This is a genomic window from Veillonella sp. CHU732 (assembly GCF_003992085.1).
Taxonomy (GTDB): Bacteria; Bacillota; Negativicutes; order Veillonellales; family Veillonellaceae; genus F0422.
On sequence record NZ_RQVC01000001.1, the window covers coordinates 115343 to 173013 of the forward strand.

Annotated in this window: 51 protein-coding genes and 3 riboswitches (2 of these 54 running past the window's edge); of the genes, 9 read left to right on the forward strand and 42 right to left on the reverse strand. The window is 37.9% G+C overall.

Annotation, left to right across the window (positions count from 1 at the left end):
- Together EO121_RS00585 and EO121_RS00590 are read right to left on the reverse strand one after the other, a co-directional pair.
- On the reverse strand, positions 1-346 hold the start of the coding sequence (locus EO121_RS00585) for an ABC transporter ATP-binding protein (RefSeq protein WP_127165293.1). Its footprint begins 1388 nt before the window's first position; 346 of the gene's 1734 nt are visible here — the first part of the coding sequence; its start codon is at positions 344-346; its stop codon lies beyond the left edge, outside the window.
- Complete coding sequence (locus EO121_RS00590) at positions 336-2072, reverse strand: ABC transporter ATP-binding protein (RefSeq protein ID WP_127165295.1); 1737 nt, start codon at positions 2070-2072, stop codon at positions 336-338. Before EO121_RS00590 ends, EO121_RS00585 begins: the two co-directional genes overlap by 11 nt.
- Positions 2073-2196: 124 nt before the next feature.
- On the opposite strand from EO121_RS00590, the gene tpx reads away from it, so the two are divergent.
- The gene (tpx, locus tag EO121_RS00595) at positions 2197-2712 is read left to right on the forward strand and encodes a thiol peroxidase (protein WP_127160155.1); all 516 of its coding nucleotides are present in this window, start codon (positions 2197-2199) and stop codon (positions 2710-2712) included.
- A gap of 69 nt (positions 2713-2781) precedes the next feature.
- Complete coding sequence (locus EO121_RS00600; RefSeq protein WP_164725811.1) at positions 2782-3201, forward strand: phosphate-starvation-inducible PsiE family protein; 420 nt, start codon at positions 2782-2784, stop codon at positions 3199-3201.
- Positions 3202-3264: 63 nt separating this feature from the next.
- Here the strand turns inward: EO121_RS00600 and EO121_RS00605 are convergent, their stop codons facing one another.
- The 15 genes from EO121_RS00605 to EO121_RS00675 all read right to left on the reverse strand — a co-directional run bounded on the left by EO121_RS00605 (position 3265) and on the right by EO121_RS00675 (position 20320).
- Positions 3265-5160 (reverse strand): glutamine synthetase, encoded by a 1896-nt coding sequence (locus EO121_RS00605; RefSeq protein WP_127165297.1) that lies wholly within the window; start codon positions 5158-5160, stop codon positions 3265-3267.
- Between the two features lie 119 nt (positions 5161-5279).
- Positions 5280-5732: a GatB/YqeY domain-containing protein gene (locus tag EO121_RS00610; RefSeq protein WP_127165299.1), complete on the reverse strand. Its 453-nt coding sequence runs from the start codon at positions 5730-5732 to the stop codon at positions 5280-5282.
- A gap of 20 nt (positions 5733-5752) precedes the next feature.
- Entirely contained in the window at positions 5753-5932 is a 180-nt protein-coding gene (gene rpsU, locus EO121_RS00615; RefSeq protein ID WP_009353131.1) for a 30S ribosomal protein S21, read from the reverse strand.
- A 124-nt stretch (positions 5933-6056) separates the two neighbouring features.
- The gene (locus EO121_RS00620; RefSeq protein ID WP_127165301.1) at positions 6057-8213 is read right to left on the reverse strand and encodes a TonB-dependent siderophore receptor; all 2157 of its coding nucleotides are present in this window, start codon (positions 8211-8213) and stop codon (positions 6057-6059) included.
- Positions 8214-8231: 18 nt separating this feature from the next.
- A complete protein-coding gene (locus EO121_RS00625) occupies positions 8232-9182 on the reverse strand; it encodes an ABC transporter substrate-binding protein (protein ID WP_127165302.1) in 951 nt (316 codons plus the stop codon).
- Between the two features lie 291 nt (positions 9183-9473).
- Complete coding sequence (locus EO121_RS00630; RefSeq protein ID WP_127165364.1) at positions 9474-11261, reverse strand: WG repeat-containing protein; 1788 nt, start codon at positions 11259-11261, stop codon at positions 9474-9476.
- An 11-nt stretch (positions 11262-11272) separates the two neighbouring features.
- On the reverse strand, positions 11273-12550 hold the full coding sequence (locus EO121_RS00635) for an amidohydrolase (RefSeq protein WP_127165304.1): 1278 nt from the start codon (positions 12548-12550) through the stop codon (positions 11273-11275).
- A gap of 9 nt (positions 12551-12559) precedes the next feature.
- Positions 12560-13612 carry an S-methyl-5-thioribose-1-phosphate isomerase gene (gene mtnA / locus EO121_RS00640; protein ID WP_127165306.1) on the reverse strand — a complete coding sequence of 351 codons (1053 nt, stop codon included), beginning with the start codon at positions 13610-13612 and terminating at the stop codon, positions 12560-12562.
- Positions 13613-13640: 28 nt separating this feature from the next.
- Positions 13641-14513, reverse strand: a complete 873-nt coding sequence (hslO, locus tag EO121_RS00645; RefSeq protein WP_127165307.1) for an Hsp33 family molecular chaperone HslO — start codon at positions 14511-14513, stop codon at positions 13641-13643.
- Positions 14514-14527: 14 nt separating this feature from the next.
- Positions 14528-14992 (reverse strand): 6,7-dimethyl-8-ribityllumazine synthase, encoded by a 465-nt coding sequence (gene ribE / locus EO121_RS00650; protein WP_164725812.1) that lies wholly within the window; start codon positions 14990-14992, stop codon positions 14528-14530.
- Positions 14993-15062: 70 nt separating this feature from the next.
- Positions 15063-16259 carry a bifunctional 3,4-dihydroxy-2-butanone-4-phosphate synthase/GTP cyclohydrolase II gene (locus EO121_RS00655; RefSeq protein ID WP_127165310.1) on the reverse strand — a complete coding sequence of 399 codons (1197 nt, stop codon included), beginning with the start codon at positions 16257-16259 and terminating at the stop codon, positions 15063-15065.
- A 14-nt stretch (positions 16260-16273) separates the two neighbouring features.
- On the reverse strand, positions 16274-16927 hold the full coding sequence (gene ribE, locus EO121_RS00660; protein WP_127165312.1) for a riboflavin synthase: 654 nt from the start codon (positions 16925-16927) through the stop codon (positions 16274-16276).
- Positions 16908-18038, reverse strand: a complete 1131-nt coding sequence (gene ribD / locus EO121_RS00665; RefSeq protein ID WP_164725816.1) for a bifunctional diaminohydroxyphosphoribosylaminopyrimidine deaminase/5-amino-6-(5-phosphoribosylamino)uracil reductase RibD — start codon at positions 18036-18038, stop codon at positions 16908-16910. The genes ribE (EO121_RS00660) and ribD overlap by 20 nt, the downstream gene beginning before the upstream one ends.
- Before the next feature lie 95 nt (positions 18039-18133).
- Positions 18134-18264: riboswitch (FMN riboswitch) on the reverse strand.
- An 89-nt stretch (positions 18265-18353) separates the two neighbouring features.
- Positions 18354-19292: a suppressor of fused domain protein gene (locus EO121_RS00670; protein ID WP_127165316.1), complete on the reverse strand. Its 939-nt coding sequence runs from the start codon at positions 19290-19292 to the stop codon at positions 18354-18356.
- A gap of 110 nt (positions 19293-19402) precedes the next feature.
- Positions 19403-20320: a suppressor of fused domain protein gene (locus EO121_RS00675; protein WP_127165318.1), complete on the reverse strand. Its 918-nt coding sequence runs from the start codon at positions 20318-20320 to the stop codon at positions 19403-19405.
- A 636-nt stretch (positions 20321-20956) separates the two neighbouring features.
- On the opposite strand from EO121_RS00675, the gene EO121_RS00680 reads away from it, so the two are divergent.
- Together EO121_RS00680 and ade are read left to right on the forward strand one after the other, a co-directional pair.
- Positions 20957-22291 (forward strand): NCS2 family permease, encoded by a 1335-nt coding sequence (locus EO121_RS00680; RefSeq protein ID WP_127165320.1) that lies wholly within the window; start codon positions 20957-20959, stop codon positions 22289-22291.
- Between the two features lie 19 nt (positions 22292-22310).
- Positions 22311-23993: an adenine deaminase gene (ade, locus tag EO121_RS00685; RefSeq protein WP_127165322.1), complete on the forward strand. Its 1683-nt coding sequence runs from the start codon at positions 22311-22313 to the stop codon at positions 23991-23993.
- Between the two features lie 77 nt (positions 23994-24070).
- Here ade and EO121_RS00690 read toward each other — a convergent pair whose 3' ends face one another.
- Entirely contained in the window at positions 24071-26887 is a 2817-nt protein-coding gene (locus EO121_RS00690; protein WP_127165324.1) for an FAD-binding and (Fe-S)-binding domain-containing protein, read from the reverse strand.
- A 225-nt stretch (positions 26888-27112) separates the two neighbouring features.
- Between EO121_RS00690 and EO121_RS00695 the strand changes: the two genes are divergently transcribed.
- Positions 27113-27607: an S-adenosylmethionine decarboxylase family protein gene (locus EO121_RS00695; protein WP_164725813.1), complete on the forward strand. Its 495-nt coding sequence runs from the start codon at positions 27113-27115 to the stop codon at positions 27605-27607.
- 141 nt (positions 27608-27748) lie between these two features.
- On the opposite strand, the gene EO121_RS00700 is transcribed toward EO121_RS00695, so the two are convergent.
- The 3 genes from EO121_RS00700 to EO121_RS00710 are packed head-to-tail and all read right to left on the reverse strand — an operon-like array spanning position 27749 to position 32188.
- Positions 27749-28228 carry a dCMP deaminase family protein gene (locus EO121_RS00700; RefSeq protein ID WP_009354146.1) on the reverse strand — a complete coding sequence of 160 codons (480 nt, stop codon included), beginning with the start codon at positions 28226-28228 and terminating at the stop codon, positions 27749-27751.
- A gap of 12 nt (positions 28229-28240) precedes the next feature.
- Entirely contained in the window at positions 28241-30709 is a 2469-nt protein-coding gene (gene leuS / locus EO121_RS00705) for a leucine--tRNA ligase (RefSeq protein WP_127165328.1), read from the reverse strand.
- A gap of 51 nt (positions 30710-30760) precedes the next feature.
- Positions 30761-32188 (reverse strand): glycosyl hydrolase family 18 protein, encoded by a 1428-nt coding sequence (locus EO121_RS00710; RefSeq protein ID WP_127165330.1) that lies wholly within the window; start codon positions 32186-32188, stop codon positions 30761-30763.
- A 139-nt stretch (positions 32189-32327) separates the two neighbouring features.
- On the opposite strand from EO121_RS00710, the gene lgt reads away from it, so the two are divergent.
- Positions 32328-33140 (forward strand): prolipoprotein diacylglyceryl transferase, encoded by an 813-nt coding sequence (gene lgt, locus EO121_RS00715; protein WP_127165331.1) that lies wholly within the window; start codon positions 32328-32330, stop codon positions 33138-33140.
- Between the two features lie 185 nt (positions 33141-33325).
- Here the strand turns inward: lgt and trmFO are convergent, their stop codons facing one another.
- From trmFO to thiD, 14 genes are all read right to left on the reverse strand, one after another.
- The gene (gene trmFO / locus EO121_RS00720; protein ID WP_127165333.1) at positions 33326-34645 is read right to left on the reverse strand and encodes a methylenetetrahydrofolate--tRNA-(uracil(54)-C(5))-methyltransferase (FADH(2)-oxidizing) TrmFO; all 1320 of its coding nucleotides are present in this window, start codon (positions 34643-34645) and stop codon (positions 33326-33328) included.
- A complete protein-coding gene (gene topA / locus EO121_RS00725) occupies positions 34642-36891 on the reverse strand; it encodes a type I DNA topoisomerase (RefSeq protein WP_370447185.1) in 2250 nt (749 codons plus the stop codon). Before topA ends, trmFO begins: the two co-directional genes overlap by 4 nt.
- A 13-nt stretch (positions 36892-36904) precedes the next feature.
- Entirely contained in the window at positions 36905-38008 is a 1104-nt protein-coding gene (gene dprA, locus EO121_RS00730) for a DNA-processing protein DprA (RefSeq protein WP_127165335.1), read from the reverse strand.
- 1 nt (position 38009) lies between these two features.
- On the reverse strand, positions 38010-39581 hold the full coding sequence (locus EO121_RS00735; RefSeq protein WP_127165337.1) for a YifB family Mg chelatase-like AAA ATPase: 1572 nt from the start codon (positions 39579-39581) through the stop codon (positions 38010-38012).
- 15 nt (positions 39582-39596) lie between these two features.
- Complete coding sequence (locus EO121_RS00740) at positions 39597-39953, reverse strand: YraN family protein (protein ID WP_062402890.1); 357 nt, start codon at positions 39951-39953, stop codon at positions 39597-39599.
- Positions 39954-40217: 264 nt separating this feature from the next.
- The gene (locus tag EO121_RS00745; RefSeq protein WP_127165367.1) at positions 40218-41021 is read right to left on the reverse strand and encodes a ribonuclease HII; all 804 of its coding nucleotides are present in this window, start codon (positions 41019-41021) and stop codon (positions 40218-40220) included.
- Entirely contained in the window at positions 41008-41901 is an 894-nt protein-coding gene (gene ylqF, locus EO121_RS00750) for a ribosome biogenesis GTPase YlqF (protein ID WP_127009401.1), read from the reverse strand. Before ylqF ends, EO121_RS00745 begins: the two co-directional genes overlap by 14 nt.
- A gap of 250 nt (positions 41902-42151) precedes the next feature.
- On the reverse strand, positions 42152-42493 hold the full coding sequence (gene rplS, locus EO121_RS00755) for a 50S ribosomal protein L19 (protein ID WP_009354025.1): 342 nt from the start codon (positions 42491-42493) through the stop codon (positions 42152-42154).
- A 162-nt stretch (positions 42494-42655) separates the two neighbouring features.
- The gene (locus EO121_RS00760; protein WP_127165339.1) at positions 42656-43558 is read right to left on the reverse strand and encodes a DUF4261 domain-containing protein; all 903 of its coding nucleotides are present in this window, start codon (positions 43556-43558) and stop codon (positions 42656-42658) included.
- 70 nt (positions 43559-43628) lie between these two features.
- Positions 43629-44522 (reverse strand): zinc metalloprotease HtpX, encoded by an 894-nt coding sequence (locus EO121_RS00765; RefSeq protein ID WP_126937294.1) that lies wholly within the window; start codon positions 44520-44522, stop codon positions 43629-43631.
- A gap of 6 nt (positions 44523-44528) precedes the next feature.
- Complete coding sequence (gene glyS, locus EO121_RS00770) at positions 44529-46562, reverse strand: glycine--tRNA ligase subunit beta (RefSeq protein ID WP_127165340.1); 2034 nt, start codon at positions 46560-46562, stop codon at positions 44529-44531.
- A 1-nt stretch (position 46563) separates the two neighbouring features.
- Positions 46564-47439, reverse strand: coding sequence for a glycine--tRNA ligase subunit alpha (gene glyQ / locus EO121_RS00775; RefSeq protein WP_009354040.1), 876 nt, complete (start codon positions 47437-47439; stop codon positions 46564-46566).
- A 352-nt stretch (positions 47440-47791) separates the two neighbouring features.
- Positions 47792-48463 carry a thiamine phosphate synthase gene (thiE, locus tag EO121_RS00780; protein WP_127165342.1) on the reverse strand — a complete coding sequence of 224 codons (672 nt, stop codon included), beginning with the start codon at positions 48461-48463 and terminating at the stop codon, positions 47792-47794.
- A 106-nt stretch (positions 48464-48569) separates the two neighbouring features.
- Positions 48570-49376, reverse strand: coding sequence for a bifunctional hydroxymethylpyrimidine kinase/phosphomethylpyrimidine kinase (gene thiD / locus EO121_RS00785; protein ID WP_127165344.1), 807 nt, complete (start codon positions 49374-49376; stop codon positions 48570-48572).
- Between the two features lie 66 nt (positions 49377-49442).
- A riboswitch (TPP riboswitch) is annotated at positions 49443-49539 on the reverse strand.
- A gap of 180 nt (positions 49540-49719) precedes the next feature.
- A riboswitch (TPP riboswitch) is annotated at positions 49720-49827 on the forward strand.
- Positions 49828-49969: 142 nt separating this feature from the next.
- Between thiD and cytX the strand changes: the two genes are divergently transcribed.
- The 3 genes from cytX (at position 49970) to EO121_RS00800 (ending at position 51785) form a co-directional block, all read left to right on the forward strand.
- Positions 49970-51151: a putative hydroxymethylpyrimidine transporter CytX gene (cytX, locus tag EO121_RS00790; RefSeq protein ID WP_127165346.1), complete on the forward strand. Its 1182-nt coding sequence runs from the start codon at positions 49970-49972 to the stop codon at positions 51149-51151.
- Positions 51152-51232: 81 nt separating this feature from the next.
- Positions 51233-51505 carry a type II toxin-antitoxin system RelB/DinJ family antitoxin gene (locus EO121_RS00795; RefSeq protein ID WP_127160185.1) on the forward strand — a complete coding sequence of 91 codons (273 nt, stop codon included), beginning with the start codon at positions 51233-51235 and terminating at the stop codon, positions 51503-51505.
- Between the two features lies 1 nt (position 51506).
- A complete protein-coding gene (locus EO121_RS00800) occupies positions 51507-51785 on the forward strand; it encodes a type II toxin-antitoxin system YafQ family toxin (RefSeq protein WP_126937299.1) in 279 nt (92 codons plus the stop codon).
- A gap of 100 nt (positions 51786-51885) precedes the next feature.
- Here the strand turns inward: EO121_RS00800 and EO121_RS00805 are convergent, their stop codons facing one another.
- From EO121_RS00805 to EO121_RS00835, 7 genes are all read right to left on the reverse strand, one after another.
- Positions 51886-52578: a DNA repair protein RecO gene (locus tag EO121_RS00805; protein WP_127165348.1), complete on the reverse strand. Its 693-nt coding sequence runs from the start codon at positions 52576-52578 to the stop codon at positions 51886-51888.
- A 139-nt stretch (positions 52579-52717) separates the two neighbouring features.
- Positions 52718-54019, reverse strand: coding sequence for a hemolysin family protein (locus EO121_RS00810; RefSeq protein ID WP_127165350.1), 1302 nt, complete (start codon positions 54017-54019; stop codon positions 52718-52720).
- Positions 54020-54119: 100 nt separating this feature from the next.
- Positions 54120-55019 (reverse strand): GTPase Era, encoded by a 900-nt coding sequence (gene era / locus EO121_RS00815; RefSeq protein ID WP_126937301.1) that lies wholly within the window; start codon positions 55017-55019, stop codon positions 54120-54122.
- On the reverse strand, positions 55012-55488 hold the full coding sequence (ybeY, locus tag EO121_RS00820) for an rRNA maturation RNase YbeY (protein ID WP_126940254.1): 477 nt from the start codon (positions 55486-55488) through the stop codon (positions 55012-55014). Before ybeY ends, era begins: the two co-directional genes overlap by 8 nt.
- Positions 55485-56456, reverse strand: a complete 972-nt coding sequence (locus EO121_RS00825) for a PhoH family protein (protein WP_127165352.1) — start codon at positions 56454-56456, stop codon at positions 55485-55487. The genes ybeY and EO121_RS00825 overlap by 4 nt, the downstream gene beginning before the upstream one ends.
- A 10-nt stretch (positions 56457-56466) precedes the next feature.
- The gene (locus EO121_RS00830) at positions 56467-57429 is read right to left on the reverse strand and encodes a TIGR01212 family radical SAM protein (protein WP_127165354.1); all 963 of its coding nucleotides are present in this window, start codon (positions 57427-57429) and stop codon (positions 56467-56469) included.
- Between the two features lies 1 nt (position 57430).
- Positions 57431-57671 carry the 3' end of a DUF4080 domain-containing protein gene (locus tag EO121_RS00835; protein ID WP_370447187.1) on the reverse strand. The gene runs 1730 nt beyond the window's last position, so only the last 241 of its 1971 coding nucleotides appear in the window; its start codon lies beyond the right edge, outside the window — the gene reads right to left on this strand; its stop codon occupies positions 57431-57433.

Here is a 57671-nt window from a genome sequence, read left to right on the forward strand (position 1 = left end):
TAAACTCTCTAGGACTCATAGTTAATATATTTTCAAAAATTTTATTTCTAATATCATAGATGATACGTTGTCCAAAACTTTGCAAAGCATAGTTTTCAACACCTAATGCAATCATTCCAAACAAAATTAATCCAATATAAGTCACTGCATAATTCGTTATGAGCCCCATATCTTTAGTTGCCACACCAACATCGATAAATTCTTTCATAATAACTGGTCGTACTAGTTGTACACCGAGCACTAACAGCAACATACAAACGCCAAGACACATATAGGCCATATACGGTTTTATAAATGTGCACAATTGTAATAGCACATGATAATCTGTTTTTTGTTTAGTTCTCATGGCTATCTCCTCGCTTTTGCAACATCACCAACTGATGATACATACCTTTTTGTTGTAATAATTCTGAATGCGTACCAGATTCAACGATATGACCTTCGTGGAACACATAAATACAATCTGCATCTTCTAAGGCCTCTAGACGCTGTGAAATGCATATAATAGTTTGTTCTGTATTAGATCGCAGTGTGTCTAAGATATGACATAAACTATGAGCATCTAAAGCAGAGAAAGCATCATCTAAAAGCAAGTAGGGAGCATCTTTAAAGAATGCACGAGCCAAAGAAATTCGTTGTCGTTGTCCTCCAGATACATCGGTACCACCTTCTTCTAGGTTATCAAACTTACGATTCCCTTCAATACGTTCCTCTAAATCTCTAAACAAACCCGCCCGTTGAGCAGCTTCTTCAATAGTTATTGACAAATCTTTTCTATTTGTATAACCAAATTGAATATTATCTCGAATGGATACACTTAGTAAAGAAGGCGTGGATGATGCATAGGCAATACTATTCCGTAATGTACTAAGCGGAATATCTTGAATGTCAGTACCACCAAAATGGATACTGTCTTTAGGGGCATGCTGAATATCCAATAATAACTTAAATAAAGTAGACTTTCCAGACCCCGGTCCACCAACAATACCAATAAACGATCCTTTTGGAATATGCATAGATACATCTTTTAAAATTGGTTCCTTACTAGTAGCATAGGCAAAATGTAACCCTTGAATATGTATATCTTCTAATGGTAAACGCCCTACTTGTTCTTGAATTTCTTCCTGTGGGAGTTCAAAGAATTCTTCCATTCGTTCCAAGGAGGCAAAACCTTTTTGCAACACAGATGTTAAAGAACCAATCGCCATGATAGGTCCTATAACAAGCATGACATAGCCGTTAAGCGCCACAAATTCCCCTACCGTTAGTTCTCCATTGATAATAGCTTGACCACACACATACATATTGAGAGCATAGCAGACAAAGGGTGCCATATATGTTAATGGAGTCAATAAGGAATCAATTCGCACCACATCTAGATTATTTTCATAGTTGGTTGCATTTACTTTTGTAAAACGTTTCCAGCTTGTATATTCTTTATTGAATGCGCGAATGACTGCCATCCCTAAGAATAACTCTTGGGCATATTCTGTTACATCACTGTAGGAACTTTGTGCTTTCTTTTGACGACTTCGTAAATGTTTTGAAAGCTTCAACATGCCATACACAATAAATGGCATCGGCAATATAGTCACCACTGCTAACCATAAGGACATTTTTTGAACGAGGATACAAAATGCAATGACCCCAAAGAATAAGGCATCTACAAATAACATAACCCCTAATCCCAGAGACACACGTAAAGAGGTTACATCATTTGTCATCAAAGCCATAACTTTTCCTGGACCATGTTCATCATAATACGAAGTAGGAATTCGTAACGCATGACGAAACAACTCACGACGTAAATAGAACTCGAAATTGCGTATAGATCCTAAGAGCATGTGACGTGAAATAAATTTCAACACAGTAATCACAATAGCTAGCAGTACAAACAAACTAACGTAATACCAAATTCCATCTTTTCCCACATATAATGTATTGATGGCTTCCCCCATCCAAGTAGGCACTAATAAGAATAATCCATTAATTGTTAGAAGTAGAATGATGCCAATGATATATTTATAGGAATGTTCTTTAAAAAAGTATCGGAATAAGTGAAAACCTTTCATACGTACCCCCATTCTATGATAATTTCGATTTTTTTCGATAAAGTTTATTTACTAATTTTATTGTACCATGTTATAATGTCAATATACAAAAGATATTATTCCGTATTTTAAGGAGGAACATACAATGGAAAAACGTACAGGTGTAGTAACATTTGCAGGTAACCCAATCGCTTTATTGGGCAAAGAAGTTAAAGTAGGCGACAAAGCTCCTGCTTTCACATTATTAGATAATGGCTTAGGTGAAAAAACATTAGCAGATTACGCAGGTAAAGTAAAAGTTATCTCCGTAGTACCATCTTTGGATACTGGCGTATGTGATGCGCAAACTCGTTGGTTCAATCAAAACGTTTCTAAATTAGGTGACAATGTGGTTGTCTTAACTGTATCCGTAGACTTACCATTCGCTCAAAAACGTTGGTGTGGTGCTGCTGGTATCGATCAAGTTGAAACTTTATCTGACCACCGCGATCTTTCTTTCGGTGAAAATTATGGTTTCATTCTTGAAGGCTTACGCTTATTATCTCGTGGTATCGTTGTCATCGACAAAGACGACGTAGTTCGTTACGTAGAATACGTGCCAGAAGTAACATCTGCTGTTAACTTCGACGCAGCTGAAGCGGCAACTAAAGCCTTAGTTTAATTGTTACTAAGTAAATACATAAGGGTGCAGTGATTCGTCACTCCACCCTTTTTTATTGGAAAGGTCCTTATGAATTATTTTTTGCAACAAGTGTCTACATTTTTTCAGTGGGTTCTAAACTTCACTTTATTTTCTATTGGTATCGTATTAACCGTAGCGGTGTTGAATACAGCGTTTTATATTGTGACGCTCATACCAGGTTTATTTACAACTGATGTAGCATATACTACATTTTTAGAAGAAATTATTAATTTCTTCCTATTCTTTGAGTTTCTATCGTTAGTGATGAAATATTTTAAAAATAACTTCCACTTCCCTCTTCGGTACTTTATCTACATCGGTATCACAGCCATCATTCGACTGATCATCGTATCCCATGAGTCATCACTGGATCTATTCTTATGGTCTGCTGCTATTTTAGCATTAGTCATTAGTTTGGTCTTAGTCGTTCGATATGGAAAAGAACCTAATAGTAATGAAAGATTATAAAATATCATAGCAAAAGGACTGAACACAATGTTGTGGTCAGTCCTTTTTTATACCAAGTACCTATTATAGAATATTACGAGTATATTCTGCATACAATGCTTCTAATTCAACTACTTTTTCGTTCATTTCTACTTGTAATGCAGACGCCGTATTATAGTCACCTTTCACCAATGCATCAGTGATGCGTGTGAATAAAGATTTGCTGTCTACACTATCTTTTGCTAGGTATAAGCGCAAGCTATTCACTTTGTTCCAGTTCGCACTATCAAAAGCATCTGCTGCATCATGGATAGCTTGTAAGGAACGCACTAATTGAATATTAGCTGGAACAATACGGTTTGCTAATTCTAATTTCCAACGATTTATTACACCAGCCATGAAAGAATCCATCAAATCTTTTTCAAAAGCACCACCCAAAGTTAAGGAGGCTACTTTTTCTGGATTGTTTGTATAGCCTTGGATATTTTCCCATACAGTAGCAGGAGCTTTACCGAATTTACGATCACGCTCTTCTGCTGTGAAATCATCGAATACGTCAACTTCTGAACGATATTCACGGGATGCTTCCAGATAATCAGCTACTTCTCCTTCTTTTTTGGACAATTCCGCTAAGATCTCTTCTGGTGCTTTACCCGATGTGATAACATACTTCATGCCATCGAAAGCAGACAAGTAGATCAATGCCAATGCTGTGTATGTATTTGTATATGGGTTCGGAGAACGCAATTCAAAACGAGTTGCCATTGGTGTATCCACATCGCGAATCAAACCACAAAGAATAGTACGGTTACGGCTTGGCAATGCAGGATCTGTACCTAAGGATGTAACGATACATACAGGTGCTTCAAAACCTGGTTTTAAACGGTTTAAGGAGTCTGTTGTGGAGGAAATAAATGGGTTAATCGCTTCGTAGTGTTTTAATAGACCCATAATAGCGCCGTATGCCAATGGGCTAGCATGTTCTTTGCGTAAATCAGCTGGGGAGAACAAGTTGTACACTTTGCCATTTTTCATTTTTACCATCACACCGAAATGTGTATGCTCTCCAGAGCCTGCTACGCCGATGATTGGTTTCGCATTGAAAGTAACATCTAAGCCATTTTCACGGAATACTTCACGAACGATGATACGAGCTTGCAATTCATTATCCGCTGTTTGTAATGGATTATTTGTGTATTTCCAGTCAATTTCTAATTGTTCTAATACCCAGTCTACATTACCCTCATCATCTAGTTTCGCTTTTACACCGCCAACTTCTTTATGGCCCATTTCTGCATGTAAACCATATTTATCTAACAAAGATACTGCTTTTTCTAAGGCTGTACGAACGGAACCATGTGTACGTTGCCAGTATTGCTCTTGTAGTTTTTGAGAGACGGATAACGCTTTTGCATCTACATTTCTAGAAGGTGTTTTCACCCAAAATTCCAATTCTGTAGCAGATGTAAAGATAACGTCAGCGATTTCATTAGCATCGATAAATTCCATGCCTTTCACTTGGTTCGCTTGTAATAATTTCATCAATTCTTCTTTTACATATTCACAGCTACGTTTTAAGATAGAACGAGAGTCTACATAACGATCACAATGTTTCAAGAATGCTGGAATACGAAGTGTACCCGTCGGTTTGCCTGTAGCTTCATCAATATGTTCATAGTTGTAGTCAACAAACCAGTTTACACTAGGGTCACCCCACATATCGACACGTGCATTGTTCAACGTAGCAATATTTGTCAACACAACAGAGGAACCATCTGTTTGTACTGCACGACCTTCAAAGAAAGATTCATAATCGTCAAAGAATTGCTCCATTGGAATTTTTTCATCAGTATCATTACCCGCTAAATCAACACCGACTAAAGATACAAAACGAATTTCTGGATGTTGTTCTAATAAGGCAAGAACACCTTCTTTACCATATTGGCCTGCTGGAATGTAATATAATAACTCTTTGCTCATGATAAACCTCCTCATAATAAACAAAAAGACTCCAAGAAACTATGTTTCTTAGAGTCCTCATTGACTTAGTATTATATTATGTAATTATAGTAACATAATCAATTAAGTCTGTCAACACATTAGTTGACTTTTGCAAGTTCTTCTTTGACAATCGCATTGACTAACTTGCCATCTGCACAACCTTTAGTCTTTGGCATAACCAATGGCATAAGGTCACCCATCTTAATTGGTGCAGTTAGGGTGGAAATCGCTTCTACCACAATGTGACGAATTTCTTCTTCACTTAATTGGGCAGGCAAATATTTGGCTAATACATCCATCTCTGCTTTCACTTGAGTCACTAAGTCATCACGATGACCTTTCTCAAACTCAGCTAAAGAATCTTGGCGAATTTTCATCTCTTTCGCTAAGATAGCGAGAATATCTGAATCTTCTAATTCAATTTTCTTGTCGATTTCTGTATTTTTTATGGCGCTATTTACCATGCGAATGACTGAAAGAGCCACTTTACCTGCTTCGCGAGCTTTCATAGCTTCTTTCATATCTGTTTTAAGCTGATCTTTTAAGGACATGTTGTACCTCCAAGATTGACTTACGCTTTGAATTTGCGTTTTCTTGCTGCTTCAGATTTTTTCTTTCTTTTTACGCTTGGTTTTTCGTAATGTTCGCGTTTGCGTACTTCAGATAAAACACCTGCTTTTTGGCAGGAGCGTTTAAAACGACGAAGTGCACTTTCAAGCGATTCATTTTTACCGACTTTAATTTCTGACATCTATATCCCCCCCTCCAAAACGTATAATGGAAGTGCAGGTAATTTATATACGCACATACAGATATTATAAGCAGTTGACATATATTTGTCAAGCCTAGTCCCCTATAGTTTCTAGGAATTTATCTTATAATTTCATTTCCATGCCAATTCGATACATACGACCATCGATATATAAATCATGTACTTCACGGTTTAATAAGTTATCAATTCCTACATAGGCAGATATTCCATTATTCCATTTTTTATTGACACTGAAGTTTAATGTGTTAAAAGAGTATTCATTATAACTATTAGCGCCGCGATTTCGCGCTTCTTCAAAACCATATTTATATGTAAAGCTATTCCATAATACAGCACTATATCCATTGGATTTATGGTCATCATACATAAGTTGTAACGTGCTTACTGATCTTGGACGATTACCTAAGCGTTCGCCAGTTGCCATATCTTTCGCATCGATATAGTTGAAGGTTCCTTTTACGGTGATACGATTCGATACTTTATGACCTACACTTAATTCTAAACCCTGAATTTTTGCTTTACCTATATTGTAGTATTGATGACGTTGTGATACACCTGGCACATCAGATTGTATCCGATGACTATCAATTAGATTACTTACACGTGTATGGTAATAGGAGGCTTTACCAAATGTTTTACCACGTTCTGCTTCTAAAGCTATATCAAACGACGTAGACGTTTCAGGCTTTAAATTTGGATTTCCTATAATATTCAATACACCCATAGGTGTCGTATGGAACATATTTAAGTACAATTCTGAAATACTTGGAGCTTTATATCCTTTTCCAAAGTTAAATTTCACCCGTGTATGTATATCAAATTCATAGACTACTCCCAATTTTGGTGTAATATTATGCCCAAATTGACTGTTGTTTTCATACCGAATTGCCGATGTTAATGAAAGTTTTAGAATCGGTCGCCATAAATCTTCTACAAATGTGGCCCAAGAATCATAATGAAACTTTTTACTTTGCTTCATTTTGTGGACATCCAATCCGCCTAGGCGAGTGCCTTCATAGATAACACGTCGGTACTCTCCGCCAAACATTACATCATGATGATCTCCTACATACATTGTGTCCTTTCCTTCGAGAACAATGTTTTTGTATGTAGCAGTATCATTATCAGTAGCCGGATACAAAGATTGGTAATCAAACTTCAATGGTGTTGGTGGTTTTGGTGGTTTGCTTGGCATCACTACATTAATAACACCCTCAGGTAGAGTCCGATCATCTATCATTAAATAGGATTTATCTAATTGACTATAATAAGTTCCTATTTCATAATTATTTCTATTTGTTCTACCACTGTAGGTAATACCTGTTTGTATACTCTTATTGTTAAAATATTCTGTTTTATTTAAATTGACAGGTACCATTCTTGAATCTGCCGCAAAGACCATTCCACTTTTGTGAAATACAGTAGCATATTTATCAGCATTATCAGTGTGTAGCTTTTCTTTAAAATAACTGAAATCTACTTTAATTGTATTTAGGTTAGGATTTTTAAAATCATACATAACACTACTATTATAGGATTGTTTTTGACCATACATGATACGACGATATCCTTCTGTATAGCCTGTTAACTGTTTTGTTCTCGTATTGAAAGTCTTTTCTGACATATGTCGATTGATAGGCCGTTCTTTCGTCACATTCATATTGAAGCTTGCATTCCAACGACCTTGGTTTCCACTGCTCAATGCATAATATGCTTGTTCGTGCTTAGTACCACTAGATACACCCAAAGATTGTAACATATCGGTAGTATCGGTAGGCTGCTTCGTAATAATATTAATGATACCACCCATAGCATCTGATCCATATAAAGCAGAAGAAGGTCCACGAACAATTTCAATGCGATTCACTTGGTCTAAATTAATGCGGCGCAGCGTGTATACATTTGTCGTATTAGATGCGTCTTCACCGGCTAAACGACGGCCGTTTACGAGCACAAGAGAGTGGCGTGATTCCATACCACGAATCATCACCTGATTACCAGTCATACCTGCTTCTGATAAATTAATATTTTCCACCAATTGTAGAGCACTTTCTACCGTATCTGCTCCTAAACGTTTCATATCATCTTGCGTAATTAATTGTACAGCTGCAGAACTATTCCTAATAGTTTCTGCTTGTTTCGAAGCCGTAACTACCGCCATATAATTATCACTTGCCTCCATTGCATGTGTCACATATATAGGCGCTAATAAAGTGCTGAAAATAGCTCCGCATAAGGATGCTTTTAAAAGTGTATTCATGACATAACCTCCCAAAAATTATTCATATAATGCTTTGTACATTAATTCGAGAGTTTGAGTAATCCGTGTACCAGGATTCAAGGCGAACAAACCACCTGGAACATAGTGAATCTGATCTGTTTTCACCGCTTGCACATGTTGCCACGCTGGGTTTGATTGCATTTCTTTCACAAAGGACTCTTTGATCGATGGATCAGGATACATAACTACAAAAATAATACGTTCTGGATTCTGTTCTTGAACGAATTCTAAACTTAATGGTACATAAGGAGCCTCACCACCTATATTTTTACCAATATTATTAGCCCCTAAGCTATCCAATAATTTACCACTAAAAGAACGGTCTGTACTCACATTCAAGTTACCTGGTGTTCCTAGTAATAATAAGGTTTTGGGGTGTGGTTTATCTTTAATTTTTTCTTTATACATAGTAAATGTTTGGTCTATATTCTCTATTTCTTTCTTACTTATGTCTTCATGGTTTGTAAGTTCACCAAATAATTGCAAGGACCGATTGACATCCTCAAAGGAATCTAAATCATTAATATACAAAGGAATGTTCGCCGATGTTAAAGCCTCCCGAAGTTTTATGTGATTTGCTATATTCATACCAATCACCAAATCTGGATTTAGGCTAATAATTTTTTCTACATCAGGATTATATGTATTCCCTACAGACGGGATATCTTTCACCTTATCTTTTAACTCTCCTGATAAGGAAGCCGCATCCATACGGCCCACAATGGTTCCTTCTACGGCCAAATACATATCAATATTGGCTGTATTTAAGATCACAACCCGTTTGGGATGACTTGGCATGGTCACAGAAGTTCCCGTCCTGTCAATTTCCGTTCTTGTTGCCGCCTCTTGTGTTACTGCTGTTGGCGTATCAGCAGTCCAAGAACACCCTGATAGTGCCATCAAACCGCATAGAACAGAGGTACAAGCTACTGCATTCCACAATCGCATTAGTTTCCTCCTAATAAAAAATCCACTTTCCCTAAGGAAAATGGAACTTATCCGAACACTATATATTGAGCACTTGCTCACTTGTTACTTAAATTTACAAATTGTTAAATCAATTTATTCCATAGTAATATAAATAAAATTTTTTGTCAATTAAAAGAGAGGCCATAGAGACCTCTCTTTTATTTCAAATATCCATAGCTAATTAAAATTAACTTCGGACAAGCTAGACTAGTTTTATCTAATCAATTCATATCTATTGATAATACTATACGTTAGATCTTATAGTGTATACTAATTGCTTTTACCAACAAATACTTGTATAGACTCATACTTTGGCTCAATAATAGTGTTTCCTGTAAAATCTAGAACACCATATTTACCATGTTGTTTATAAACTACACTTTCTAAAGTAGCTGTATCCACCTTAGATGTGTCCGATGGTAATTGCAATAGACTTTCGCCTGTTAATGGATTGACAAGGTATATATTATTTCCTCGTTTACCAATTAATCCACTGTAAACACCATAGAATGGTTTAGGCGCCGTGATGGAATCATAACTTTCACCAATTTCACGGAATGTATCTAAGGAAATCATTCGATAAGCGGATCCAGATTTACCAACCAAAACCGTAGGAGCTACTACTTCTAATTTTGAATACGCAAATGGAAGCATAGTACTATTATCTTGACGTTTTACACCCCAACGCCCTTCTTCATCTTGTAAGAGAAAGGCTCCTAGTTCTGGCATATATGTAATATTTTTATAGACCATTGGGAATACTTCAACACCCTCTTTGGTATACAGTCCAAAACGGCCATCTTTATAGGTCATAATCCCGGCTTCAGTTAATGGGCTGACCATCTGATTTTTAGAAGAAATAACTTCTTTGCCTGTTTTGTCAATATACCCTCGTTTTAATTTAGAGGTTGTCCAAGCATAGTCAGTTTCACCATAGCTTGCCTGATGATAGAATGCACCTTTCACCAAAGCAGCCGCCAATGTATTAAAAATTCCACCAAAATTTAACCCATGAGCCTTTCTTGTTACACGAGCTATCCCATTTAGGTAGGGTTCAATTTCATCATACTCTTTCACAGAAAATAGTATTTTTCCGCTTTCATCAATAGCTACCTTTTGTTTATTGCCTAATAATACAAAGGCAATTCCTTCACTGAAAGGAGCTAATACGCGTTGAATCCGCTCACCCTCAACTTGTTGTGGCATTGCTATTTTACGGGCTTGAGTGCCTTCCGTTTGTGAGATAATTTTCAAAGCTGTAGCTGCCTCTACATGATTACCTTCATCATCAAAATATAAAATAGATCCATCTCTTTGATAACCGGAAATAAGACCTGTATTTTGATTCCAACTTAGAGAGGTAAATATCTCATCCGATTTATATTCTCCTGTTCGAGCATTAAATATTGCTACTAATTTATTGCTTGTACCTACGCTATGCAAGTCACCATATAATTCTTTATCAAATTTAAAGGGCTTACTATGCAACATTTGACCTTGCAGATTATAATAGCTAGTTGCCTCGCCTTTCATAGCATAGATTAATCCTGTAGGTGATACTTCTACATGCTTTGTCGGCATGACAATAGAAGAACCCGTATTCACAGTTTCTAATACTGTTTTACCTGCCTCTTCATATAGTACAACGTCTAGCTTTCCTGTACTATCTAAGCGACCTATATGTAACTCTTTTTTAGGTCCCATTACAGGTTGTCCTTCTGATGATAGGATACTATTACCATCTTTAGATTTACCAATGTAATAGTACGGTTCATGGCTAAGTTTTTCCATTTGTGATTGCACATCACCCAGTGCCTTAGCCTCATTTGCAACTTTATAACTCTTTGTAGGATGGTCAATATGTTTACTAAAAGCCCCCAATACAAAGGCCCTTCCCTCATAGTATCCACGCATATATTCCATGCCACGATAGTAGCCTACACCGTGATAACCAACGCCACCAGATACATGTGTCTCTGCTTGTACTATAAACGGTGTAACCATGATAGATGCACTTGCCAAAACAAGTCCCAGTGCTAACTTTTTACATACTTTCATAAGAGCTCCTATTACGCTTGAAATACAGCCTGTGCTTGGGCAATTTCATAACGTAATTTTTCTTCATCAATAGTCAATAATTCTTTATCTTTCATCACCACTTTCCCCCCCACAAGAACGGTAGTAGCATCTGATGAATTAGCCGCATACACTAAGGAGGCTACATCATTATACCGTGGTTGCCAATGTAAGCCTGTTGTATCATACAATACAATATCTGCCCGATATCCTACGTCTAATATGCCTAAATCATTATAATCTAATGCTTTAGCTCCCATGACTGTACCAAGCTCCCAAGCCGTTTGGGCAGGTATTGCCAATGGATCGTATAAACGAGCTTTATGTAGCATAGCTGCTAAACGCACTTCTTCTAACATATCTGCATTATTGTTACTAGCAGAACCATCTGTGCCTAAGCCTACCACAATTCCTTTAGCAAGCATTTCTGGCACTGGTGCAATACCACTGGCTAATTTTAAATTCGATTGTGGATTATGAGCTACGCGAACAGATTTTTCTTTCATAATATCCATATCTTCATCTATTACATGCACACAATGGGCTGCTAAACAACCTAAATCAAATAAACCCAAGTCATTCATATGTGCAATAGGAGTTTTACCAGTAGCTTTTATAACATTTTCCACTTCTCCTTTTGTTTCACTTAAATGCATATGAACTTGTGCCCCTATATCATGACCCAATTGAACTACTCGTTCTAAGTACCCATCAGGACATGTATACGGTGCATGAGGTCCTAGCATTACCTTAATTTGATCTTGGTTATAACCGTGATACGTTTCAAACAACTCTTTACTTTCTACTAAAGCTTGTTCTGCCGTAGGCGCTACACCAGCCATCCCCCGTGATAATACAGCACGAATACCTGTTTCTTTCACAGCCTTAGCCGTCTGATCCATAAAGAAATACATATCACTAAAACAAGTAGTACCAGAACGGAACATTTCTGCAATACCTAATTGAGTACCCCAATAGACTAAGTGATTATTCAATTTAGCTTCTGCTGGCCAGATCGCAGTTTGCAACCAATCCATTAATTCTAAATCATCTGCGTAGTTACGCAATAAGCCCATAGCAATATGAGTATGCGTGTTTACCATTCCTGGGGCTGCTAGCATACCTTTACCATCAATCACTTCTTTAGCTTGAGGTGCAGCATCATTAGAAACAAATTCTTTAATGTATCCATTTTCAATGACAATAGCAATATCTCTTGCAATTGAATTTTCTTGTAACACATCTACATGTGTGATAACAACGTCAACCATGTTCAACTCCTATTTCCTTTTCTTTTCTTGTAAATTGCGAATACTTTCGTTAAACGGAGGTCGTAACACACCTTCTTCTGTGATAATAGCGGTCACCAAATCATGAGGTGTTACATCGAAAGCAGGATTCAATACTTCAATGCCTTGCGGTGCCGAAGGAACGCCTTGGAATTGCAATACCTCTTGAGGATTACGCATTTCAATAGGAATATCCTTACCACTTGCCATAGAGAAATCGAATGTACTATATGGAGCGGCTACATAAAATGGAATATTATGATGTTTGGCTAATACAGCAACACCATATGTGCCAATCTTATTGGCCACATCACCTTCTAAAGTAATACGGTCAGCCCCCACAATCACTGCATCAATAAGACCCTGTTGCATAGCATAACCAGCCATATTATCAGTTTGTAATGTCACAGGAATACCATCTTCATGAAGCTCAAAAGCAGTTAGTCGAGATCCTTGCAATAATGGTCTTGTTTCATCTGCATACACACGATCTAACTTACCTTGTGTATAGACTTCACGGATCACCCCTAAGGCAGTACCTATTCCTGTTGTAGCTAAAGCTCCTGCATTGCAATGTGTCAATATGCGATAGGACTCTTTATCTTGGAATAAGGTAGCTCCATGTTTTGCCATACTTTCATTTAAGGCAACATCTTCAGTATCAATAGCAATAGCTTCTTTTACAAGAACCGTATCCAATTCGCCAATATCTCCTGTGAAAGAATCTACCACACGTAATACACGATCGATAGCCCACATTAAATTAACAGCTGTCGGTCTAGTTTGGCGTAAGGTTTCTGCAAAGGCTCTAAATTCAGATAGAATCTCTGCACTAGCACCACCACGATGATAGCTTTCACGGAAGGCAAGAATTAATCCATAGGCAACAGATACACCAATAGCAGGGGCCCCACGAACACGAAGCATTTTGATAGCTTCAGCCACTTGCCGCCAGTCAGTACAACGTATATATTCCACAGATGTAGGTAATTTCGTTTGATCTAAGATAATAACTTCTGATCCATTCCATTCAATACTTTTCATACTGTTCCCTCCATAGAAACAAGTAGCATTAATGTGTTTCTTCGATTAATAAGGTTTGCATGTCTTCCTTAGAAAAGTGATATTTCTCATTACAGTAGTGACAAGTTAATTCTGTCACTTCATCTTGGGCTAATTCTTGTTTATCATGCAATGGCAAACTTGCTAATCGATCAAAAAATCGTTCTCGACTACAAGGACATGCAAAATGAATACGCTCACTATAGACTTCTTGGACAGTAAATCCATCCAAAATGCGTTCCATTAAGTGTTCCGCATTAGGATTTGCTTTCAAATAATTAGTCACAGGTCCAATGGTTTTCAGATTTGCTTCAATTTTATCAAATGCATCATTTGTCACATCTGGTAAAGCTTGTACTAAAAAGCCACCTGCTACAATCGTATGGTAATCTGGATCTACTAATACACCAAGACTTAATACAGACCCCACTTGTTCAGACATAGCAAGATAATAGGCTAAATCTTCCGCCACTTCACCTGTTTGAATAGGGCTTTGGGAGGTATAGTTTTGACGAAGTTTAGTAAAGCGAGTCACTTGAACCTCTCCATTACGCCCTACAGCAGCCCCTACATCAAGCTTTCCTTCTCGCAATAGTGGTACATCTACATGCGGATGGTCCACATATCCTCGCACAGTGTTATTACTGAATGCATCCACATGAACAATGCCCAAAGGTCCATCACCACGTAATCGGATACTTACATTTTCATCATTTTTAAAATCACTAGCCATTAGCATAGCCCCAGTCATAGTACGACCTAACGCAGCTGTTGCTACCGGCCACAAATCATGGCGAACTCTCGCCTCTTCTACTGCATCAGTAGTTACGGCAATGGATAGCCGCAATCCTTCTGCTGTTGTATAACGTTTAATAAAATCCACGGGTATCCTTCTTTCTACATAGATTCCAATAGATTGATCATTTCGATAGCACCCATAGCGCAATCAAATCCTTTATTACCAGCTTTTGTACCAGCACGTTCGATAGCTTGTTCAATGTTTTCCGTTGTGACTACACCGAACATAACAGGTACGCCAGAGTCTAACGACACGTGGGCAATACCTTTTGCTACTTCATTACAAACATAATCGTAATGGGTAGTAGCACCACGAATAACTGCACCTAAACAAATAACAGCATCATATTTGCCACTTTTCGCCGCTTTTTGAGCAATTAAGGGAATTTCAAAAGCACCTGGTACCCAAATCGTAGTAATGTCACTATCTTGTACGTCATGACGCAATAATGCATCTTTCGCCCCGCTAATTAATTTAGATGTGATGAACTCATTAAAACGGGAACCGATAATAGCAAATTTCTTACCTGTACCTATTAATTTACCTTCTTGAATCATTGTCATTCTCCTTTATTTATATAAGACATATATGGACCTAAGCAATCTGTACACTAAGTGTTATTTTCATATATGATTACAGCATATGACGCATTTTTTCTTTTTTTGTATTCAAATATTTTGCATTAATGCTATTGGCTTTAATCACAATAGGAACTCGCTTAGATACAGTGATTCCCCAACGTTCTAAATCCTCTTTCTTTTCTGGATTGTTCGTTAACAACTTAACACTTTTTACATCTAATTCACGTAACATTTGTGCTGCTAAGGAGTATTCGCGCATATCTGGAGGAAAACCTAATTTTACATTTGCTTCCACTGTATCATACCCTTGATCTTGTAGTGTATAGGCTTTAATTTTATTCGTTAATCCAATGCCACGCCCTTCTTGACGCATGTAAATAACAATGCCTTCTCCTTGCTCTTCAATAGAACGCAATGCATTTTCTAATTGTTCCCCGCAATCACAGCGATGAGAACCGAACACATCACCGGTCAAACATTCGGAGTGAATGCGCATTAACACGTCAGATTTACCACGTACATCACCTTTTACAATCATAAGATGCTCTTTATGGTCCACTTCATTTTTAAATATAACGATGCGGAAATCACCGAACTTTGTAGGCAGTTTTGTTTCTGCTGCAATGCTTACTAATCTATCGTGTCGCTTTCTGTATTCCACTAAAGCTTCTACAGAAGCAATCTTTAAATTATGTTTTTTACTGAAAGCCAATAAATCATCCATACGTGACATATAGCCTTCATCATTGGTAATTTCACAAATCGCTGCAGCAGGATATAATCCAGCTAGTTTACAAAGGTCGATAGACGCCTCTGTATGGCCTTGACGTACTAATACTCCACCTTCTTTGTAACGCAATGGAAATACGTGTCCAGGGCGTCTAAAATCTTCTGGTTTTGAATTTGGATCAATGAGTTTTTGCATCGTTACAGCACGTTCTTCTGGAGAGATACCAGTGGTAGTATCCACATGGTCTACTGACACTGTGAACGCGGTTTCATGATTATCTGTATTCTTTTCTACCATTTGAGAAATACCAAGTCGTAGCAAATCACCTTCTAGCATCGGTGTACACAATAAACCTCGAGCCTCTTTGATGATAAAATTTATAGTTTCACGAGTAGCAAATTCAGCTGCAATCACTAAATCGCCTTCATTTTCCCGACTTTCATCATCCACAATAATCACAGGTTTTCCTGCTTTCAAATCTTCAATTACTTCCTCAATAGTATTTAATGTATAGGACATTTGTATCATCCTTTCTATAAAAAGCCGTTACTTAACAATGTATCCATCGTTACCTTTCCACCTTTAGTCGGCACCTCTTGAGGCCCTTTCATAAAGTGTTCAATGTAACGACCAAAAATATCTGTTTCTAAATTCACTGTAGTCCCTATGGAGGCATATTGTAAAATGGTGTTTCCAATGGTATGAGGAATGATAGAGATTTCAAACCAACTCGGTCCCACCTTAGATACGGTCAAACTAGCTCCATCCACAGTGATGGACCCTTTGTAAATAATATAATGTAATATATCGGAATCAGTAGTGATGCGGAACACGATAGAATTACCCACATGGTCCTTCCCGATGATAGTACCTTGTCCATCTACATGACCTGCCACAACGTGTCCACCAAAACGACCGTTGGCAGCCATAGCTCGTTCTAAATTGACCTTACTTCCTGTTGAAAGATTGAGTAATGTTGTCATTTTCACAGACTCTGGCATCACATCAGCTGTGAATCGATTAGAGCCAATAGTGGTTGCTGTTAAACACACACCATTGACTGCTACAGAATCGCCAATTCTTAAGTCGTCGAAAATGACAGTTCCTGCGATTTCAAGGGTAAGTGAACTTTGGGAACGTTTTACACTCTGTATAGTCCCTATTTCTTCAATGATCCCCGTAAACATAAACGCCTTCTCTTCCTCTTCGATAACTAATTATTTTCATATTATCACCAACAGCCATCACTTCATCAATGTCTAGTTGCACTGCTTCATCCAAACTAGAAAAGCCTAAACCACCCACAGCTGGTGTAGCTCCAATACCGCCAATAATACGATTTCCAATGTAGGTTACCAATTTATCAAAAGATTTAGTTTCTACAAAACTAGCCACCACTTGGCTTCCACCTTCAATGAGCAGGCTCATACATTGACGAGTCCCTAGTTCTTCCAGAATAAAAGAAATATCTAAGCCTCTTTCATTTGATGGCGTCACAATGACTTCTGCGCCTTTATCACTGAAAGCTCCCATTTGTTCTAGCCCACACTCTTCGCCAACAAATATTGTTATATTGCGATTAGGTACTGTCCAAATAGTCGCATCTAATGGCGTTCGACCTTGGGAATCTAGAATAAATAGATGTGGTTGCTTTTCTATCGTTTCTTGTGGAAGACGACAACTTAGCAATGGATCATCCGATATAATTGTACCGACACCCACCAACATACCATCTACTTCTTTACGAATACGATGTCCATCGATCCTCGCTTCTTCGTTGGTAATCCATTTTGATTCGCCACTGGCAGTAGCAATCTTTCCATCGATAGACATGGCAGATTTTAAAATCACAAAAGGCTTTCCTGTTTTAATGTATGTAATAAATGCTTCATTCATTTCCACACATTGTCGCTCTAATACACCAACCTCGACTTCTATACCCGCCTCTCGTAGCATATCTAAGCCTTTACCAGCAACTAAAGGGTTAGGGTCAATCATACCGATGACAACCCTTGAGATACCTGCGGCTATCACACGTTTAGCACAAGGCGGTGTTTTTCCATAATGTGAACATGGTTCAAGTGTTACATACAAGGTAGCGCCTCTGGCATCCATACCAGCTTGATGCAAAGCATACACCTCTGCATGAGGTTCACCTGCTTTTTGATGGTATCCTTCACCAATGATGCGACCCTCTTTTACAATAATAGCCCCTACCATCGGATTTGGAGATGTACATCCTCTTGCTTTTTCTGCTAATTCAATTGCTTTTGCCATATATTTTTCATCAGTTGTCATATGTGTCATGGCTCACCTCTACACAAAAAAGGGACTATATACATAGTCCCTTTAGCATTCCAAATATTTGATAGCCTATACAATAGCCATCAATATACTGTCTTTTCCCATCCAGACTTTACTGTCGGTTCCGGAATATTACCGGATCTGCTCCTAAGAGCTTGCGGACTATTATACCGCCGGTCAGGAATTGAGGTTCCCCTCGCACCTTGCCTCAAAGACTTATGTATTTGATTGTAGTTCTTATCTCTATAAGATGAGTTTATTGTATCATAGATTACTTGATATAGCAATGAAAGTTGCCATTTAGAGTAACTATATCACTGACTTTCTAGTATAACTTGTCACATCTGTGCCAAGTTTTTCATATAACTCTTTTACAGTGATTTCTTGCTTCCTAATCGCTAGTAACTCTTCCTTTGTAACTCCGATAAAAGCTAAGAAATCAATACGTCCATATGGAGTATCTAGAGATTCAAGTTCTTTATCTGGAACTATAATAAAACCGCTAATATTGGACTTTTGTTCCGTATCCATCACTTCAGTTTGACTTGTATAGACAAACTCGTAGGGTTTAAAGATTTCTCCATGCAATATAGTACTTCTGGCAATAGTCTGCAAAACTCCTACTACATTTTTTAATTCTTTCTCTTCATCCTTAAAAGCAGCTTTTTTTAATTTAAAAGTAAATTCCATGCCGAACCCACTTTTTGTTTGATCTTTACTTTCTTTATCATACAGCTCAGTTAATCCATAGGTAACATATTTATAATAATCTCCTCCATCATGAATCGTTACTCTATCGAGCGGGTCTATTCCTCCTAAGTCCCAGCGTTCAAGAACCACATAATTTGTATGTAACGAGTCGCTTGGATATACAGATTCCACTTCCTTGTCTATTGCTTCCATACCATATAGCTGTGTTTTTTTAGCAGTTGAAAACGCATTGTCCTCACTCACTTCTTTAGGTTTAATAGTTGCAAATTTATGGTTTGAGTCATCCAATGTAAAGGAGTATACGTAGTGCTTTTCACCAGCATCATTTTTTTCCTCTGATTCAGCGTCGATACTAGAAGTGCTACTAACTGCACTAACGCCAGGCCTTTCCTCGGATTCATCATCGATAATGGAAGCGCTACTAACTCCACTAACGCCATTTCTCTCCTCAGACGCTACACCATCCATGGCAAATGCCCCAAACCAAGTCATCCCCATAATAGCTGTTAATAGTAACACTTTTTTACTTACTTTCATTCTAACTCCTTTTTTCTACGTTCACAAAACAGTCGATATGTCTATTTTATTATATTAGCACAAGGCTATAATTATTGGACTGCATATAATTTAATATTCTCAGCAAACTATTATATGACAGATTTTCTCCTGTAACTTGTCACATCAGTGCCAAGTTTTTCGTACAATTCTTTTTCAGTAATCTTTCGGTTCCTAATCGCTTGTAACTCTTTTTTTGTAATTCCAATCAGTGCAATAAAGTCAACTCGACCATATGGTGTGTCAAGAGATTGTAAGTCCTTATCGGGAACTGTAATAAATGCAACAATGTTAGATGTACCTGCAATATCTATACCGATATTTTTCCTTGAAGAACTAGCTTTCACTAAATAAGTATCTTCATAAGGCTTTACTATACTATTTTCTTGTATAATATATTTTGCAAACTTCTGTAAAAGCAACGCTATATAAAGCAGTTCTTTTCGTTCCTCTGATTGATTTTTATATTCACCACGTTTTAATTTTAATGTTAATTCTGTACCAAATCCACTTTTTGTTTGGTCCTTACTCTCTTTATCATGCAATTCTGTTAATCCATATGTGATGAAGTGAAAATAATCTTCTTCTTTATGTATACTAATCTGTTCTAAAGGTTCTGTTCCGCCTGATTCCCAAGCTGTTTTCGGTGTGTAGTATCTTGCATTCTCCCACAAAGGATGTATACGTTTCACTTCGTTTTCTATGGCATCTATCCCATAGCGGTGCGTTTCTTTTGCAACAGTAGTTCCTTCATCCTCTTTTTGTTCCCTAGGGGCAATATTAGCAAATTTGCTATTAGGATAGTTTGACTTAAAATCAAAGAAAGAAAGTCTACTTACACCAGCATTGAGTGTTTCTTCTCCCTCTTCAGTACCATATGCACTATCAGAAGAACTTGTACCTGTAGCACTATGAACTGTTTCAGATGCTATATCATCCATAGCAAAAGTCCATAAGCAGATTTGCCCCATCACAGCTGCTGATACAAATATTTTTGTACTTATTTTCATAGTATCTCCTTTTTTAATATTTTAGAAAAACCTTCTATTTATCTAATATATAGCTATTACGATCTTCTCACACTATCGTCTAATCATTCTATTCGTTGCAGTAAAACTTCTTCGATTGCTTTCATACGTTCTGATGTGACTAACTCATATTGTGAGTATACTTTATAGATTACTTCTAAACCATTTTTGTGTATTAATACATGTTATTTCTCTATCCTAATATTCTTCTATATCTTCTGTCATTTTTAACTTAAGTATACGTTGTTTACTAGAAAAAATCTATCTATTTCATATATATCTACAACTAGAAATGACTTTTATCACATTTTAGAATTCCATGTATTACAATTTGGTATAATAAGTGTTTGTATATTTATGTCTTTTATCTATACGGACATTTACAACGTTATCATTATACCTTCATTAATTGATAAAAACTTGACATTTTAGGTATACTTTAACTATTTCGTATATTTCGCCCTGTTTGCCGAATATAAATTCAAAAACACTTAATTAATCATCTTATAAACTACAATAAAATGATTAATTGATATGCGTAATACCTGAGAATATATGCTATGATGAGGACATAGTAAAGGTCTACTATCAACATCATTGTGAAAGGAGTGTATTTTTATGAACACCAGTCCAACTATTGGTAGTAACAACAGTTTTTGGGATCGTAAATGTAATGTAACGGAGCGCGGTTCCACCATTAAGCGAGAAATCTTTGCAGGTATTACGAGTTTTCTCTGTGTCTCTTATGTATTAGCAGTTAATCCTATCATTTTAGGTGCTAGCGGTATGAATGAGGGAGCTGTATTTACAGCTACTGCTATCTGCGGTATTATTATTACTTTATTATTAGGTTTTTACACGAATATGCCCTATATTGGCATTTCAGGGATGGGGATTAATGCGTATTTTTCCTACACCGTCGTTATCCAAATGCACCACTCATTTATGTTTGCTTTGACTGCTGAACTAATTGCGGGGCTATTGATTTTACTCATTGCACTTACACCTATTAAGGATTACATTTTTGAGGCTATTCCACACAATTTAAAATTAGCAGTAACCGCCGGTATCGGTTTATTCATCGCCTTAATCGGTCTTAGTAGCGTTGGCATTGTTGTAGCGAATCAAGGCACGATTGTGGGATTAGGTAGCTTTACAGATCCAAATGTCATCATCGCCATGATTGGTGTCATTTTAATTACAGCAATGACCGCTCGTGGCATAAAAGGAACCATGTTCATCGCTATCATTGTCTGTGCCATTTTAGGTGTTTTTTTAGGTATCACTAAGATTCCAGATAGCATTCTATCATTGCCACCTAGTATGGCTCCTGTTTTTATGAAGTTTGACTTTTCTGAATTAGTAACAGCAGATATGTTCTTCGTGGTTTTCACCTTCTTATTTGTTAACTTATTTAACATCGTAGGTGTATTGATTGGTCTCAGTGAACAAGCAGAAGTTCCAGAAGCAGATCGTCAACGAGTGAATGGCAATTGTATGAAAGTAGCTGCTCTAGGTACTACTATTGCTGGTATATTTGGAGCCTCTCCACATATCGTAGCTGTAGAATCCGCCGCTGGTATTGCTGAGGGTGGGCGTACTGGTATTGCCGCCATTACATCTTCTATCTTGTTTGTAGTTGCTTTATTTTTTGCTCCATTATTGATGGTAATTCCAGCTGCAGCCACTGCACCAGTCTTAATTGTTGTAGGCTTATTGATACTTATGTGTATTAAAACAATTAATTTTGAAGATATCACAGAAGGGATTCCCGCATTTCTAACAATTATTATGATGCCATTTACCTACTCCATCGGTGTTGGTATTGAATGGGGTCTTGTAAGTTATGTGGTTGTCAAAATATTAGCAGGACGACAAAAAGATATTTCCCTTATTATGTATGTACTAGCACTTATTTTTATCGTAAAAGAAGTTATGCCATTTATTATTTAGTTGGTAAAGGAGCCTTTTTATGATTAACTATAATTCTTACAGTCAAATGTCCAGTGTGGCATTGGGCAAAGAAAAAGCAAGTTTAGTATTAAAGCATGGCACAGTGTTAGATGTATTTAGTGAAAAGTGGGTTCAAACAGATGTGGCTATTGAAAATGGTGTCATTGTTGGTCTTGGATCCTATGAAGGTAAAGAAGAATTAGACTTACAAGGAAAATATATCGTACCAGGCTTCGTAGACAGTCATCTTCATTTAGAATCCACACTAGTTAATCCATCAGAGTTAATTCATCAGGCCCTGCAATTTGGTACTACTACTTTCATTGTCGACCCTCATGAGGCTGGTAATGTAGCAGGGCTTGAAGGGATTCAATTTATCATTGATGAAACTAACGATGTGGAGGGACATGTGTATGTAATGGCACCATCTTGTGTTCCTGCCATCGATGGTGAAGAAACTGGTTGCATACTAGAAGCACCAAAATTGAGCGAGCTTAAACAAAACCCTCGCATCTTAGGATTAGGTGAAGTGATGGATATTCCTCGTGTCATCAACGGAAATATTCCTATGCTGAAAAAGTTAGAAGTCTATGAGGACCGTGTTATCGATGGTCATATCATTGGTGTAAGTGACAAGGAACTACAAGCCTTTGTATTGGCAGGTGTTCGTACGAATCATGAAGCCGGATCTTATGAAGAAGCAAAAGCTCAAGTCATGGCTGGTGTGCAAGTGTTAATTCGTGAAGGTAGCGCTGCTCATAATCTAGAAGCCATCGTAAAAGGCATCATTGAAGATGGTGTTTGTTGTGATAAATACTCTTTCTGTACTGACGATAAACATATTGAGGATATTATTGCTAAAGGACATATTAGTTACAATGTAAAACGCTCCATAGAACTTGGTCTAGACCCAATTCAAACTTATAAAATGGCCTCTTATAATTCCTGTGTAGCCTATCACCTTCGTGATCAAGGTGCCATTGCTCCTGGTTATAAAGCTGACCTTATTATACTAGATGACTATAAAGATGTATCCATTCATGATGTATTAGTAGGTGGCAAAAAGATTTCTCGTACCTATACACATGAGAAGAAAACACCTACTCACCTATTACATACTATTAACATTGGTGAATTTAAACCATCTCAACTAGATTTACCTGTCACTGGTCCAATGCCAATCATTAATTTAATTCCTGGCACGTTGTTAACCAAGATGACACACGAAGAAGTTCCTGTATCCAATGACCTTTTCATAGAAAATGGCACATTTAATAAGATCACATGCATTGAACGTCATCATGCAACAGGACACAATGGTGTAGGGATTATCAAAGGCTATGATATTAAAAATGGTGCTATTGGTACTTCAGTAGCGCACGATGCACATAATGTCATCGTAGTTGGAGACAATGACCACGATATGCTAGTTGTTATTGAGCGTTTGAAAGAAATTGGTGGTGGCTATGTCATTGCTAGTGAAGGTAAAGTGATCGCTGAGCTTCCACTAGAAATTATGGGGCTGATTACGAATGAAAGCCATGAAGTTGTGGATGCAAAAGTTGCGGAAATGAAAGAAATTGCCTATTCTATGGGGGTAAACCGTGGATTAGATCCTTTTATTAATTTAAGCTTCCTATGCTTAACAGTGATTCCAGAGATTAAAATCACTACAAGAGGAATTGCTATTTTTGGTGAGTAATAGAATATATCATTAGCAGAAAAGCAGCCCTTAAAAGGACTGCTTTTCTTTTCATATCATATGACTGCATTACACAGTTATTTAGAACATGCATCCAATAGGTATGCAATACCAATAAATGGAATACCTGCACGTTCTCCTAAACCAATTTCACAAGTAGAGCTAGAGCTTACTCCTAGTGTTGCACCATACTCTTTCACTTCATCTCCTAAATCCCTTGTAGCGGAATGGTTCAATTCTGGTGTGAAGAAACCTTTTTGCCCTGCGAAACCACAGCATGCAAAGGATTTAATATTGAATACTTCATCAGTACATGCTCGTGCAATAAGTTCAATATATTTTTCCTTACCAGCTTTTTTGATTTTACATTGTTTATGAACGATAACTCGTTCTTTACATTTCACAATATCTAATTTAGGTACAATATGTGTATACAAGAACTCAGACACATCAAGGATTGTTACAGATTTAATATGTTTAAACGCATGGGAGAAACATGCAGAATGATCAATCACTACTGGATATACACCACCGCAACTAGCTTCTAATAAAGCATTTTCTAAATCCCGCAACGCCCGTTTATCAATGTCTTCATAGTTTTCAAAGCTCAAACCACAACATAAGTTTTCAATATGAGGTGGATAGATCACATTATAACCTGCTTTTTTACATAAATTTTCCATCACTTGTTGCAAGCTACGAGTATCTTTTTGACCTTGATTTGGTTTGAATGCACGATTTGCACAAGTACTGAAATACACAACATTATCATTGCCTACAGTATTACGTTGGCTTTTCAATGTGTGGCGGTTAGCTTTTGGCAATGTAGTTGGAGCATATGGTGTCACACCTGTTAGTTTGTGAGCACCTTTTGTAATTTTAGAGATTAACTTATTAGTAATCACTTTACCTGCTGCACCACCTAATGTCACACCCATGCGGGCTGCAGCTAAGGTAGCTGGGAAATTGTCATAAATCGCTTCTGCAATACCATGACCTTTTGCTGTCACTTTACGAACAGATAAGGCGATTTGTGCTGTATCAATACCTAGTGGACATAGCATGGAACACATAGAACATGCTGCGCATGTATCTACACCATAATATTGATAGCCTTCCGCTAAAGCATCTGCTTCCGCATGTTTACCTTCTTGACGAAGACGTGTTTCTTCACGTACTAAAGAAATACGTTGACGTGGTGTTAATGTTAAATTTTTAGATGGACAGTTCTTTTCACAGAAACCACATTCAATACACATATTGAACAATGGATCAATAGCAGCCATCGCTTTTAAGTTCTTTTTATATACATCTGGATCATCTGTAATGATAACATCAGGATTGATTAGGTAATTAGGATCAAATAATTCTTTGATACGGCGGTTAACTTGGTAAGCTTTCACACCCCACTCTAATTCAACGAATGGCGCTACCATACGACCTGTACCATGCTCTGCTTTGATACTACCTTCCACAGCAGCGACTTGTTCTGCCATTTCTTTCACTAGTCCACTGAAATTATCACGTTCTCTTGGGTCGTTCAAATCTGGAGTAATGATAAAATGAACATTACCGCTTAAAGCATGTCCAAAGATAATACCGTTATCCATAAAATCATATTTACGGAATAACTCTGTAATGATACCGATGCCTTTAACAAAATCTTCAATTTTAAAACATACATCTTCTGTAATTACCGTAGAACCAGATTTGCGTTGTCCTGCTGCAATTGGCAACAATCCTTTACGGATATACCACCATGAATTATATTCTGCTGGATCTGTAGAATATAAGCTTGGAATAATCGTAGGAATATCTTTTAATTGGTCTTTGATATATTCCACTTGTTCCGCTAATTCTTGTTCGTTATTACTTTCAGATTGGAATAAAATACAGCTAGTACCCTCTGGGACTCCACGTACAAAGTCCGGTACTTGTTCTAATTTTTGTACACTCTTAAGGCTGAGATAGTCCATCATTTCCGCAGATACTACATATTGACGTCCCATATTCGCTAAGGTTACAACTGCTCGAGATGCATCGGATAGTTCTTTATAGAATACAAGACCACAAGCCTTGAATTTTTTATCCTCTACTGTGTTGTAGACTACTTCGGATACAAATCCTAATGTACCTTCAGAACCGATAAAGATATGATTTAAAATATCCACAACATCTTCAAAGTCAACTAAGGTATTAATGGAATAGCCAGTAGTGTTTTTAATTTTAAATTTACGTTGGATTAATTCTACTAATTCGGGATCATCAAAAATCCATTGACGAAGGTCTAATAAGCCTTTTACAAGGTCTGCACGAGAGGTCATGAAAGCTTGTACACTTGCAGGATCACTAGTATCTAAAATAGTCCCATCCACCAACACAACACGAACAGATTTTACTGTTTGATAAGAGTTTTCTACAGTGCCACAGCACATACCAGACGAGTTATTATTAAAAATACCCCCTACCAAAGCGCTAGCAATGGTAGCTGGATCAGGACCAATTTTACGTCCATAAGGAGCTAATTTTTCATTAGCATCAGATCCGATGACACCACAGTCACACCGTAATGCTTTACCTCCATCCAATACTTCCATACGTTTAAAGCCATCATTAGCCACCACTAACACATGTTCACTAGAAGCTTGACCAGATAAAGATGTTCCTGCAGCTCTAAAGGTAACTGGTGTACCATATTGATTTGCTAATTTTAAAATACGAATGACTTCTGCTTCATTATTGGCTTTCACCACTACTTGTGGTACATAGGAATAACAAGAAGCATCTACACCATAGGCATAGCGGTGTAAAAAATCTGTAAATACTCGTTCAGGGCATACGGCCTGCGCTTCTGTAGAAAAAGAAGCAAAATCGTAACGTAACGGTGCTTTCATAATAGGACCTCCTAGCATTACTATATGTAGTATCATTTACATGTTTGAACAACTCGTTCAAAAGGGCATAGCTTTCTATGTCTTATCTATAGCTTACCATAGTAGTAGAGTTTAGTAAATTCTATAATTAATTTTTATAATTACTACTATTACAAAAAAGTATAACAAATTTACAAAATTAAAATTATCTTATATAATAGACTATGAATGAAAGTAGGTGAAAACATGCATGTTTTAGGTGAGCACGTCTTAATTGATTTATATTCTTGCATCGATGAAAAAATAGAATCCCCTGCTGTATTACAAGATGCTATTGTAAACGCCTTAGCAATTACCAATCAATGTGTTGAGGAAATTGATTGCCAAATTTTAGAAGATGAAATCTTCTTAGTGGCTGTATCCCATCACTGCCATGTAATTCTTCATGCGTATCCACAATTAGGCTATGTAGCAGCAGATGTATATACATTTGAAAAATCTGTAGAACCTAAAGTAATTATGAAAGAATTACAACGATCTGTAGGTTCTGAAAAAGTAAAGGCTACTAGTATCCGTCGTGGTGACTTCGGTAATGAAAGAGACATGAAGCCACGTAAACAGTCTTCTCTGACTGCCATGGGTAGAGTCACACGCACTCGAACACGATTGACAAAAACTGGTAAAAATATTACTTCTAAGGGCGTAAAAGCTATCAAAAAAGTAATAGGAAATAACAAATAAACATCGAACATACTAACGGCTAGGTCCTAATTGGAACTAGCCGTTATTTTGTTCGATATTATACTGTCCCAACATAAAAGGCTGAACTTAGGAATATCTCCTCAAGTTCAGCCTTATTATATACAGATGTAACCTTTACAATTATAGTTGTAACGATAATTGTCTACCACTTGGTTCATAAGCCGTAATCGTTACTCCCGCAGTTTGAAACAATCGTTTTGATGCTTGCACTTCTCGTGTATCTTTGTAATCATCACGCCAATAAATCACTTCTTTAATGCCACTTTGTATAATGGCCTTTGCACATTCATTACAAGGGAATAAAGTGACATAGATTTTACTGCCCTCTAAGGAACCACCACGATAATTCAATATGGCATTCAGTTCACTATGAACGATATAAAAATATTTATTATCTTCTTCTCGATTACGATTCCAAGAGAAATCATCATCATCACAACCTAAGGGCATACCATTGTATCCGATAGATAAAATTTTATTATCATCACTTACAATGCAAGCTCCTACTTGCGTATTAGGATCTTTAGAGCGTTGTCCTGCTAACATGGCAACACCCATAAAGTATTCATCCCAGCTAATATAGTCCTTACGTTTTTCCATAGGAACCTCGTTTTATTTGACTACAATATTGATTAATTTTTTAGGTACCACAATCACTTTCACAACAGTTTTACCCTCTGTAAACTCTTGTACACGTGGTAATGCTTTTGCAGCTGCTTCTAGTTCTTCTTTAGATAAAGAAACGGATACTGTCAATTTATCACGTACTTTACCATTTACTTGCACTGCCACTTCTACCTCATCCACAACTAAAGCAGATTCTTCATAAGTCGGCCAAGATGCAGCATGTACAGAACCTTCAAATCCACATTCATGCCAAATTTCTTCAGTAATATGCGGTACAAATGGAGCTAGCAATAATGTTAACTTTTCAACTAGTTCTTTTGCTAAATCGCTTTGTACAGATTCATGGCTATCTTTAAATTGGTACATAGCATTTACCAACTCCATAACAGTACTGATGGCAGTGTTAAAATTGAATTTACCATCTAAGTCTTCTGTTACTTTTTTGATAGCACGATGCAATTCACGGCGTAATGCTGTTTCATCTTTGGATAAGCTATCATGATGTCCTGATGTACCTAATTGTTGGTATGTATCGATAATACGCCATACACGACCTAAGAAACGATAGGAACCTTCTACCCCTTGGTCGCTCCAGTCCAAATCACGATCTACTGGTGCTGCGAATAAGATGAATAAACGAGCTGTATCTGCACCGTATTTGGCAATGATTTCTTCTGGAGATACCACATTACCTTTAGATTTAGACATTTTAGACCCTTCTTTTAGTACCATACCTTGTGTTAACAAGGCTTTGAAAGGTTCATTTACTTCTACTAAACCAATATCATGTAACACTTTTACAAAGAAACGTGCATATAATAAGTGCAAAATCGCATGTTCAATACCACCAATGTATTGGTCTACATTCATCCAGTATTTTGCGATTTCTTTCTTGAACACTTCTTGATCATTGCGAGCATCTGCATAGCGTAAGAAATACCAAGAGGAATCAATAAATGTATCCATGGTATCGATTTCACGTCGAGCAGGACCACCGCAGCATGGACATGTTGTGTTTAGGAAGTTTTCAGATGTAGCTAATGGAGAAATAGCACCACCATCAAAGGATACATCTTCGGGAAGTTTTACCGGCAATTGATCTTCTGGCACTAATTGCTCTCCACATTTTTCACAGTACACAACTGGAATTGGACAACCCCAATAGCGTTGGCGAGAAATCAACCAGTCACGAAGACGGAAGTTTACAGTTTTACGACCTGTACCTTGTTCAGTGAAGTAATCACCTAATGCTTGGCGTGCTTCTTCGGAAGTTTTGCCACTGAAGTCGCCGGAGTTCACCAATATACCATCTTCAGTGAATGCTGTATCTAAGGAAGCAAAATCCAAATCTTGTGCTGTATTTTGGATGACCCAATTCACAGGTAAATCATATTTTTTTGCAAAGGCATAGTCTCTTTCATCATGGGCTGGAACCCCCATAACAGCACCAGTACCATAGTCTGCTAGTACATAGTTAGCAATCCAAATTGGCACTTCTTTGCCAGTGATTGGATGTGTCGCATAAGAACCTGTGAACATACCTACTTTTTCTGCTTCTGTAGAAGTACGCTCAATATCACTTTGGTTGCGCAATGTTTCAATGAAAGCTTCTAACTCTGCTTTATTGGATGCATCTTGAATCAATTCTTTTACATACGGATGCTCAGGTGCCAACACCACATAGGACACACCAAACAAAGTATCTACCCGTGTTGTATACACTTCAAAAGTTTTATCAATTTTAGGTACATGGAACGCAAATTGTGTACCTTCGCTACGACCGATCCAATTGCGTTGCATTGCTTTTACACGGTCAGGCCATTGGTCCAATGTATCTAAATCGTCTAGCAAACGATCTGCATAGTCTGTAATTTTAAAGAACCATTGTTTTAAGTCTTTTTTCACTACATCATTATCACAGCGCCAGCATTTACCATCAATAACTTGTTCATTAGCCAATACTGTATGGTCATGTTCACACCAGTTTACTTTGGCTTCTTTTTTATAAGCCAAGCCTTTTTTATAAAATTGTTGAAATATCCATTGTGTCCAACGATAGTAATCTTCTTTACAAGTCGCAACTTCACGGTCCCAATCATAGGATAAACCCAACTCTTTTTGCTGACGTGTCATGTTGGCAATATTATCTAATGTCCAATCTTTAGGAGACACACCATGTTTAATAGCTGCATTTTCCGCAGGCATACCAAATGCATCCCATCCCATTGGATGTAATACATTGAATCCTCGCATTTTTTTGAAACGTGCCACTACATCACCAATCGAATAGTTACGCACATGTCCCATATGTAAGTTACCAGATGGGTATGGGAACATTTCTAACACATAATATTTTTCTTTACTTGGGTCATACTCTGTTTTTAATACCCCAGACTCTTCCCAATATGTTTGCCATTTTTTCTCAATGTCTTGTGCCACGTATTTTTCGTACATGCTATGCCTCCTCAATTGTATGTATTAATACTCTTAAGTATACTCCAAGTCTTAGTCTTTAGGCAAAGACTTTTTTTCTTTCGTAACCTTTACAACACCTGTTTCATCAGACTGTTTATGTGGTTTCTTAAATTTTAACACCACTTCTTTACCGTCTTTAGAAATCTTTGTCACTTCTGAAGTATCTCTATGTTTAGATTTTTTCTTCTTATCTTTCTTTTTCTCTTGTTTTTTTACTTCTTTTTTATGATCTTTTTTGTCTGAAAGTGCTTTCCCCTTTTCAGTACTATTTGTATTAGCACCATCTAGAGCAAAGCTCAGTACCGGCCACACATCACTAGCTTCAAAACCTTTACGCCAAGCCGCTACGCCTGCAAGTTGTAATTCTTTTACAAGACCCACTTTATAGCTTAACGACTGTGGATCTTCAAACCAAATTTTTGTGAGTGTCCCCTCATATGGTTTCTTTTCATCATAAATACCATAGACACCATTTTTATTCGTCAACGTTAAATAATTACCTTTTAATCGCTCATCCCAGCGCATCACATCTCTGTATTCACGTTCTAAATCCAAGGCTTTGGACATGGCTAGTGTTTTACTTTTTGCTTTTCCTTCCCAAGAACCTTTCACTGGTACAGACCACTCACGCATATAGAATGGAATACCCAGTACGAGTTTTGATGCTGGTACTTCGGAAAGCATTTGCTCTGTATGCTTTCTCACCCATGGATAGGAGGCCACTGGTCCAGCTATATCACTAGATGCCCAAGTTTCATCATACGCCATAAGTACTACATAATCTACTGCATCAGCGTAGGCCTTGCGATCATACACTAAAGACCAGTTTTCACTATTAGAATAGCCCGTTACATCAATAGAACTATGTAGGTTATAATCTCTCAATCCCTTAGCAAGAAAATCCACAAACTTAGTTAGCTGTGCTTTATCTTTGTAATGAACATTTTCAAAATCAAAGTTATATCCATCATAACCATACTCTGTAGCATAATTAATAAGACCTTGTTTGTATCGTTCCCACATCGATTCATTAGCGAGTATTTTACTAGTCATGTCTGGATCGAATTGGTTTGTAATCAAAGGCCATACACGATATCCTTTTTCCTTATAACGATTCACGTAGTCATAAGATAACTTAGGACTTGCTTTTAGGCCAGTCGAAGTCAATTCAAACCAGCTTGGAGACATGATTGATGTACCATTCTGTACATACTTTGTATCATACGCCGTTTCTGATACTATAGGATCAAATACCATGGTGATAGGTAATGTAACTTCTTGCTTTTCTGGAATATACAACATAGGACCTACATATTGTGTAGCTTCTACTACTGTTGTTGAATTGGAAAGTGCTGGAAAGGGAATATGGATTGCTGCCTCTGCTACTGGATAAGAAGCAAACAAACTAAATGCCGATATTCCTAGCACCATATGTTTCATAAATTGTAAGTGTTTCATAAGCGCTCCTTTTAACCTTTATATTATATCACATTCAGCCTATATAGTGGGAACACTATACTATTTCTCTAAAATTTATGGTACACTACAAAGGTAGGATTTGTTAGAAACATTTTAAATAGAAATAATAGGAGGTTCTATGCATCAATATTTATTTTTTATTGGAGGCTTTCCAGTACGCGCCTACGGTTTACTCCTTGCATTAGGTATTATTAGTGCTGCTATTGTAGGCTACTTCATTATGAAAAAAGATGGCCGTGGATGGGAAAAACATATGGTGGATTTTACCATTACTGTTGCTATAGCTGGTATCATCGGTGCTCGACTATGGGATGTATTCTTCTTTGACTGGGGATACTATCATAATCACTTATTAGAAATTCCATACGTATGGCAAGGTGGCATGGCTATCCAAGGTGGCGTACTATTAGGTGCTATTGCTGGAATTTACTATTTAAAGAAACAGCAGGTAGATCCTTGGGCATTTGCTGATTTATTTGCACCAGCCCTTATGGTAGGTCAATCTGTGGGACGTATGGCGAATGTCATGAATGGTGATGCCTTTGGTCACCCTACTGGGGGAAACTTCGGTATTCTCTATCCAGAAACTACCTTGGCATACCGCACTTATGGTAATCAACCATTATGGCCTGCTGAAATATGGGAAGGTCAAGTAGATATTATTTTATTTGTTATCTTACTATTGGCTAACGTGTTCCCTCATAAAAAAGGACAAATCTTCTGCTTATATGCATTCTTGTATTCTGCCTTGCGATTCTTCTTAGAATTCCTACGTGGAGATTATGTAAACCTAACATTAGGCTTTAAGTCAGCACAGGTTACAAGCTTAATTGTCATGGCTGTATCCTTTGGTATCTGGCTATACCTTCATTATAAAGGATCAACGGATACACATATATTCTCTACAGAGAAAGGTAAAAAAAGAAAATAATAATTCATTAGTTTCAACATAAAGTAATGCCTATACAATCAAACTAATAACAAAATATAAAGAGGAAAGGATTGCACATAGCAAATCCTTTCCTCTTTTTCTTATCTATAAAATTTTAAATATTGCAAAATTCTCTTGCCTTTGCATATGTAAAGTACTATATCTATCAGGTACAAAACTATTCATTAAGACAGTAATTCTTCTGCTACAATTAATGCCTCTAGTTCTTCTAATGCACGTTGTGCAATTAATGCGTTTTTCTCCTTTTTCTTGCGCACCTTCGCACCCCATGGCTCCATGATCCCAAAATTAATATTCATAGGTTGGAAACTTGATCCTTCATAGGCACTAATATAATGACTTAACCCACCAAGAGCCGTTGTTTTCGGGAATGTAACAAATTCTTTACCATGCAACATACGTGCTACTTGGATAGCTACCATCATACCCGCAGCTGCTGATTCTAGATACCCTTCCACACCTGTCATTTGACCAGCAAAGAACAATCGCGGATCAGAATGTAATTGGAATGCTTGGTTCAACAGTTCTGGAGAGTTAATATATGTGTTACGATGCATCACACCATAGCGAATAAATTCAGCATTCTCTAACCCTGGAATCATTTGGAATACTCGCTTTTGTTCACCCCATTTTAAATGCGTTTGAAAGCCTACTAAGTTGTACATAGTAGCTTCTTTATTTTCCTTGCGCAACTGCACTACTGCATGCCACTCAATATTGTTCCGTGGATCTACAAGACCAACCGGTTTCAAAGGCCCATAGCGCAATGTATCTACCCCGCGAGATGCCATAATTTCTACAGGCATACATCCTTCAAAATAGATTTCTTTTTCAAAATCTTTTGGTTGTACTACATCGGCTGTAGTTAACGCTTCATAGAAAGCATCATATTCTTCTTTCGTCATAGGGCAGTTTAAATAATCTGCATCCCCTTTATCATACCGTGAGGCTGCAAATACTTTATCGTAATTCAAAGACTCTGCTGTTACAATAGGGGCTGCTGCATCATAGAAATAAAAATCTTTAGAACCAGTTAACTCTTTAATTTTAGTTCCTAATGCTTCTGATGTGAGTGGACCACTTGCAAAAATAACAATACCTTCTGTTGGAATCTCTGTCACTTCTTCATGAATCACCGTGATTAAAGGGTGTTCTTTAATACGTTCTGTGACCCTTTTGCTAAAAGCATGGCGATCTACGGCCAAGGCACCACCTGCCGGAACTTGAGTGGCATCAGCAGATTCCATGATTAAAGAATCTAAACGACGCATTTCTTCTTTCAAAAGCCCCACTGCATTTTCTATCGTATTCGCACGCAAAGAGTTAGAGCATACTAACTCTGCAAATTGATCTGTATGGTGAGCCGGTGAAGACACTTTGGGACGCATTTCATATAAGTGCACAGGAATACCACGCTTAGCCAGTTGATAGGCTGCCTCAGAGCCAGCAAGACCAGCTCCAATAATAGTTACAAAATCTTTCATTCTTTATCTTCTTTCTTTGTTCTAGGTTTACGTTTTGGCCTTGTTTCACAGTCAGGATTGGAACAAAACTCTTTTTTATTTCCATTTTTATATACTTTTTCAGCCATTAAGCTACCGCAAGCGGGACAAGTTTTATCTATAGGTTTATCCCACATTGTAAAATCGCAAGATGGATACCCTTCACAGCCATAAAAAACACGACCTCTCTTGGATTTACGTTCTAAAATCTCATGAGATTTACATTTAGGACATGTTACTCCCGTGCTAACCGTAATGGACTTAATATTTCGACAATCTGGAAAGTTAGAACATGCTAAATATTTACCATAAGGCCCTAGTTTATAGACCATATCATGTCCACATTTTTCACAAAGGATACCACTCTTCTCTGCCTCCAGTTCTATCTTCTCAGCCGATTCAGCTGTGTGTAATTCCTTCTCAAAACTATCATAAAATGAATGGATAACAGCTTCGTAGAAATTAGTCCCTTGTGCAATATGGTCTAAATCTTCCTCCATAGAGGCAGTAAATTTCATATTAATAAACTTTTCAAAATGAGTTGTTAAAAATTCCACCACAGCAAATCCTAAATCAGTAGGAATAAATTGTTTATCCTTACGTTCCACATAATTCCGTTTTAAGATCGTATCAATAGTAGCTGCATACGTACTTGGTCGACCAATTCCCTGTTCTTCTAATACCTTGATAAGACCTGCCTCAGAATAACGGCTTGGAGGTTGCGTAAAATGCTGTATACCATCCATAGAGATAGGCATAATAGCTTGCCCTTCTTCTAGGGCTGGCAAAATATGGTCATCTTCTTTTTTTGCGTCTTCATAGACTTCTGTAAAGCCTTTAAATACTACACGATTCCCAGAAGCCTTCAATGTATACTCATCTACGTGAAATTGCATAGTGATAGTTTCACTTTTCTGTGGAGCCATTTGACTCGCTAAAAATCGATTCCAAATCAAAGTATATAGTTTTAACTCATCACTAGATAGATAGGACGCTACCGCTTTGGGTGGTAATTCCAACATGGTAGGACGAATCGCTTCATGCGCATCTTGAGCATTCGCCTTCGCTCCAAATACATTGGGTTTACTCGGATAAAACTCCTTTCCAAAGTTCTTGAGAATATACACTTTAGCCGCTTCTTGCATTTCCTTTGATACCCGAGTGGAATCCGTACGCATATAGGTAATCAAACCTACATGACCATAGCCACCAATTTCTTTACCTTCATATAAATGCTGTGCTGCAGACATAATTCGTTTTGCATTCATATTCAGTTTGCGTACACCTTCTTGTTGCATCGTCGACGTCGTAAATGGAGCTGGTGCTTTGCGACTACGTTGTTTTGATTGTACAGAACTAACTACACTTTCACGGTCACGAATAACACGTAACACTGCATCACTTTCTATCTCACTAGAAATCGTTAGCTTTTCATCACCTTTGTGTGTCACTACCACATCAAATTGTTCATTCTTAGCTGTTTGATACACACCTTCGATAGTCCAGTATTCTTCTGGAATAAATGCTTGAATTTCTCGTTCTCGATCGCAGATAATGCGTACTGCTACGGATTGAACACGTCCGGCACTAAGTCCCTTGCAAATCTTTTTCCACAACAAAGGACTCAATTTATAGCCTACAATACGGTCCAATACACGACGAGCCTGTTGAGCATCCACCATATGCATATCAATTGGTCTAGGTGTTGCCATCGCCTCTTGAATAGCATGCTTAGTAATCTCATTAAACGTCACTCGACATGGCGTAGTACCATCTATATTCAAAATATGTGCCAAGTGCCACGAGATGGCCTCTCCTTCACGGTCAGGGTCAGTTGCCAAATACACCGCTTTCGCCTTATCTGCTTCTTTACGCAAATCTTCAATAACAGCCTTTCTACCTGGTACATTCAAATATCTAGGTAAAAAACCATTAGTAATAGATACACCCATTTGCATTTTAGGTAAATCCCTTAAATGGCCCATGCTAGCTTTTACCACATAATCATCACCTAAAAACTTTTCAATGGTCTTTGACTTTGCTGGAGATTCCACGATGATTAAAGTTTTTCCATCTTTTTTGAAAGTCCGTTTATGCTCTATTTCAATCGGTTCTGGACGCATGACCAAAGGTCTAGACTCTGGTGCTTTGGCGCTTGATTTGACAGCTTCTTTTGTATCTTTGTCTTTTTTCTTCTCCCCTGTAACGAAGGATCTAGTAATGGCCAAAAATCTTCCTCCTCTAAGTATGTAACACGTACCCCTGAGGGGTGTGTGTAATCATTTGTTTTAGCTCTAATTGTAACAGCAATGTATGAAGATTTGATAAAGGCAATTGTGTGCTATGTACAAGTTCTTCAATCGTTGTATTTCCACCAGGATTCATAGCCTTCAACACACTTTGTTCCTCTTCATTCACTATGTTTACTTTATCACTATCCATGTTACTATACTTTGTGACTTTTTGCCAACCATATTCACGCAATACTTGTTCAGGATCTGTTAGTACAGTAGCTCCTTGTTGAATAAGCCAATGATTTCCATCACAAGTATGCGTCAATACATTACCAGGTATGGTAAATACATCTCTCCCTTCATTAATCGCCATATCAGCAGTAATCAAAGAGCCACTACTAGCTTTTGCCTCCACAACAATAGTGCCTCTCGTCATACCGCTGATAATTCGATTTCGAGAAGGAAAGTGATGACTCTTTGCTTGCATATGCGGTCCATATTCCGATACTAGCAATCCATCTTTTTCTAGAATCTCTAAAAATAAATTCCGATTTGTTCTTGGATAGGTTACATTTAAACCGCAGCCCATAACAGCAATCGTTGGAGTTTGTCCTTGCAAGGCACCTTCATGGCTAGCACGATCGATCCCCATGGCGCCTCCACTAACAACAATAATGCCTAAATTGGACAAAACCCGTCCAAAATGTCTAGCTACTTGTACACCATAGGTAGAGCACTTTCTAGCGCCTACCATCGCTAAAGAACGATCCGTATGTTGCAACACTTCTATATTCCCACGTCCATACAACACTCGGGGACTATTATAAATTTCTAACAAAGATTTTGGATAGCATGGAGATTCCCAAGTAATCACTTCCATATGATAACGCTCTAAATCTTCTTCTAATTGTAATAGAAAGCTTTCATTGATAGGACGGCGAATTTCATCAAATAATTCATATTTACAACCCAATGATGGCTCCACATTGTGATGTAACACATGATGCCAAGCTTCTTTAGCACTTTCGTAATAGGTAAATAAATTACCTAAGCTCGCATTTCCTAATCCTACTACATGTTGGAGAGCACTCGCATAAATTTCGTCTTTCATTTTACAATCCCTCCTGTACCTGCCGATAACTCAAAGCTTCTGCCACATGCTCTGTTAAAATCTCCTCAGATTCTGCTAAATCAGCGATTGTTCTTGCCACTTTAATAATGCGGTCATAGCTACGTAAACTCAAATGTAATGTAGTAAAAGCTGAATCTAGCAATTCTTTAGCTTGCTCAGAAAGTTTCACATACATTTCTATATCACTATGACTTAAATGTGAGTTCACCCCAATATTCGTCCCTTTATATCTTTCAGTTTGCATAGATCTAGCACGGATAACACGGCTACGTACTTGCTCTGTACTATCTTCATCCTTAGGGGCATATATCTCTGTTAAAGTAGGTCTTTCTACGGGTACTACTAGATCCATTCTATCCAAAATAGGTCCTGATAACACTCGTTGGTATCTTTGAATTTGCGTAGCTGTACAAGTACATCGATGATCTTCTTCCGTTCCAAACCATCCACATGGACATGGATTCATAGCCATGACAACAATACAATCACTGGGATAGGTAGTTGCCATTCCAATCCGTGCAATATGTACTTGTCGTTCTTCTAAGGGCTGTCTCAGAACCTCTATGACAGGCCTACGAAATTCTGGTGCTTCATCCAAAAATAAAACGCCTTTATGTGCCAAGGTAATTTCTCCTGGTTTTGGCGGTTGTCCTCCTCCCGCCATAGCCACTAATGTACTCGTATGATGAGGACTGCGAAATGGTCGTTGTTCCATTAATCGGCCACTTTTTAATAAACCCATTACACTATAAATGCGGCTTACCTCTAGTTGCTCCTCCCGTGAAAGAGGAGGCAATAAAAATGGCAGCCGTTTAGCTAACATGGTTTTTCCCGAACCCGGAGGTCCTGTCATCAGTAAATGATGACCACCAGCAGCAGATATTTCTAAGGCCCGTTTTGCCATTACTTGCCCTTTTACATCTTGTAAATCTAGTATTTCCGCACTATATTTTGATGGCACTATAGCTATCTGCGCACATAGATTTTCTTTCTTTTCAGGATCTTCTAATACTTCCACAACTTCAGCTAATGTAGATAGTCCATATACAGGTATAGAGGACCCACTAATAGCCTCTTCATGATTTCCTATAGGCACAATAATATCTTCTACCATAGAAAGATAATTATTGTCATTCCCTAACTCCTGATTTGTCACTCCCATCACCATAGATAACATCCCCATCACTGGTTGTAAAGAACCATCTAACGATAATTCTCCTATAAATATATGGTGATTCCAATGTATAACCTCCTTTTTCTTGTGTTTTCCCGATTCTTGAGCGGCTAAAATTCCCATGGCAATGGCTAAATCTAAAGAGGACCCATCTTTACGAATATGGGCAGGTGCTAGATTGACCACAATTCTCTTCATAGGAAACTCAAAGCCCCCATTCTTGATAGCCGATCGCACTCTCTCCTTTGCCTCTTTCACAGAGGTCGCCGGTAAGCCAACAATATCAAAGCTTGGTAGACCTGGGCTAATATCTACTTCTACAGTTACCACATATCCATCAATACCACTCACACATACTCCATAGGTTTTTGCATACATGATACTCCTCCCATCTTATAAATGACATGCTTTCATATGCCGTAATTCAGAATCTCCCACTTGAGGCACATATACTTCTATCACATCAAATCGTATAGATTCATACTCTATATCACGAGTTGCCAAAAACATAGATATGACATGACGGATGTGTTGTTTCTTTTTCCAATGCACCGCCTCGCAGGGCATTCCATAGGTTTGGGTCCGTCTTGTTTTCACCTCTACTACAATGAGCATATTTTCTTTTTTAGCAATAATATCTACTTCACCAAATCGATAGCGTATATTTCGTTCCAATACATCATAGCCTTGGCTTTTCAAATAGTTGGTAGCTAGGTCTTCACCGTATCTTCCTAATTCAATATGGTTCATAGGCACCTCCTTAGTTCTACATTACTTTCATTATGAAAGAATGTAAACCGTACAACCCACACTGTTAGGAGGGTACTCTACTAAGAGTGTTATAATCCATATACAATTATCGATATGCAAAAAAGCATCCTCATAGAATACTCTATAAGAATGCTTTTATAAGTAATATGATATTATAACTATTTTCAAACAATGGAATCGCTATGGGCAGAGATATCTTTATAGGTATACTAAGCATGTATAATCTAAACGATATACTAATACTTAGATTTCTTCTACAGGCTTACCTGCCACAATCGATTTGATAGGTTCAAAACTATGTCTATGCAAGGGAGTAATACCTAAATCTTTGATAGACTGCTTATGCATATCTGTATAATACCCTTTATGGATAGCAAAACCAAACCCTGGATATTCTTCGTCCATAGATTCCATGAAGCGGTCACGTGTGACCTTAGCAATGATAGAGGCAGCCGCAATAGATGCACTTTTAGAATCCCCTTTAATCAGAGATTCTACTGGTACCTCTAAGTCTGGTAATTTCATAGCATCAGATAGCACAGCTTCTGCCTGTACAGGCAAATTGTGTATAGCTTCGTACATGGCTTGTCGTGTAGCCTCATATATGTTCAGTGTATCGATCTTCTCTGCCTCATAAGACACGCAGTGTACAGCTACTGCTACCTCCATAATTTGATCAAACAAGGTATCACGCTTTTCTGGAGTCAATTTTTTAGAATCATTTAACCCTACTAGCTTGCAATGAGGCGGTAAAATAACAGCGGCTACTGTCACAGGCCCTGCAATAGGACCTCTACCCACTTCATCTACACCCGCTACTAAAAATTTTCCTTCTTCATAGAAACTATCTTCATAGGCATACATAGCTTCTAACCGTTGTTGCTCCTCTAAGACTTTTTTCTGCTTTCGTAAATATACACCAGCTGCGTGTTTCACGGATTCACGAGAATCTTCTAATGCCCATTGTACATAATCAAAAGGGCATTCACCTTGCAGTAGATTTTTAATATCTTTAACTTTAAGTTCCTGAAACTCACTCTTCGTCAACATAGTACGGCTCCTCATCGACGCCATCAAAGGTAATATATCCCAATTTGTTATTGCGGTAATCGGTTAAAATCACACGACGTACCTTATCATAATCTACGACGCCACCGCTTACTAAACAACCACGACGACGACCAATAGCCTCTAACATGGTATCTACCGATGTCCGCTCTTCTTCCGTCAATTTATAGCGTTCATGCAATAATGTCGGTTCATGCTCTTCTAAATATGCCAATAACTGCTTGATAACAGAGTCTAAATCATACACATCGTCAGAAATAGCCCCTGTCATCGCTAACCGTGCAGCCGCTCGTTGGTCTTCAAACTTAGGCCATAATACACCTGGCGTATCCAACAGTTCCAAATTCTTACCTACCTTCACCCATTGTTGACCTCGTGTATGACCTGGCTTATTAGCAGTACGTGTTGCTGCTGATCCAGCTAGTTTATTAATTAGTGTAGATTTACCTACATTAGGAATCCCTAAAATCATAGTCCTCACTGTACGACCTTTGATACCTTTTTTTAACCATCTATCTATGATGGGTTGCGCTAAAGATTCTACAGTTTTCACTAACTGCTTATTCCCTTTACCATTTTTAGAATCAATGGCAATAGCATGAATACCTTCGTTTTTGAAAAATTCAATCCATTCTTTTGTAGCTTTCGGGTTCGCCAAATCGCATTTATTTAAAATCACTACATGTGGCTTATCTCCGATTAGTTCACGGATCACAGGATTGGCACTACTGCGAGGAATACGTGCATCTAGTAATTCGATAACCACATCAACTTTCTTTTTATGTTCCGTAATCATGCGTGTGGCTTTTGCCATATGGCCTGGAAACCACTGCACGACCGGAAAAATTTCTTGACTCATACTTCACCTATTCGTCTATTATCTATATCATATGCTCATTTTACTGTTATTTTTTTCTGCTAATCTAATATCTTTTATGACATACTACTATCAAACTATATACATTTTATGAAAGTATATAAAATCGACTATCAAGTAGCAAACTCCTATCTATGACTTCATAACTAATATGCCCTACTATTTAGCAGTTTCTAAAGGAAATAAAAAAAGGCTAGCCATAGACTTACGTCTCATGGCTAACCCTTTTAAATTAGCGTTTTTCGCGAATACGAGCAGCTTTACCAGTAAGGTTACGTAAGTAGTACAATTTAGCACGACGAACGATACCGCGACGAGTTACTTCGATTTTTGCTAGACGTGGGCTGTGAAGTGGGAATACACGTTCAACACCAACGCCAGAAGCGATACGACGAACTGTGAAAGTTTCACGAACGGAACCACCTTGACGGTTGATTACCAAACCTTCGAAAACCTGAATACGTTCACGGCTACCTTCCACAACTTTTACGTGTACTTTTACAGTATCACCAGCGCGGAACTCAGGAATGTCAGAGCGAAGCTGTTCTTTTTCTAATACATCAATAATATTCACGATTTTTTCCTCCTATTTTGCAGACGTTCATTACTTACACCTTATAAGCAGAGGACCATCTCAAATTAACAGTATTATTCTATCATAAATAAAAGTTTTTATGCAAGTAGGAATTTTTAATAATATAAAAAAGCACTCAGGTCTATTTAGAATTTAATAAATTCAGTTTTCATAGTAAATTTCTCTTAATCTCTTCCACCAAGACTTCTTTTTCTTCTTTTCATAAGAAATCTTTAGTGTGTCCTGATCAGCAAGAGCAACACCTTTACTCCGTGTGATTTGATGGATATCATCTGTAGAAAGTCCTATTGTTTCTCCATCCTTAAATTCCACATCATCTTGCAATACATATGATGAAATTGAAGATATAAACGATAGCAATTTTCCTGCTTCTTCATCGACATCTAAGATTTCAAGCTCTAATTTTCCAAAAGTGTTCATTCCATAAGTGTAGGTAGATAGCCCATTTTTACTCCTATATAAGCCGAACCATACCCAGGTAAAAATTGGAAGCTCCCCATCTCTAATCATCTCAGCAGATTGCATATAATAACTAGGCTCAAATACTACACCACATGTGTATACGCCAATGGCGTTTTCTTGCTTGCAGCAAGTAGCCATAATTTTCGTATAAAGTATGCCCCTTGATATTACATCTTCTTCATCCCCCAAAATAGCTACAAAAATGTGAGCCTTATGAGTCTTTGTAACCTCTACAGCCTCTTCCCACATCCAATTATTTTCTGCGTTTATTTCAGCTTCTTCATTTGGTACAGGTGCAGGGAATTTAGTGATTATAATACTACATTTATCAAAATAGGTAACGATTGTATCTTCATCTTCCGTATCTTCTTTTGATAGTTCAATTTCCCAATCCGCTTTTAAATCGCTGATTAATTTTTCTTTATCCCATACATCTTCTGAAAGTAAAACACTTCCACAAAATGAGCCTATAGCTTCCTCTTCTGATGCAGAACCTTCTTCGTTAGCATAGTCAGAATGTATATTGTTTTTCTCATCTTCTTTTAATGAATTAAATTCGTTATTCGTTATTTCTTTGTTCATAAGTGGGAATCCTCTCTTACACTATAAATACGATACATCCATCATATTTTCAGCACCAATACATGAGAGCTTACTTCCCCTCCACATAGTGTCGCAATCGTTCAATACGTTTTTCTGTGGCTGGATGTGTGCTATAGAGTTTACTCATGAGACCACTTTCGCTACTTTCAGCAGTATAATTACGCAAGGTAACTAATGCATTATGTAATTCAGCGCCTAAGCCGATTTCATAAGCATATTTATCTGCCCGATATTCGGCTCGTCTACCTGTGAATAAGTCAATAATGATCAAAGGCGCTTTAATAACCCACTGCATGAAAAGTATCTGCAATACCACGCAAAGGTAGAAGATTTGCACAATGAATGTAATTATCGGTAGTCGCAAATATTGAATCCATAATATGACACGCGCAAATAGTTCGTACACACGAATGCACATTTGTCCCAAATAGTTCATATAGAAACAAGAAAATCCATAGGCCCCATCTTTATGATGAATATGCCCCATTTCGTGAGCCACTATGCCCAATAATTCATCATAAGGCAACTGTATGATAGCCCCCGTATTGATACAAATTCGATTATGCCCCATTGCAAAAGCATTGATAGAATCATCATTTTTGATAAACCAGTCGAATTGCGACATATCAATACCCGTATGATTTTGTATATCCTTCTGAATCATCTGCAGAATCTCTATCTCTTGCCCTAGAGGACGACGTCCCCCATAGAGCCACATAGTAATGCGATGAAACCAAGGAATTTGCGCTAGTGCCGCCACAAGTAACACAGAGGTACCTGCTACGGCATAGCTAATATTTTCCAAATTGATACGCACATGAAAGAGGTCCATCGCTTTCATTAAAAAAGGATGATTAATAGGTCCAAAGATGACTTGATACATATACACAATGCTACCAATGATGAACAGATTGGCAAAAAATGTTAATACCGTAACAATCATAAGAACCTACTTCAATTTGCCTAAGTTACTTACTTCATAAGTCATACGCAATAATTGAAGACGATTTTGTTTCACAGCTTCGTCTTTATCCATAACCATAACATGTTCAAAGAATGTTTCAATGTATGGCACCAAGGATTCTGCCAAACTTACAGCTTTCACATAGTCCCCCGCCTCTAAGGCATTGCGATTCGTTGTATATACTGGCAATGCAGCTTTGTACAAGGCTTGTTCAGAATCTTCTTTTAACAAGGATTCGTCAACGCCTGTGAAAGTCACATCTTTTACCATATTAAAAATACGTGTGTAAGCCTGCATTAATGGTTCGTTTTCATCAATACGGTTTGCTTTTAAGGCTTGTCCTAAACCTTCTGCTAGGGCAACTGTGACAGTCTCTTGGCTCAATACGATATCTACCACTTGATATGGCATACCTTGTTCTAACAAGATATTTTTCAGGCGAAGGATGAAGAAGTTTTCTAATTGACCTAGTAATTCTTCTTGTTTTTCACTAGCCACACCTAATAATTCCATTGCTTTTACCCAAATTGGGCGCATGGATAAAGACCATTTGCTATCCATCAAGATGTTGATGATACCAATCGTTTGACGGCGCAATGCATATGGATCTTGGGAACCTGTTGGAATTAAACCACGGCTGAACGTAGCTACAATGGTATCTACTTTATCAACGATACTCAAAATACGACCTGCATCGGTACTTGGCAAGATATCCCCTGCAAAACGAGGCAAATATTGTTCAAAAATTGCTTCCCCTACAGCTGGTGTTTCGCCATCTAGTAAAGCATATTCTTTACCCATAATACCTTGCAATTCAGTAAATTCACTCACCATACCTGTTGTTAAGTCTGTTTTAGCAAGGTGTGTAGCACGTTCTAAGGTAGCTGTATCTGCAAAACCTACTTCTTTTGCTAACGTAGTACCTAATGTTAATAGACGTTCTGTTTTATCTTTTAAATTGCCCAAACCTTCTTGGAAGACAATTTTTGTCAATGCTTCATAACGACCAGCTAATGGAGTTTTACGGTCTTCATTAAAGAAGAATTTCGCATCGTCTAAACGAGCACGAAGTACACGCTCATTACCAGCTGCTACCACTTCTAGAGATTTGCTATCCCCATTGCGAACAGTTAAGAACATAGGAAGTAATGTTCCTTTGCCATCCACCATTGGGAAATAGCGTTGATGGTCTTTCATTGGTGTAATAATACAGTCTGATGGTAACGCTAAATAGCTTTCATCAAAAGTACCACAAAGTGCTGTAGGATATTCTACTAAGAATGTAACTTCGTCTAATAAATCTTCATCCCACACCACAGTAGCCCCTTTAGTTACTGCTAATTCTGTTAATTGTTTACGGATCGTCTCACGGCGAACGTCTTGGTCGATCATAATAAAGTTCTTAGTTAATGTATCCACATAGTCTTTTGGTTCTGTAATAGTCAATTCAGACTCACCAAGGAAACGATGTCCACGGCTCACATTAGAGCTAGTTACATTAGCAAATGTCACTGGTACTACGTCTTGTCCAAATAATGCCACCAACCAACGTACTGGACGAACGAACCGTTCTTCTAAATCGTCCCAATGCATGGATTTAGGGAAACTTAAACCTGTAATCAAGGATGGTAATACGTCAGATAAGACTTCTTTTGTATCTAAACCAGCTGTTGTTGTGTCCGCAAAGATGTAACCATCTACTACTTTTAATTCAGATACATCTAATCCTTTACCACGAGCAAAACCGATGGCTGCTTTTGTAGCATTGCCGTCAGCATCATAAGCAATAGACACAGATGGACCTTTATGTGTTTCATGAACATCTTCACCACGTTCTGCTACGTCATTGATGAGTAATGCAACACGGCGAGGTGTGGCATAGACTTTTACAGAGCCATGTGGAATGTGACGCTCTGCCAAGGCAGCTGTTGCTAATTCACCTAATTGTTTAATAATATTTGGCAAAAATCCTGCAGGAATTTCTTCTGCCCCAATTTCAAAGAGTAAATCCTTAGCCATCTTATTTATCTCCTTTCAACAATGGGAAACCAAGTTCTTCTCGTTTCGCCAAATAGTTTTGTGCACAAATACGAGCCATGTTACGAACACGACCGATGAAAGCTGTTCTTTCAGAAATAGAAATGGCACCACGTGCATCTAGCAAGTTGAATGTGTGAGAACATTTCAACACATAATCGTAAGCCGGCAACACAAAGCCCAATTGACATACACGTGTCGCCTCTGCTTCGTACATATCGAACAATTTGAATAACATATCTGTATCTGCTAATTCAAAGCTGTACGTAGATTGTTCTACTTCGTTTGCATGCCATACATCGCCGTATGTATATTGTTCGTTCCATTGTAAGTCATACACATTTTCTACGCCTTGAATGTACATAGCCAAACGTTCTAAACCATATGTGATTTCTACAGATACTGGTTTTACATCGATAGATCCCACTTGTTGGAAATAGGTAAATTGCGTTACTTCCATGCCATCTAACCATACTTCCCAACCAAGGCCCCAAGCGCCTAATGTTGGAGACTCCCAGTTATCTTCTACGAAACGGATATCATGATCTTCTGCATGAATGCCAAGAGCAGCCAAACTTTGCAAGTATAATTCTTGAATATTGTCTGGAGAAGGTTTGATGATAACTTGGAATTGATGATGTTGGAATAAACGGTTTGGATTGTCACCATAACGTCCGTCTGCTGGACGGCGGGATGGTTCTACATAACATACAGACCAAGGTTCAGGTCCTAAGGCATGTAAGAATGTGGCTGGGTTCATCGTACCCGCCCCTTTTTCAATGTCATATGGTTGTTGTAAAATACAACCTTGTTCACCCCAGAAGTTTTGGAGTGTAAAAATCATCTCTTGAAATGTCATTTCCATTCCTCCTTATGTTTTACAGGGAATAAAAAAGTCCCTGCAACGAAAATCGCTACAGGGACGAGATATACCCGCGGTTCCACCCTAATTGGCTAATGCCCTCTTTTAAAAAATAGCCTTTACTAATTGTCCATACCTAGTATGGTACAACGTTCCTGCTCATGCTCCACAGCGCCTTCTACTCAATTGTGAGCTTTCACCATCCTCACTCGCTAAAGGGAGTATACTCCTCTGCTTCATCACTTATGTATATATATTATTGTATGGATAAAAGGGATTAGTGTCAAGGGATAACCCAATGAGAATCCTTAAGTTTCTCATACACCAGTGTTCCACAGATAATACAGCTCTATTTTTCCAAGAACATCTTACACCATTCCATGTTCTCTATCCACATGGCAGTTTCATATTCGATGTCTTCCATTTCCGTGATGGCTGAGATGACCGCAATACCATCCACTGGTTCAGCTAGGACATCATCAAAGTTATCTCGATTAATGCCACCAATAGCCACCATAGGAATTGTCGGGTTATGAGCACGTAAAGCTAAAATTAATTCGGGCCCACGCACAGTTTTGGTATCTTTCTTTGTACTTGTTGCATACATAGGACCTACACCGATGTAATCCACATAGTCTAACCTTGTGTTCTCTAACTCTTCTACAGAGTTAATAGACGTCCCCACAAGGGCATGAGGCAATCGTTTGCGTACCTCTTCTAAGTCCATATCGTCTTGACCAACATGAACACCATCAGCGCCTATCTTTTCAGCTAATTCTACATCATCATTGATGATGAAAGGCACTCCATATTCCTTACAAATGTGTTGCAACTCTCGTGCCAACTGTTCTTTATCTGAACCTACTAGAGCACCTTCCCCTTTTTCACGGAATTGAAAGCATGTAATACCTCCTTTACAAGCTTCTGTCAATGTTTTATGAATATCCTTCGTATTCGGCGTCCCACAAATGAAGTACAACCCCATCATGGATCGCACTGTATCTATATCATAGCGTTTCAAAATAATCCTCGTTTCTTATATAACAATCAAAACAGATTACTTATAGTATACCACGACACTCAAACTATTCGATATGACTTGTATCATACTCATAGACTTGGGTAGATTATTCAGAATATTCATCTCCATAGGCCATATGATTCACTGGTCCATTGCCTGTACCCAACTCTGGATTGTGCAAGATTGCTAAACGAATATATTCTTTACCAATGGTAATGGCATCTTCCAAAGATTTACCTTTGGCAAGTTCTGCTGTTATAACAGCAGAGAATGTACAACCTGTGCCATGGGTGTGTACTGTGTCATATTTAGGACTTGTCCAAGAGCGACGCATGGACATCGTATCTTTTGTAAACAAGTAATCTGTAGCCTCTTCACCGATGTGACCACCTTTGATGATGACTGCTTGAGGACCTAATTCTTGTAAAATACGAATCCCTGCTGTATGCAAAGCTTCTACCGTATCGATTTTCATATCCGCCAATACCTCAGCTTCACTGCGGTTCGGAGTAATCAATGTTGCTTTCGGAATCAATTTACTTTGTAAGGCTTTCACCGCCTCATCGGAAATCAATCGATCCCCACTGGTGGCAATCATCACAGGGTCTAACACATAGGGTACCTTAGGATCTATATATGTTCCTATGAGTTCCATCATCTCTGCTGTGGCTAACATACCAGTTTTCACTGCTTCTGGTACTATGTCTGTATACACCGATTGTAACTGTGCTTCAATCATAGATACATCCATATGGGCAATGTGGGTTACACCACAAGTATTTTGTGCCACTACGGAAGTAATCACCGCCATACCGTAGACATGACGACTTTGAAAGCTTTTCAAGTCCGCCATCACCCCTGCACCGCCTGTTGGATCTGTTCCTGCAATTGTTAACGCTCTATGTAATTTCATAGGTATCTCCTTTACTAGTAACAAAAAAGAACCAATCCTTTGGACGGTTCTTGTACAATGTCTAGTATTCGATGCCATCCACTTTCCTCCGCCAGCATTATCTGGTTCAGGTCTAGGGTTTTGATACTCATCAATCTCAGCATAAGCACCCCTAGTGGTTCTTATATTAATTTAGTTATAACATGAAATAGTAACCAATGCAATACAATAAATTACAGCTAAACTACTTTCACTAGAAGAGATTCCCTCTCAATATAGACATTCATATATCCTATGTATTTCATATAATACATTACATTCACCTATATATTGCTATTGACGTAGTATCATTCAATTCGTATAATACATCTGTAAGGGGTGCTCACTAAAGTGGGCTGAGAAGTGGCTATGTGCTACTAACCCATAACCTGATTTGGATAATGCCAACGTAGGGATATATTAGTATATTTTGTAGTACCTATACAAACACATAAGGACACATTACCATATGGTTCCTGTTTGCAATACTAGGTCTCTTAAGAATATCTATCATCTACAGGCTAATCGTTTCAGATTAGTCTTTTTTGTTCCTACTGGCATAGTTAGGAGTATTCATGAGTGATTCAAAACTTTCATCATCGCGGTTGTCCCTCATTTGGTTCGGTGCCGCTCTTTCCATTGCTGAAATTATGACGGGCACCTATTTTGCGCCCCTAGGATTTTCCGATGGCCTATTAGCCATCATCATCGGTCACGTCATCGGCTGTTTGTTATTATTTGGTGCAGGACTCATCGGCGCTCGTGAACACATGAGTTCTATGCAAACTGTATCCACTGTCTTTGGCAATGGAGGCATGAAATTATTTTCCATTTTAAACGTTCTACAACTCATCGGCTGGACCGGTATTATGATCTATGACGGTGCTCTTGGTGCCGCAGAATTGTGGGATCTACCATTCACTGCGTGGACTATCATTATCGGTGCTCTCATCATTGTATGGCTATTCATCGGTATCCGTAATATGGGGTACATCAACAGCATCATGGGCTACGGCTTAGGTATTCTGTGCATCTATTTGCTAATTAGCTTGTTACAAGAAAGTTCCATTCACAGCCAAGGCATCATCACTAATGAAATGACTTTCACAGCGGCCTTGGAATTATCCATTGCTATGCCATTGTCTTGGCTACCATTGATTAGTGATTATACTCGATTATCCAAGAATCCTGTGGCAGGTACTGCATCTAGTGCCATCGTATACGGCGTAACTAGTTCTGTCATGTATGTATTAGGCCTCGCTGCGGCCCTCTATACAAATGAAAGCAACATTGCAAAGGTTCTACTTCATGCTGGCTTAGGATTTGGTGGATTAATTATCATCGTATTCTCTACTGTCACAACTACTTTTATGGATGCCCTATCTGCTGGTATTTCCTCTGAAAGCTTGCAGACTAAATATTCTGGTCGTACCATCGGTATTATTGTTACGATCATTGGCACTATCGGTGCATCCATCTATCCAATGGATAATATCATCCCTTTCTTATATATGATTGGATCCGTATTTGCCCCAATGATTGCTATTTTATTAACTCACTATTTCTTATTACGTCATTGTCCACACCTTGACCATGGACCTAGCTTGTATATCATTTGTTGGGCATCTGGTACTTATATGTACCATCAATTCCTTGACAGCAACCCATTCTTAGGGGCTAGCCTATCTACTATCGTAGGAACAGCATTAGCAACCATTGCAACGGCCTATATCATTAGCAAATTGAGCAAAAGTTAATATTCCCCTTATTATTTTATAATTACATTTAATTTACATTGTAAACTGAATGTAGTAAAATAAGAAAAAGGAGGTAAGACTATGGCTACAATTCCTACACAAATACGTATCGACGAACATGTAAAAAAAGAAGCTACTGAACTTTTTGGATTACTCGGTTTAGATATGTCTAGTGCCGTAAATATGTTTTTAAACCAATGTATACTACGAGGTGGAATTCCATTTTCAATAGAAGTACCAAACTATTCCACTAAAGTTCTAGATGCCATGAATGAAGCCCGACATATATCTAAAAATCCTAACGTAGTTGGTTATACTACCATGGAAGATCTAAAAGAAGCATTAGAGGCATAATATGTTTACAATTAAGTTTACTACTGCATACAAGAAAAGTTATAAACTTATGAAAAAAAGAGGTCTAAATCTTTCCCTCTTAGATTCAGTGGTGTACATGCTTGCAAATGGAGATACACTTCCAGAAAAATATCATGATCACGCCCTCAAAGGTAAGTTCAAAGGGTTTAGAGAATGTCATATTCAACCAGATTGGCTACTAATCTATATGTTAGAAGATGATATCTTAACTCTTACATTAGTAGATACTGGTACCCATACCGATTTATTAAATATTTAATACTTTATTATACATTACTTTTAGAAACTACATTTTATCATAGAACTATTTTAGTATCTTATAATAACAAAACGCGGTCACATGACCGCGTTTTTATTAATTATATCATCGTCTCTAAAAACTCAATGCTATGCAATGTATATCCTAGTTGATATGTCAAAAGTTTCCGTAATAGAATTTCTAATTGATCCCATTGATTCGCAGTAAGACGTAAAGGCTTTGTAGGAATCCAATCATAGTTCAAAAGCATTGTTATACCTTGTTGTAACTCTTGTTTCACTACATACTGACAGGCTTCATAGATTTCATCACAAAGAATTGCCATTACCTCAGGGCCTTCACAATGTTGCCCTTGTGGCACAAATCCCGCTAGACTTAACATATGCCAACCTAATACAATAGAGCCTAAGCGAATGGGTTTATCCTGTATAGATTGTAAAAATCGGCTCATATTTGTATATACACTGCGGTCTAATTTACCTTTTTCAAACAAAGCACTTACTAGTTCACCGCTAAAGGTAGCATAGGAAATATCTTCTAAACTTTCATAATCACGTGTAGAAATCCCATCTATCTGGATAATATCGTACATGTCTCCGTTAGGAGCTACTGTCAAATATAAACGGCTTAAAGGTTGCAAATACGCTCCTTCTTTATAGTTAGCTTTACGTTTATGAGGAACAGAACAAAGTATAATGCCTTCTAACTTCGTGAGAAATGCATAGATACTATAGTATTTTCGTTTTTTACGCCACAGTACGATGGCTTCACTAGTAAACGTATTTGCTTTCATCTACAATTCCTCATACTTAACAGTATATTACTACTAATTCAGCAATACATGTATCATCCTTGTATATACTCTTGATTTTCTTCAACATATACATACCCTACAAACCTAAAATTCCTATGAGTATTACATACAGTATCTATTAATTTGATTCGTCATCTATGTTTTCTTCAATAGGCACTGGCACGGCATATACACGTTCTATTCGATATCCTTGCATTTCTGTGACTGTGAAAGTATATCCATCTACAGTGATGACGTCACCAATGGCAGGTGTTCGCTCTAACATACCGAAAATAACACCACCAATAGTATCTTCGTCCACATCACCAAAGGAAATATCTAACACATCTTCCACTTCGTCTACCAGAACTTTCCCAGCAAAATTATAAGTTCCATTTGGATTTTCTACAATGGCTGGTAAATCTCGTTCGTGTTCGTCTTGAATATCACCCACCAGTTCTTCTAGGATATCTTCTAAGCCAACTAAGCCCACCATACCACCGTATTCATCCACCACAACAGCTTGATAAATACGACGTGTCCGCATGTGCTGTAATAGAACCGATAATTTCATCACTTCTGGAATGACAAGAATATTACGACGTATGGAGCGTAAATCCTTACTCGCCTCTTCACGGCGTTCCATAAGATCCTTAATATGGACAAGACCAATAATATGATCTTTATCTTCTAGGCACAAAGGATATCTCGTGTGGCTTGTAGACGATACAATATGCATGGTCTCTTCAAAACTATCTTGGGTATATACGCACACCACATCTTGTCGAGGAATCATAACTTCCTTCGCAATGCGATCCACAAAATCGAATACATTATCGATAAGCTCACCTTCCACATGGTCAATTTCACCTTGTTGATGACTACGGCTTACCAAGGCACGGATTTCTTCTTCTGTATGCACTAGATCGATTTCTGTACGATAGGGAGCTTTGAAAGCTTTCAGTACCGTATTACCAATTTGTTCCGCAAGATATACAAAAGGAATTGCAATGTTTCCAGCTAACCGAACGATGGTCACGGTAGTCCCCACATATCTTTCAGGAAAGGATAATGCTAATCCTTTTGGGATAATTTCTCCGAAAATAAGTATTACCACAGCAAATAAAGCTAGCACAATCCATTCCACTACAATGGCATACATAGAATCATAGACACCGAACCACTGTAGCAGAGTATCAGCACCATCTTCTAAATAGCGTCCTACATAGACTGCTAAAACGACTATAAAGAAGAGAATAAAGAAAGTGGATGTATTCATAAACCGTTCAGGTCGTTGGTATAATTCACGTAATTCTTCTTTTTTGCTCTCGCTCAATGAATCCATATCTTCTAGATGTTCTTCTCGTAAACGAGCAAAGGAGAATTTACTTATAACAAACAAACTAATGATTAAAATACAAAAGATGGCAAATAGAATCATGCCACCCGTGACGGGGGTATCGATATAAATCAGTCCTTTCTATATACACTATTTTAACAATGCCATACTCTATCTCAAGGTATGTGATTTTTCATACGTACTAATTACGGTATCCCAATTCAGATAACATACCAGATTTATTGCGCCAATCTTTTTTCACTTTTACCCATAAATCTAGGAATACTTTTGTAGCCAATAAACGCTCTACATCACCACGAGCTTGGCGGCCAATAGTTTTCAACATCGCACCTTGTTTACCGATGATAATACCTTTTTGAGAATCTCGCTCTACATAGATAGTAGCGCGTACATAGGTCGTGCCATCGTCCCGCGTTTTCATTTCATCCACGTCTACAGCAATAGCATGGGGAATTTCATCATGGGTCTGCAATAGGATTTTTTCACGCACAATATCAGAGATAATCAAACGCTCCGGCTGATCTGTAATCATATCATCAGGGAAGTATTTTGGACCTTCTGGCAAATGTTTTTCTAACAAATTGACCACTTCCTCAATATTGTCTTTTTCTTTCGCAGAAATCGGTACTACCGCCTCAAAAGGATAGCTATTTTCATAGGATACAATGGCCTCTAACAAGTCTTGTTTTTCCATCGTATCGATTTTGTTCACAATGAGGAACACTGGTACGTTCACCTTACGTAATTGTTCAATGACAAAGTTATCCCCAGGACCACGTTTTTCATTCGCTGCTACCACAAATAATACAGCTTCTACTTCACGCAATGAATCTACCGCTTGGTCTACCATGAATTCACCTAATTTATGTTTTGGCTTATGAATCCCCGGTGTATCCATGAACACGATTTGTTTCTTTTCATCTGTATAGACACAAACAATACGGTTTCGTGTCGTTTGCGCTTTATCAGATACAATGACAATTTTATCATCAATCAATGCATTAATTAATGTAGACTTTCCTACATTTGGTCGTCCTACAACGGCTACAAAGCCTGATTTAAATCCTTTTCCACTATTCATTATATGGCATATCCTCTCGTACATAACCTAAATTACCAAGTACAAACTCTTCTTCTGTGCGCATTTCTTTTTTATCTTCATCTATCATATGGTCATAACCTAAAATGTGTAAACAGCTATGAACAGTTAAATAGGCAAGTTCACGAATAAAATCATGATTATACTCTTTCGCTTGCTCTGCTGCTCGCTCAAGGGAAATGACAATATCCCCTAATAACTGTCCTTCTTCCTCGATAGAAGCTTCATCTCCTTCATTGAGGGCAAACGATAATACATCTGTAGGCATATCTTTACCACGGTATTCACGATTTAATTCCTGAATTTTTCCGTTGTTACAGAGGAGCACACTATATTCATCTTCCTCGTGCAATCCATACACACGAGCCACTTCATTACAGCACCGTTGAATGACTTCCTCGTAAGTGCTATTCTGTTCAATTCCCTCATCATAGGAAATACTTACAATCATTCTTGTTTCCCTTTCTCTGAAAGTTGATATTCTTCATAGGCTTTTACAATACGACCTACCAAATCATGACGCACCACATCTTGGTCCGAAAAATAAATACACCGAATCCCTTTGATGCGTTGTAACACTTGCTCTGCTTCAATCAAACCAGATGTTATTTTCGGTGGCAAGTCGATTTGCGTAGGGTCTCCATTGACCACCATTTTCGATTGATACCCTAAGCGAGTTAAAAACATTTTCATCTGTTCTGGCGTTGTATTCTGCCCTTCATCAAGGATGACAAAAGAACGTTCCAAGGTGCGACCACGCATGTAAGCCAATGGTGCTACCTCGATAGTCCCTTGTAAGAGCATCTTCTGCACTCGTTCTACACCGAACATATCATGTAAAGCATCATAGAGAGGACGTAAATAAGGGTCTACTTTTTCTTGTAAATCACCTGGCAAATACCCAAGCTTTTCCCCTGCCTCTACGGCAGGTCTCGTCAAAATAATACGATCCACTTCACGATTTTTTAAGTAAAATGCTGCCAGTACAACAGCTAAATAGGTTTTTCCTGTTCCCGCAGGACCGATACCAAAAGTGATGGTATTGCGACGGATACTGTCTACATATTGTTTTTGCCCCATTGTTTTTGGAATGATAGGATTCCCCTTGACAGTCACATTAATAGTATCTTCATATAACTGAAAAAGTGATTCTTTTTCGCCTTTCAAGATCATCGCAGTAGCTGTTCGCACATGATGATCGGTGATTTTAATATGATTTTTAAACAAGTATAGCAGTACATCTAACACTTCCATTGCTACTTGTACAGATTCCTCTGAACCTGTTATATCCACAATAGTATCTCGATGTAATATATCTACTGTTACTAGTTCTTCTAATACTTTCATATGAGATCCTTGAGGTCCCACGATAGGTCCTACCATGTCATAAGTAGGTATGGTAAATCTCTGATTAGCCATATGCTCCCTTTCACAGAAATTTTTGAACCGCAGCGCCATGTAAATAATCATAGCCGCTGCCTTGAGAAATATCTTCGTCTTCCATAATTTGATCAATCAAATCTTGTACGCGCCACCAGCCCATAGACCAATTCGTGAAGATTGTATTTTCCTCTGGCGCACGTCCTACTAGTCGTTGTAAGACAATCTTAGGATCTAGGTAACGTAAAAATTCTACCACTCGTCGAGCGTATTCTTCTGCACTGATTAAGGTAAATTCACCAGCCTCATAATCACGTGCCATTTTCGTATTCTTTACTAAGTATAATGCATGAAGCTTCACTTGGTCTACCTGTAATGCAGATAAAGTCTTAGCTCCTTCAATAACATCGTCCATCGTATCCCAAGGAAGGTTGAGTATCATATGAGTACACACTTCAAATCCATAGCGCTTGATACGTAATACTGCATCGATAAACTCCGCCATCGTATGTCCTCGGTTTACCTTTTGTAATGTATGATAGTTCACCGATTGTAAGCCTAATTCTACATAGATATCAATGCCATATTTGTTTTGTATATCTGTTAAAATATCTAAATAGGCATCATGTACACAGTCAGGTCGGGTGGCAATGGCAATGCCTACCACATGTTCTAAGCAAGCTTCTTCCACATACTGGCGAAACTTCTTTGGTGGCAAATAAGTGTTACTAAAATTCTGAAAATACGGTATATATTTATAGGCTTTATATTTTTTAGCAATATGCACCACTGTTTCATGAATTTGCTGTTTCACCGTCATAGAGGCTGGTCGATTTTCATAGCCTGCTCCAATTTCACCACAGAAGGTACATCCACCTACACCTGCTGATCCATCGCGATTAGGGCATGTCAACGGTAATGCCACTGGAATTTTATAGGCCTTTTCCCCATATCGCTCTTTGTAAAAAGCAGATATCATACGATACCGCTTTGGCTTTGTGGTATCACTCATATCACACCTCCTCGCTGATAGTTACACTAGTAGTATGTGCCAAATCACCTAGATGGATCTTCCCACATTGTTGAGGGCGTATAAAAGGTTTCGTCTCACCTTTTACGTCAATGATAATAGTATATTTTTTATCTTGGCTAGGAATAGTACCACTCAATACATGGATATTACTGTCATTCACCCCTTGGCAACTCGCACCAACAAGTATTTCTTGATTATGACATTCTCTGGTATTTCCTGCA

What these genes read in the sequence shown, in the direction of transcription:
- EO121_RS00590 (WP_127165295.1), bottom strand. Translation starts at nt 2,072, where the DNA reads ATGAAAGGTTTTCACTTATTCCGATACTTTTTTAAAGAACATTCCTAT.
- tpx (WP_127160155.1), top strand. Translation starts at nt 2,197, where the DNA reads ATGGAAAAACGTACAGGTGTAGTAACATTTGCAGGTAACCCAATCGCT.
- EO121_RS00600 (WP_164725811.1), top strand. Translation starts at nt 2,782, where the DNA reads ATGAATTATTTTTTGCAACAAGTGTCTACATTTTTTCAGTGGGTTCTA.
- EO121_RS00605 (WP_127165297.1), bottom strand. Translation starts at nt 5,160, where the DNA reads ATGAGCAAAGAGTTATTATATTACATTCCAGCAGGCCAATATGGTAAA.
- EO121_RS00610 (WP_127165299.1), bottom strand. Translation starts at nt 5,732, where the DNA reads ATGTCCTTAAAAGATCAGCTTAAAACAGATATGAAAGAAGCTATGAAA.
- rpsU (WP_009353131.1), bottom strand. Translation starts at nt 5,932, where the DNA reads ATGTCAGAAATTAAAGTCGGTAAAAATGAATCGCTTGAAAGTGCACTT.
- EO121_RS00620 (WP_127165301.1), bottom strand. Translation starts at nt 8,213, where the DNA reads ATGAATACACTTTTAAAAGCATCCTTATGCGGAGCTATTTTCAGCACT.
- EO121_RS00625 (WP_127165302.1), bottom strand. Translation starts at nt 9,182, where the DNA reads ATGCGATTGTGGAATGCAGTAGCTTGTACCTCTGTTCTATGCGGTTTG.
- EO121_RS00630 (WP_127165364.1), bottom strand. Translation starts at nt 11,261, where the DNA reads ATGAAAGTATGTAAAAAGTTAGCACTGGGACTTGTTTTGGCAAGTGCA.
- EO121_RS00635 (WP_127165304.1), bottom strand. Translation starts at nt 12,550, where the DNA reads ATGGTTGACGTTGTTATCACACATGTAGATGTGTTACAAGAAAATTCA.
- mtnA (WP_127165306.1), bottom strand. Translation starts at nt 13,612, where the DNA reads ATGAAAAGTATTGAATGGAATGGATCAGAAGTTATTATCTTAGATCAA.
- ribE (WP_164725812.1), bottom strand. Translation starts at nt 14,992, where the DNA reads ATGACAATGATTCAAGAAGGTAAATTAATAGGTACAGGTAAGAAATTT.
- EO121_RS00655 (WP_127165310.1), bottom strand. Translation starts at nt 16,259, where the DNA reads ATGTCCTATACATTAAATACTATTGAGGAAGTAATTGAAGATTTGAAA.
- ribE (WP_127165312.1), bottom strand. Translation starts at nt 16,927, where the DNA reads ATGTTTACGGGGATCATTGAAGAAATAGGGACTATACAGAGTGTAAAA.
- ribD (WP_164725816.1), bottom strand. Translation starts at nt 18,038, where the DNA reads ATGACAACTGATGAAAAATATATGGCAAAAGCAATTGAATTAGCAGAA.
- EO121_RS00670 (WP_127165316.1), bottom strand. Translation starts at nt 19,292, where the DNA reads ATGAAAGTAAGTAAAAAAGTGTTACTATTAACAGCTATTATGGGGATG.
- EO121_RS00675 (WP_127165318.1), bottom strand. Translation starts at nt 20,320, where the DNA reads ATGAAAATAAGTACAAAAATATTTGTATCAGCAGCTGTGATGGGGCAA.
- EO121_RS00680 (WP_127165320.1), top strand. Translation starts at nt 20,957, where the DNA reads ATGAACACCAGTCCAACTATTGGTAGTAACAACAGTTTTTGGGATCGT.
- ade (WP_127165322.1), top strand. Translation starts at nt 22,311, where the DNA reads ATGATTAACTATAATTCTTACAGTCAAATGTCCAGTGTGGCATTGGGC.
- EO121_RS00690 (WP_127165324.1), bottom strand. Translation starts at nt 26,887, where the DNA reads ATGAAAGCACCGTTACGTTACGATTTTGCTTCTTTTTCTACAGAAGCG.
- EO121_RS00695 (WP_164725813.1), top strand. Translation starts at nt 27,113, where the DNA reads ATGCATGTTTTAGGTGAGCACGTCTTAATTGATTTATATTCTTGCATC.
- EO121_RS00700 (WP_009354146.1), bottom strand. Translation starts at nt 28,228, where the DNA reads ATGGAAAAACGTAAGGACTATATTAGCTGGGATGAATACTTTATGGGT.
- leuS (WP_127165328.1), bottom strand. Translation starts at nt 30,709, where the DNA reads ATGTACGAAAAATACGTGGCACAAGACATTGAGAAAAAATGGCAAACA.
- EO121_RS00710 (WP_127165330.1), bottom strand. Translation starts at nt 32,188, where the DNA reads ATGAAACACTTACAATTTATGAAACATATGGTGCTAGGAATATCGGCA.
- lgt (WP_127165331.1), top strand. Translation starts at nt 32,328, where the DNA reads ATGCATCAATATTTATTTTTTATTGGAGGCTTTCCAGTACGCGCCTAC.
- trmFO (WP_127165333.1), bottom strand. Translation starts at nt 34,645, where the DNA reads ATGAAAGATTTTGTAACTATTATTGGAGCTGGTCTTGCTGGCTCTGAG.
- dprA (WP_127165335.1), bottom strand. Translation starts at nt 38,008, where the DNA reads ATGAAAGACGAAATTTATGCGAGTGCTCTCCAACATGTAGTAGGATTA.
- EO121_RS00735 (WP_127165337.1), bottom strand. Translation starts at nt 39,581, where the DNA reads ATGTATGCAAAAACCTATGGAGTATGTGTGAGTGGTATTGATGGATAT.
- EO121_RS00740 (WP_062402890.1), bottom strand. Translation starts at nt 39,953, where the DNA reads ATGAACCATATTGAATTAGGAAGATACGGTGAAGACCTAGCTACCAAC.
- ylqF (WP_127009401.1), bottom strand. Translation starts at nt 41,901, where the DNA reads ATGAGTCAAGAAATTTTTCCGGTCGTGCAGTGGTTTCCAGGCCATATG.
- EO121_RS00760 (WP_127165339.1), bottom strand. Translation starts at nt 43,558, where the DNA reads ATGAACAAAGAAATAACGAATAACGAATTTAATTCATTAAAAGAAGAT.
- EO121_RS00765 (WP_126937294.1), bottom strand. Translation starts at nt 44,522, where the DNA reads ATGATTGTTACGGTATTAACATTTTTTGCCAATCTGTTCATCATTGGT.
- glyS (WP_127165340.1), bottom strand. Translation starts at nt 46,562, where the DNA reads ATGGCTAAGGATTTACTCTTTGAAATTGGGGCAGAAGAAATTCCTGCA.
- glyQ (WP_009354040.1), bottom strand. Translation starts at nt 47,439, where the DNA reads ATGACATTTCAAGAGATGATTTTTACACTCCAAAACTTCTGGGGTGAA.
- thiD (WP_127165344.1), bottom strand. Translation starts at nt 49,376, where the DNA reads ATGAAATTACATAGAGCGTTAACAATTGCAGGAACAGATCCAACAGGC.
- cytX (WP_127165346.1), top strand. Translation starts at nt 49,970, where the DNA reads ATGAGTGATTCAAAACTTTCATCATCGCGGTTGTCCCTCATTTGGTTC.
- EO121_RS00795 (WP_127160185.1), top strand. Translation starts at nt 51,233, where the DNA reads ATGGCTACAATTCCTACACAAATACGTATCGACGAACATGTAAAAAAA.
- EO121_RS00800 (WP_126937299.1), top strand. Translation starts at nt 51,507, where the DNA reads ATGTTTACAATTAAGTTTACTACTGCATACAAGAAAAGTTATAAACTT.
- EO121_RS00805 (WP_127165348.1), bottom strand. Translation starts at nt 52,578, where the DNA reads ATGAAAGCAAATACGTTTACTAGTGAAGCCATCGTACTGTGGCGTAAA.
- EO121_RS00810 (WP_127165350.1), bottom strand. Translation starts at nt 54,019, where the DNA reads ATGATTCTATTTGCCATCTTTTGTATTTTAATCATTAGTTTGTTTGTT.
- era (WP_126937301.1), bottom strand. Translation starts at nt 55,019, where the DNA reads ATGAATAGTGGAAAAGGATTTAAATCAGGCTTTGTAGCCGTTGTAGGA.
- ybeY (WP_126940254.1), bottom strand. Translation starts at nt 55,488, where the DNA reads ATGATTGTAAGTATTTCCTATGATGAGGGAATTGAACAGAATAGCACT.
- EO121_RS00825 (WP_127165352.1), bottom strand. Translation starts at nt 56,456, where the DNA reads ATGGCTAATCAGAGATTTACCATACCTACTTATGACATGGTAGGACCT.
- EO121_RS00830 (WP_127165354.1), bottom strand. Translation starts at nt 57,429, where the DNA reads ATGAGTGATACCACAAAGCCAAAGCGGTATCGTATGATATCTGCTTTT.